Genomic DNA, 57,671 nt, shown 5'->3' with positions numbered 1-57,671 from the left:
TAATGCCTTCTTCTCGGCCAGTGAATCCCAAGTGCTCCTCGGTAGTAGCTTTAATATTTACCTGATCTACATCGATGCCCAAACATCGTGCAACGTTTTCTTCCATCTGGTCGATGAAAGGTCTCAGCTTTGGTGCCTGTGCGATTACTGTAGCATCAACGTTTCCAACCACATAGCCTTTATCCATAACAAGCTCTCTAACCTGTTCTAGAAGCTTCATGGAATCTGCCCCCTTGTACTTAGGGTCAGTATCTGGAAAATGTGCACCAATATCTTTGAGTCCAGCCGCTCCAAGGACCGCATCTGCAATAGCATGCAAAAGAACATCAGCATCAGAATGTCCCAACAATCCAAGAGTGTGATCTATTTTAACGCCACCAATAATCAAATCACGGCCTTCAACGAGCTTATGCACATCATACCCCGTGCCTATTCTCATAATGTATATCTCCTCAATAATCAATCATTTATTTAACCTACTTAGTCAACATTGAATTATAGCAAAAAATCAGCTTATTTAATAGACTTTTTCGCATTAAAGGCCCGCTGGATTTAAAATCCAGCGGGCCTTTTGGTCTGGCTTATCCCGCGTATGGCATGTTATCGAATAAATCGTATTCGCTTTCGCCATCTACGTAGCGAACTCCATCTTTGTATTTGTATGTGAAAATGCCTTGTATTGTGCCATCTTCATTTACAAACTCGATTTCTGAATCGTATTTGGTGATTGGGTAGATAACTGTGCCTTTTTCAACGGTTGCACTGTCTCCGTTATTATCTGTATATCTTAAATCTTTTTTAAGGGTGATTCCCATTGCATTTCCATTTGTTCTTGGATCATTTGACAATTTGTCAAATGTTTCTGTGGTCGAAAATCCATTTCCATCATATTGATAATCCTTTGTGGCACCCCAGGTACCAAAGGCATCTACTCTGTATTGTACAGTGATTACATTGTCCTCAATATTTTGGATAGAGCCATCTAATTCCTGAACCAATGTATAGTTTTTATCTGCATCATACAAATGGATAACATTCCAATCACTAGAACCTGAAGTGACTATCATAATATAATTTCCTGTGCTTGAGTGAACAAACATCGGCTCACAGTAAAAAACGTCAGGATCATTTAATTTGATTTCATTTTCTCCAATATGAAGGGTGAACTCTGTAGAATAGTTTTCCTCATCTTCTACGCTTTCTAAGTAAACTATCTCATTCTCACCATCTCCATTTACATCTATCAAATCAGCAAGTCCGAATGTAGAAATGTCAGATGTATAGAAATCGCCTGAAGGTATGTATTTTTCATCGAATCCTTCCAGCTGGCTATATGGTATGTTGAATGTAACAGAGCCTGCAGCATGTGGCGCTATTGTGCTTTCTGGGAATCCAATGACAATGCCTCGCTCATTAAACCAAACACCTACAGTAGATAATAGTCCTGTCTCCATACGTGCAATGTAGTCATCATAGTCATCCATAAGCATGCTCTTTGCTTCTTCGGAGCTGTTATCAATATCATTTCTAATGGCCTGTGCAATATTAGAAACGCTAGCTTCAAAGCTGGTATTCTCAAGGATTTCTCCTGTTTGAGTGTCAAAGGTCACACCATATTCATTCTGAACCCCATTGGCACCACCCTCGTAGTCATACTCGCTCAAATGAATGCTAAATAACTGGTTGTCACATCTAGTAACTTCAGCGCTGATAGTGTATGAATAATAGGCAACATAGTCGTAGACAAATTCATTTTCAGCACCTTCATTGTCAGCCTTATCCTTTTCAAGCTGAGCATTGGTATCCTTTGCCTCATTCACCATGTTCTCGCAGGTTTTATTAAAAGTCTCAACCTGCTCTGAGAAATATTCGTTAACAGCATCCGCCAGTGTGGAATGATTTGTATCTGTAATTTCCACACACTGGATAGAGCCAGTGAAATACTCATATACATCATCATAAGCCACGGCTGTGTATGTATATTCAGGCAAAGAATCGGTGTCGTTAACAGTTTCCTCAGGTTCTTCTGTCGTCTCTGTCACCTTCTGTGGTGTAGCCGCCTTCTCTGTCTCCTCAGTATCACATGCAATTAACGCAAATGTAACTAATGCTACCACAAGCATCAGTGGTATCTTTTTTTTCATACTAACCTCCATATCTCCCAACCAAACAAAATTTAACCCTATATCTAACTTTCAAAATCATTCTGCTTTCTAATGCTTAGTATACACATTCTCTGTACTATTTCAAGTGGTACAGTTATTTCCAAAAAAGGAGCCCTACTCACCTAGGGCCCCAAAGGAGGATTTATTATAATACTGATGATAAGCAATTATTTTATTACAAGTCTCTTTGCGCCTTCGGCAGCCAGTGGACTTCTCACTGTTTCACTTTCGTCAAAGGTAATTTGAGCACAAAGTTCTGAACCCTTCATTCTCTCTGCTGCAAAGGAAAGACCATTATTCTTTCTGTCTAGCTTTGGAGAATCAATTTGATCTGGATCACCAAGTAGTACAACCTTCGATCCCTTGCCTGCTCTAGTAATAATCTCAAGTATTTGACCTATGGTACAGTTCTGTGCCTCGTCTACTATGATAAATGAATTAACAAGCGAGCGACCTCTCATGTAGGCCAATGAACATATCTCGATAATACCTGTTTCAAACATATCCTCTATCTGAAGCTTAACCTGCTCCTTTTCCTCATTCTGTCCCTTTAAAAGTACCTGCAGGTTATCCATAAATGGAGCAATAAGTGGCGTCATTTTTTCTTCCAAATCTCCTGGAAGGAAGCCTAAATCATTATCAGAAAGAGTGTTGCTTCGGGTAATCATTATTCTGTCATAACCGTTGTGATAATAGCCCTGTAAACCAGCAGCCAAGGATAGGAAGGTTTTTGCTGTTCCTGCACTACCCTTTAGGATTACGAGTGGTATATCCTCCGGATGCGCCAAAAGTGCATATAAAGCAAACCTTTGGCCCACATTTCTTGGCTGACAATAAGGAGTATAATAATCTCTATCCTTTAATAGATGCCAACCATCATTTTTAAATGTATATAAAGCAGAATTGCTACCTTCTCTACATATTCCAAATTCATTTACTATAAAGCCCTTATTAAATGGACTTTCTATATCTTCTGGAGTAATATCTCGACGTCCTGAATAATTCTCGTTATCAAGAATCATCTCATTGTGATAGCCCTGCACAACGCAGCCACACATAGTAGCATTGATCCTCATTGAGATATCATTTGTAACAAGTATTGTTTCCAAATCACTAGCTTTAGCAATTGCTAAAACTCCATTTATTATTCTGTTGTCAGGTCTGTCCATGGTAAATTCAGCTGGAACCAGTTTTTCGAACTCAGACTCTTTGGCTATTTTGAAGGTGCCGCCATTTGGCATTTCCACCCCAGCAGCGTAGTCCCCTTCTATAGATTCAATATTTCTTATAGACTCCCTGGCACCATAACCAACCTCAGCATAGGCGGTTTTCTTTGAGTCAAGCTCCTGTAAAGTAGTGGTGGTGATGATAACATTATTATCATCAAAACCAAACATGGCCGAAGGACAATGAATCAAAATGTTGGTGTCTAATACGTAGTTTTTCTTCATAGGGGTCACGCTCCTTGCATATTAAATTATCAGTCAGCGCTGCGTATTGCAGATAACTTTTCTGATAATTCAATTTTACTCCAATTGCCCCTTAAGTTCCACAAGATTTTGTAGTTATTTATGTAGAATTTGTGAAAAAAGCACCGCATGTTGATTCGTAACAAAACCAACATACGATGCTTTATTTTAAATATGTCCTACCAACAGTAAGCCTGCCAGTCCATAGTAAGTTACTACCGCAACCAAATCGTTAATTGTAGTAATTAGTGGACCTGACGCTACAGCTGGGTCAACTTTAATTTTGTGGAAGAAAATAGGAATAATAGTTCCTATAAAGCTTGACACAATCATAGCAACGAAAAGTGAAAATCCAACTATTGCAGAAATTCTAAATGCATGCACCCAAAGGTAGCCTTTGAAGCCATGTAAATAGCAAGCCACAAATACAAATGCAATCACACCTAGAATCAGTCCATTTGTACCACCAACTCGCATTTCCTTAAGAATGAATTTGGCTTTTTCTACACCAGAAATTTCTTCATCCATAAGAACACGAATGGTAACAGCAAGGGATTGTGTTCCAACATTTCCTGCCATATCCAAAATCAAGGATTGGAATACAACAACTATTGCTACAGATGCTACAACCTTATCAAAAATACCTATTACCGAGCTGGTAACAAGCCCTAGCCCTAATAATAACAGCAACCAAGGCATGCGCTTTTTAATACTCTCCCCAAGTTGCTCGTTTAAATCTTCCTCTGCGGTCAAACCAGCTAACTTAGCGTAATCCTCACCCATCTCATCATCTACAGCCTCGATGATATCCTGAGATGTAATAACACCAATAATCTCATCTGCAGGATTAAGTACTGGAATTGAATCCTCAGCATAATCCTTCAAATCCTCAATTGTATCTGCAATGAGAGCATCGGCTTTTATGCTTGGGTAGCTATGGGAAATTATGTCCTCTAGAGGAGTGTAATCTCTAGCTAAAATCAAATCCCTAAGTTCAATAGCTCCGTAATATTTTTTGTTTTCGTCTTCAACATAAATAGTATTGATATTGTCATTGTCCTTTGACTGAGCAATCAAAGAACGCATTGCCTGCTTTACGGTAAAGCTCTTGCCAATAACTATGAAATTAGTAGTCATCATGCTACCAATTTCATCCTCATCGTAGGAATTAATGAGTCGAACATCTGCAGATGCGTCTTTGTCCATCAAAGAAATCAACTGCTCTCTCTGTTCTTCGTCCTCGATGTCTTCAAGAGCATCTACCGCGTCATCCGCATCCATGTTTTCAAGGACATCAGCGGCCTGTTCTGGAGTAATCTCCGCTAAAATCTCTCCTACATCTTCAATGTAAGGGAAGATTTCAGAAAGACGCTCAGCGCCCAAAATGCCATATAGTCTCTGGCGGTCTTCCTTATCAAGGGCTTCGTACGCCTCGGCGATATCATTCTCATGATAATCATCCAAAGCCTCCATTAGCTCTTCTGCACCGATATTAGAGCGTAGCAGGTCAATAATTTCTTGAGTAATATCGTTCTCTAATAATTCTTTGTTTTCCATAGTTTCACATGAACATGAAATAAATATAAAGTCACCACAAAAAATGAAGCAGATCCATCTAGATATTGTCTAAGACAATAAGGACCTGCTGGGCAACGTTTTCTGATTGTCCTTATCAGAAAACAGTTACTGTAGACGATGACAAGAACAAGCTCATTAAATGAAAACTACTCTATTTATATATCAAGAGCAGCTACCATACTAAGCTTACTATTTGCCTCGTCGCTAAATAATCGCCCGTGACTGTCCGATTTATCCATAGCTGCTCTCCTTTCATTTTTCTAAATTAAATTGTTTGAATTAACAAAAAAACTTTAACACATAAAACAACTTTTTGTAAACCCAAATTAAGAAAGTTTTTCTACCATTTTTCTATCAAAGACAACTTCCTTAACTCCATCTACCTCTATTTGATATAGAGCATTGGCAGCCAGATGCTCTGCAGCCTGCTCAACATTTCTAATTCCAGTAGATATAACAAATTTCTCCATAACCGCATCAAGGCCATCTTCTGTAACCTGACACTCTTCTGGAGTCATACCGATTCGTTTCAAAACCTTTGGCAGAGAAAAACGTCTAAATATCTCCTTTTTCTCTTCAACAGAATAATCAGGAATATCAATTACCGCAAATCGAGACATTAATGGTGCTGATATGTCAGCCTTTACATTTGCTGTAGCAATAGGATAAACACCCATTGTTGGAATCATGCACTCCATATAATTATCTGTAAAACCAAGGTTATCAAGAAGTGTCAAAAGCACGTCTGCAGGATTTCCGTTTCCTTTGCCAGAATTTGCTTTATCTAACTCATTTATTATAAATACAAGGTTGCTAGTTCCTGCATTGGAAAAAGCTTCCATTATAATTCCAGGCTTTGCATTGGAATAAATTCTAGAACTGCCTGTAAGCTGCTCTGGATCATTTATAGAGCTCATATCAAGAGTAGTCCATGGCAATTTAAGAATTCTAGCTACCGCATAGGCAATCTGAGATTTACCAACTCCCGCAGGTCCGCAGAGCAACAAACCGTAGCTTGGCAAAGTATGGGTACGGTTAACCTGAATAACTGTCTCCATAATTCTTTGCTTAACAGACTCTAGACCATAAAGCTCTTCATCAAGAATTCTTCTAGCCTCCACTGGATCAATAGCCTCAAAATAATCACTCTTCCACTGAATGTTTATCATTATTGATAAAGCTCGTTGAGCATGTCGTCGTTCTTCAATAGTAACTTCTGCAGATTTTGCCACTGCAAGATTACGACGAGCCCACAATCTTATATTATCTGGGAAGGTTCTGCCTGCACAGGTAATAAAGTCAGTAATAGACTGGATGCTGGTGAGCTTCATATCATCACCATCTTCTGCCTCTTCCTCATCTAGCTCCTCTTCTGAAGGGGCATTAGAAGCAAACAATCTATCCATCATAAACTGTAAGAATCCATCTTCTGATGAAAGCTTTCCATTACCAATACCAGTTTCTCTAATTTTATATACAGCATAGCCCTCAGAAGTACACTTTCCAGATAATCTAACTGGTATGTGATTCTCTCCCAGCCAACCTATTAAGCTTACAAATCTAAGATCTATTCTAAGAATATCTTCAGAGGTAACTCCGCCTTGAAACTCTCCTTCAAAGCTGCTTCGAACCCCTGGATTTGTAAATGCTCCATTTACATGGTGAACCATTTTCCCAGAATTATTTGACAAAACCAAAAACGGTTTATCCCCTGTAGCTTCTGGTTCTTCCGACCTAAATGTCACATATGTTTTTACTGATTCTTTCTTTTCATTTCCGCTGTTGTTAAAATCGAAAACTGGCATTTTCTTCTCCCGTACTAATCCTAATCTCTGCTTTCAATAACTATCAGGTATCCATCCTCTAGGAAAATATGTCCCTCCTGAGCCACCACCTGATTGCTAATAGTCAATGTGTCAAAACCTTTTATGTCAGCCTCTGTCAAAGGATATTTGAATCCTTCCATTGTAACCTTTCGCGCCACTCCCATATAAGGGATAACTGAAACGAAAAGTCCTTCTTCCTTATCCACAATGTAAATGTCACCTGGACGTATCATCTGAATAAAATTATGAGAATCTAAAAGAATAACATTTCTATTATTTTTTAACCCAAGACCAAGTAAGGCGATGTTCCCTAGCATGTGGTCTATTCTAGAGCCTGTACCGCCAAAAATAAAAATCGAATCTAATTCATCGGTAATATCAAATGCATACCTAAGAGCAGCCTCAGTATCTGTGTCATCCTTCACTGGATTTAGAATTTTGATTTCGATTCCCCTAGCAGTAATTCTATCCACTACCCCCTGACTAGCAGAATCAAAATCCCCAATTACTAGGTTAGGTGTTAAGTTCAAATGCTCGCATGTCTCATAGCCTTTATCACAAGCAATTATGAACTGTTTTTCTTGCTCCTGTTCCTTAAAAAAAGCCTCTAAAAAATCATCCTCAATTTTGCCGCCAGCTATTATTATGCACTTCATTCCATTTTCTCCAAAAGGGCCATTGCATTGGCCTTGATGTCGCCCTTAAATACTGCAGAGCCAGCAACTATAATATTAGCTCCTGCTTCAAGCACATCATCAATGGTGTCCATATTAACTCCGCCATCAACTTCTATATCAAGTTTTAGCTTTTTTTGTCTAGCAAGAACAGATAGCTCCCTAACCTTATCCACTGTATAAGGAATCATACTTTGACCACCAAAACCTGGATTGACAGTCATTATCAAAACCATATCAACCTTGTCTAGCACATGAATAATGTCATTGATTGGTGTTGCAGGATTTATTGCTACGCCTGCCATTACTCCACAACTTTTTATCAAATCGATTGTAGCATCTAAGTGCTTGCAGGCTTCAGCATGCACCGTAATAATATCAGCTCCTGCCTCAGCAAAATCCTTTACATATCTTTCTGGATCCATAATCATCAAATGTACATCAAAAAGTCTATCCGTGTACTGACGAATAGTTTTTAAAACAGGTAATCCGAAGCTGATGCTAGGCACAAACAAGCCATCCATAACATCAAAATGTACGTATTGTGCTCCTGCTTCATCAATTAATTGCAGCTGTTCTTTCAATATTCCAAAATCTGCTGATAGTATTGAAGGTGCTAAACATTTTTCCATATTAATTCTCCTGCTTGTATATTATTTACATTCAAATTATCGATATTTTGAATTCTGTTGGTCAACCATCTCAGAATAAATCTGTAGGTAATTTTCATATCTGCTTTTAACTATTTCTCCAGCCTCTACCGCAGCCTTAACTCCACAGTCAGGCTCCTTGTAATGAACACAGCCACCAAAACGACAATGGGTTTCCGGTTCAATAAATTCTGGAAACAGCGAATATAATTCCACCGGTTCACACTTAGGCACGAACAAAGATGAAAAACCAGGTGTATCCATAATATATGTATCATCACCAAGGTATAAAAGCTCAGAATGTCTAGTAGTATGCTTTCCTCTACCAATCTTAGTAGAAACCTCTCCAGTTTCCATTGTCTGACCTTCAGTCAATAAATTGACTATTGAGCTTTTTCCTACTCCTGAAGGGCCAGCAACAGTAGATGTTTTGCCTTTTAGGACCTGTCTAATTGCATCAATTCCATGCTCCTGTTTTGCCGAGGTAAATATCACCTGGTAGCCAGCTTTCTCATATGTATCACGCATGGTAGCTTCAAATCCCTCATCTGCTATATCCGCTTTATTAAAACATATGATAATAGGAACCTGTTGCTCCTCCATCATGCATAAAAATCTATCCAACAAATTAAGATTTGGTTCAGGATTTTTAGTTGCAAAAATGAGCAATGCTTGATCAACATTCGCAACAGCCGGTCGAATTAATTCCGACTTGCGTGGAAGAATGTTTGTAACATTGCCCGTCATTTCCTCCTGAGAGATGACGTCTATTTCAACGTCATCTCCAACTAGAGGCTTTATTTTATCTTTTCTAAAGGCACCCTTTGCCTTGCACTCGTATATACCTGAATCCTCTACTTGAACGTAGTAGAATCCAGCTATACCTTTAATTATCTTTCCTTGCATTAATTCAATGTTCCCTGTACTGTCTGAGTTGATGTCTCTGTTTGGTTATCAAGATTAATTGTTGTACCATCCTCAGTAGTAAAGGTAGGTGTGTATGTTAATGTAATTGTTAACTCAGAACGTGTAACATCAGAAATATTAATTGAGCCATTCTTAGGAATTGTACCTGACTTGTTAAGCTCAGCTATAGAATATGTACACTCACCATCATATGGATTTGCAATGCTGTAGCTATAAGTTGTTTCCTTTTTGCCCTTACTAATAACAAGGTTAATCTTTGAATTAGCTTCTACTTCTTCTCCAGCCTCAACTGACTGGCTGATAACACAACCTGACTCAACATCATCTGAGTATTCCTGTGTAACAGTACCAACAACAATAGATTTCTCATCCAAAAGCTTAGTAGCTTCAGCCTGTGTGAGACCAACTACGTTAGGAACAGTAACCGCATCCTCTTCAGTCTCTGTAGTTGTTGACTGTGAAGAGGTACTAGAGCTGTCACTGTCTGATGAATCTTCTGACTCTGAATCCTCTGAACCAGAAACTGTAAGTCTAAGAGAATCAGAAAGAGAAAACTCCTCTCCGGCCTCAACTGACTGGTAAATAACAGTACCATCTGCCTCGTCACTAGACTCATACATAACTACAATATTTTTCTCTTCGTCTAAGCCAAGCTCTGTAAGATCTTCGATAGCCTCCTCATACTGGCTACCAACTACATCTATCATTTCAACTTTCTTTGAACCGAATTTAAACAGTCCAAACATATTACCAAGAATAGCAACGAGAATGATTACAATAGCTATACCTGCTACGATGCCTGAGATTGTAAGGATTTTATCCATTTTTGAATCATCCTCTTCGTCATCATAATCATCATCGTCATATTCATCATAGTACTCGTCGTCATAGTCTTCTTCGTCGTACTCATCATCAACAAATGTAAGTGCTTCAGCAGCGCGCTTTGTAATAGTCTCCTCAGGCTCCTGTGCAACCTTTGGCATAACTCTTGTTTTGCCTAAATCCGAAGAATCTACTATTGTAACGAAATCCTCATCTGGTCTAACGAGAGCGCGCTTTAAATCCATAAGCATATCTGAGATAGTACCATAACGTCTATCTGGGCTCTTCATTGTAGCCTTGAGAATAATTTTCTCAAGAGAAATAGGAAGGTCTGGAGCATATGCTGAAGGTGCTACCATCTCCTCCTGTAAATGCTGAATGGCAATAGCAACTGTATTATCACCGTCAAAAGGAACACGGCCAGTTACCATTTCATACATTACAATACCAAGAGAATAAATATCGCTCTTGCCATCTACGAATCCATTTCTAGCCTGCTCTGGTGAAGAGTAGTGAACAGATCCCATAACATCAGCATGGATAGTATTAGAGCTAGCTGCTCTAGCAATACCAAAATCAGTAACCTTAACCTTTCCTTCTGTAGAAATAATAATATTCTGAGGCTTGATATCGCGGTGAATAATGCCCTTTTGATGAGCAGCTTCGATACCACGGCCAACCTGAATAGCTATAGAGATAGCCTCTTTGAAATTAAGCTGTCCCTTTTTCTCAATATATGTTTTAAGAGTGATGCCCTCAACGTACTCCATAACAATAAAGTACATTCCATTTTCAGAGCCTACGTCATAGATATTAACAATGTTTGGATGCTCCAAACCTGCAGCTGACTGAGCCTCTGTTCTGAATTTAGCAACAAAAGTAGCATCCTCAGAAAATTCCTGTTTTAATATTTTAATTGCAACCTCACGTCCAAGGATGTGATCCTTTGCACGATAAACGTCAGACATTCCGCCTGAACCTACTCTATCAATTACTTCATATCTATCTGCTATAAATACGCCTTGTGTAATCATATAATCTCCTGTTCTTATGTAGATTATTCAATAATAATAACTGAAATATTATCTCTGCCGCCATTTTGGTTAGCTAACTCTATTAGCTTGGAAGCGCGATTTTCAATTGTTTCTGATGATTTTAATACTTTGAAAATATCCTCATCAGACACCATATTTGTAAGACCATCTGAGCATAGTAAAATATGTTCCCTACCCTTTAGACCAACATCAAAATAGTCAGCAGTGATAGTGGCTTCTGCTCCTATTGCTCTAGTAATCATATTTTTGCGTTTATCTGTACGAGCATCATCCTCATCTAGCTCACCAGTTCTAACCAACTCTGCAACCACGGAATGGTCCTTTGTAATTTGCATAATCTTGGAAGCTGTGGCAACGTACAATCTGCTGTCTCCAACATTTGCCACAAAAAGATGGCCATCAATGACAGTAGCCAACACAAGTGTGGTACCCATTCCGGCCTTTGTTGAATCAGATGATGATTCCCCATAAATGATTTTATTTGCTTCTTGAATTGCCTTCTCTAAAATTCGAACTGTTTCTTTTTCTTTAGATGTTTTAATACTATTTACGATTGTCTCCACGCATTTGGCTGAAGCATAGTCTCCTGCTAGCTCGCCGCCCATGCCATCGGCAACCATATATAAATTGGGCAAGTTCCCAATGCTGGCATCAGAAACAAAAATAGAGTCTTGATTAACTTTTCTCTTTATTCCTACGTCAGTTTTTGCATAGCCTATCATTAATTAGTCCCCTTCGAAACGTCCATTTTTCTCTTTCTTAATTGTCCACAGGCCCCGTCAATATCGCGACCCATTTCCCTTCTAATAGTAGCATTATTCACATATTTTTCAATCTTTTTTTGGAATGCGTAAGCCCTGTCCATAGTAGGACTAACAAAGTCTCGCTCCTTAATTGGATTGACTGGAATAAGGTTAACATGACAATTTAAGTGACCTATAAGTTCACCTAATTCCTTTGCATCCTCGTCCCTATCATTTACTCCGCCAACAAGTGAATACTCAAATGTGATTCTTCTTCCTGTTTTATTGAAGTAATATTCACATGCTTCTATCAGCTCATGAATATCATATTTATTGGCTATAGGCATAAGCTCAGCTCGCTTCTGCTGGTTAGGAGCGTGGAGTGAAATTGCAAGCGTGATTGTCAAATCCTCGTCTGCCAATTGCTTAATACGTGGAACTATGCCACAGGTACTAACAGTAATATTTCGCTGAGAAATATTAAGTCCATTTTCATCTGACAACATCCTTACAAATTTAACAATATTGTCGTAGTTATCCATAGGCTCACCTGTGCCCATCACTACAAGATTAGAAACTCTCTCTCCTGTGTCCCTTTGGATAGCATAAATCTGGCCAAGCATTTCTGCCGGAGTAAGGTTTCTAACCCATCCATCCAAAGTAGATGCACAGAATCTACATCCCATTTTGCAACCAACCTGGGATGAAATACAAACCGAATTGCCATGTTTATAGCTCATCCAAACACTCTCAACCATTTGTCCATCAAACAGCTCAAATAAGTATTTGCGTGTGCCATCTATTTTGGAAATCTGCAAATCAATTTGCTTCAAAGAACGGTAATTGCAGCTAGCCTCTAGCTTTTCTTTGAGAGATTTAGGGATATTTTTCATTTCGTCATAATCCAAAGCCAAGTGCTGATGCATCCACTCATACAACTGCTTTGCTCTAAATTTTGGCTCCCCTAAATCCTTGGTTACAAAATCTGTAAGCTCTATTAAATTAAGAGATCTAATATCGATTAATTCTTTTTCATTACACATATATAAAATCCATCATGGTCAACATCAGGGAAAAGCTGCATTTGCTCTTCTATTGTAAAATCCTTATGTGACGCTAAAAAGTTTGTTACCTGATTTTCATTTTCATTTTTGTTGATGGTACATGTACTATAGCAAAGTTTTCCACCAACCTTTACATATTGACAAACATTATCAAGAATTTGCTTCTGCAAATCCACAAGCTCTGCCAATGATTCCTCTGTCTGATTATATTTTATATCTGGTTTTTTCCTGATAATTCCAAGTCCAGAGCATGGTAAATCAGCAACCACAATATCGTATTTCAAAGCTGCCGATTCGTCAAATTCTGTAGCATCCCACTGCTGAGACTGAATATTTGTGGCTCCAGTTCTCTTAATATTTTCATTGATAAGTGCAACCTTGGCAGCTGTTAAATCTCTAGCAACAACCTGCCCTTTACTTGCAAGCTCTGCAAAATGCAAAGCCTTTCCTCCAGGAGCTGCGCAAACATCTATTATTGAATCTGTATCCTTCACCTGGGCCATATGAGCCACAAGCTGTGAAGAATAATCCTGAACATAAAACAAGCCCTGACCAAACTCTGGAATTGCAGCCAATGAATCATAGCCTGACAAATACATAGCAGAAGGCAAATTATCGCATATACGAACTGTAATGCCCTGCTTCTCTAATTTAGCTTTCAATTCATCTCTAGTGATTTGAGCCAAATTAACCCTAACACATAAATCCTGATGCTCAAAAAAGCCAGCAGCAATATTTTCTGTCTGCTCCTTGCCATATTCCTCAGTCCATTTATCAACAATCCACTGTGGCAATGAATACTTTACCGAAATATCATTTATAGCAATCTCGCCCTTTGAACGAGCCACATGTCTTAAAACACCATTTACGAATCCTGACAATCCTGCAAAGCCACGTTTCTTTGCCAGCTTAACATATTCATTACAGGTAGCAGATTCTGGCACGCCATCCATGTAATATATTTCAAACACACCCATTCGCATCATTGTGCGAATGAGAGGCTTCATTTTCTTTACTTTTGTTTTTGAATAATTGTCGATAATATAATCCAATTCTAATTTGCGCTCGACAACTCCATTTACAAGACGAGTAATAAATGCACGTTCATTTTTCTCAAGATAAACATATTTATCCAACACCGCTTTTAAATAGATATGAGAAAACTGACCGTGTTCTAAAATCTCAACTAATGTATCTCCAGCAATTTCTCTGATATTAATACTTGCCATTTAATACCTCATCAATTTTAATTCTTGCTTGTGGCAAAGGCTGTGCCCTTTTTTAAGCTATAGCCTCTAAGGAAATCCCCTGTGGCCATACGCTTTTTGCCCTCGAGCTGAAGCTCATTAATTTCAAGAGCCTTATCCCCACAAGCTACCGTAAATACGTTTTTATCAACATCAATGACAGTGCCCGGCTGGCCAGCCTTATCAACTACAGTTGCCTTCCAAATTTTAAGCTGTTTTCCATCCACAAATGTAAAAGCAGATGGCCATGGATCAAGTCCACGAATGAGTCTCTCAATCTCCACCGCTGGCTTATTCCAATCGATATTTCCCATATCCTTGCTAATCATACCTACATGTGTAGCCTGAGACTCATCCTGAGGAATTGGTGTAATCTCACCTCTATCCAAAGCCTCTATTGTTCTGACAGCAAGCTGTCCGCCATCCAATGCCAACTTATCAAAAAGACTACCACCAGTCTCGTCTGCAGCTAGCTCTATCTCAGATTTAAGAAGCATATCGCCATCATCAAGTCCAGGTCCCATCAGCATTGTAGTATTGCCAGAAACCTTTTCACCATTGATAACCGCCCACTGAATAGGAGCCGCACCACGATACTTAGGAAGAAGCGAACCATGCACATTTACACATCCCAATCTTGGCATATCAAGAATAACCTTTGGCAAAATCTGTCCAAAAGCAGCCACAACAAAAACATCTGCCTCATACTGCTTTAAATATTCAACTGATTCCTCTGCCCTAATTTTTACAGGCTGATAAACTGGAAGCTCATGCTCCACTGCCCACTCCTTAACAGGAGTCATCTGTAGCTTGCCACTACGTCCCTTTGGTTTGTCAGGCTGGCTAACCACCAACACAATCTCATGTCCTGCATCATATATTGCCTTTAAAGTCTCCACCGCAAAATCCGGTGTACCCATAAAAACTACTTTCATCCATCGTTCCTTTCAAAACTGTACAAAAAATAAACGTCGCAAAACGACAAAATAAGTGTACCATTTTCACGACCTTTTGTACAATTTCCGTCCCGCCCCAGTGCTTGCACCCCTTCAATGCACCACCGGCCCCGATTAGGCACGCCTGCCCGCCCCCCCCTGGTGGAAAACTTCGCAAGAATATTCTGTTTTCCATATATGCAAAGACTCGCATCTTTTATTAGCATGTGTCTTTCTCATGTCTGGACAATTTTGAAAAAGGTATTTTATGGGTGGACACAAAATAAAAAATTAGTACAACTCAGGCTCAGGGGGAATTGGGCGATTTTTAAGTGAACCTAGAAAAATAAAAGCAGGATTATCAATATATTGGCATGCGCCGCTAGGACGGCGGCGCAAGTGCGACACGCGACACGATGTCGTATAAAGCACGGTGCCAATATATGATAATCCAGCTTTGTGATTTTTCTTGGTGAACGTAATATGAGCCCAATTTCCCCTTGAGACCTGAGTTGTACCAATTTAAACAAACTAATATGTCCGCCAAACAAAAATACATTTTTCAAAATAGTTCATCCATAGAAAGACACATGCGGGATGCTCCCTTTTGCATATTGGAAAACTAAGAATATTCGCGAAATTGTTTTTCCACCAGGGGGGCGGGCAGGTGTCCCTAGGCGGGGCCAGTGGTAAATAACCTCCCTGCAAGCACTGGGGTGGGACACTTATTTGTTTGAGTCGTGAGAAAGGCCCACTTTTGTCGTTCCACCAAGGAAGGTTGGAAGGGATTTGCCCTGACGCTTCCACTGAGAATATTCGGCAGTTGCTGCAAACATTACGTCTCCTGAGGAGTTAAGGGCTGTTTCGACAGAATCCTGAACTACTCCGATTATGAAGCCTACTGCTACGACCTGCATTGCTACATCTGCGTTAACTCCAAAGAGGGAGCATGCCATTGGTATTAAAAGGAGGGAGCCTCCGGCAACACCTGATGCACCGCATGCTGCTAATGTAGCAATAAATGCAAGAATCAGCGCTGTTGCAAAGGAAACATGGATGCCTACTGTATTGGCTGCTGCAAGTGACATAACTGCAATTGTAATGGCAGCGCCATCCATATTGATTGTAGCACCAAGAGGAATTGATACAGCATACATTTCTCTATCCATTCCAAGGTCCTCGCAAAGCTCCATGTTTACAGGAATGTTAGCAGCTGAGCTTCGTGTAAAGAACGCTGTAACGCCTGATTCCTTGAGACATCTGAATACAAGTGGGTATGGGTTTGTTCTAAGAACAATTGCTGCAAGTAATGGATCAATAATTAAAGCAACTGTCAACATGCAGCCTACAAGGAGTGCTAAAAGCTTTCCATAGTCTGTGAAAATAGCAAGTCCATTTGTAGATACGTTTTCATATACGAGTCCCATAATTCCAAATGGAGCAAGATTGATAATCCATCTAACGGCTGTAGAAACCATATTTGCAAAATCTTCCATGACCTTTTTAGTAGTATCACTGGCTACACGCTTAGCAGCAATACCTAACACAACAGCCCAGAAAAGGATACCTATATATCTGCCCTCCACAATTGCACCTACTGGATTTGCAACCATGGCAACTAAAAGATTTGAAAGCACCTCTCCAACTCCTGTAGGAACAACATCTGCTTCTGCAGCCTGGCTAAGCATGATTGTCTGTGGAAAAAGGAAGCTACCTACTACAGCTACAACTGATGCAAGAAATGTACTCACCATATAGAGGAAAATAACAGTTACAAATCTTCTATCCAGTTTGTCATTGCCCTGAGCTAATGCCGATGTTACAAGTACAAATACAAGCACTGGTGCAACAGCCTTTAGTGCTCCTACAAAAACTGTACCAAGTAATGATACAAATGATAGATTGTTAAATGCTAATCCAAGTATCGCACCAATAACTAATCCGATTAGGATTCTTACAATAAGACTTACACTATTGTACGCTTTTACAAGTTTCATATAAAAATCTCCCTAAAATATTTTTTGCTAGCTCCATATCCAAATTCATTGGATTAAGCCCTTTTATTTAATGAAGATTTTATCACTTTACACTGCTAAAGTAAAATGCTATTTAACTAATTCTTATATACTATATTTTCTAAGCATATTTATTACCTTATCCAAGGTCTGGCAAAAATAGTCTATCTCTTCCCTTGTGTTGTAAAAATTAGGTGTCACTCTAACTGTTGCTGTCACGTCAAATGTACGAAGTATAGGCTGTGCACAGTGACTACCAGAGCGAACTGCTATGCCTGCCTTGTCTAGCATGCTAGCAATATCATATGGATGAGCACCATCAACTACAAATGAAATTGCTCCTGCCCTTTTGGCAGGATGTCCCAGTATTTTTACATGCTCGATACTGCTTATTTTTTCGTATGCGTAGTTCAATAAATAATCTTCGTATTTACGAATTAGCTCTACATCATGTTCCATCAAATACTTGATTGCTTCTCCAAGACCAATTATGCCACCAATATTAGGTGTACCTGCCTCGAAGCGATATGGAAGATTGCCCCAAGTCGTGTTTTCCTCTAAAACCTCATCAACCATACCTCCTCCATATCTAACAGGCTCAAGCTTTTCCAGGCAGTCAGTTTTTCCATATAATACTCCAACACCTGTTGGACCAATCATTTTATGAGCTGAAAAGCAATAATAATCACAGCCTAGCTCCTCAACGTCAACTGGAAGATGCAGTATCCCCTGAGCCCCATCAATCAGCACCTCTGCACCATATTTATGAGCCAATTCTATTACTCGTTTAATAGGATTAACTGTGCCTGTAACATTTGATACATGGGCACATGCAACCAGTCTAATAGAATTGTTTTTTAGAATGTTTTCTAATTCATCAATATCCAACTCTCCATCCACAACAGGACTCACGAAAAACTGTCGTCCGCTGTGCTTGCATGCCTGTTGCCATGGAACAAAATTAGAATGATGCTCCATTTCTGTTGTAACTATACCACCTCCATCATTTTCTAACCCGATGGATGCAGCTACTATATTGATACTGTCTGTGGTGTTCTGAGTGAAAATAATGCTCTCAACATTTTTAGCATTAATATAATTTTTAACCAGCTCTCTAGTATCCTCCACTGCCTTTGTGGATTCCTCGCTTAAATAATGTATCCCCCTGTGTATATTTCCATGTTCCTTCTGGTAATGTTCGTAAATACGATTTATTACCTGACTAGGCATCTGAGATGTTGCCCCATTGTCTAAATATATTAAAGGCTTTCCATAAACCTTTGTCTCAAGTATCGGAAAATCCTTTCGCCAAATATTCTCCTGCAAAATAAAAACCTCACTTCTACTTTATATTAAAAATCCTGTGTTGTGTACAATTATTGCCAGTCTAAGCTTGAGAGATACCTTTGGGTCTTCAATGGAAACTCCCAGCATTTTTTCTATTTTTGAAATGTGATAAAGCACAGAATTTCTATGCATATTAAGTACTACTCCAGTATCTGTAGCCTTACATCCATTATTGAAGTAAACATCAAGTAAATTAATCAAATCAATGCCCTTGACTAAGCTTGCATTTTCCAATTGCTTCATGGATTTATACATAAAGGCATTCTTGAAAATATCTTTTCCAATGCCACCCTTGAACAAGAATATTTCTATAAAATAATCCTCAAACTTATAAACTGGTGCCTCGTCCCCAGCTGCCTTCTTTGCATCAATTTTAGTTGCACATTCTAAAACCGCTGCTGTCTGATCATAGGCTATTGGCACTTCCCAAATATATTCGAATTCATTGCTTACTCCGACGTAATATTTCAGTGGGAAGAAAACACCATTTAATCGTTTGCATATTTCGTCTGCATTATTCTTTTCAAAGTCACAAAAATAAATTATTACCACTCTATTTTTGTGAGCAAATGCTGCACAAGAATAGAAATTCTTATTAATGATATTTATAAATCGATTTATAAGTATGTTAGTCTCATCCTCAAATTTTACAGTTACACAAATAAATCCATCCTTGTTTGGATAGTTAATGAAGGCTGCTCGGGATGCAGCTTCTTCCTTTGTAATTTTGTAGCCCTCAAGCAAATCTGAAATCAAATTGTATAAATCGCCATATTCTTCCGTAGAATAAAAAGCCTTAATGCAATATCTATCAACATTGTCTAAGAATATGCTAAATAAATCTAAATAGCCCTTGGCAATTTCATGTTTGTCTAAAAGCAATACCACAAAAAGCTCTCGACATTTATTTATATGAAGAACCTTTATTACAACATTGAAATCAGTAAAAGGAGATTCATTTACAATTATTAAATCTTCAGATGTCTCAAACTCTTCTATTATTCTGTTAAAGTAGAACTTTTCAATTACTTCCTTTGAATGTGCACCTCGCTCAATTAACTCATTTGTAAGCGGATCAATCGTAGAAATATTTTTTGTGTAGGATAATAATTTAAAATTCTCATCCAAAATATCTATGTGCTCACCAATGATATCTTCAGATAAATCCACTAAATCCTGTAAGCCCTTGTTTTGAAATATTGCCATTTGCATAGCATTATTCCAATTATCCACCATTAAAATCGTATTAATAACATTATTAAATACTCCATTAAGCTCCGCTGTCTCATCTAATATGACAAGGTTAGGATAATCGATAATGTTTTCTTTTAAATCTAATCTATTAACATCATCCACGCACAAAAAACAGGCCTCAGTGCTAGTAGCATCTGATGCTAAATAACTAGATAAATTTCCTACATAAAGGATGTCTGGATTAAATGAATTGGTATCAGAAGATATCAGATTTGCAGAGTTTACCTCTTTATCAGATTCACTGATACAAGTTACATACCGCTTTTGTAACTTGTACAAAATAATACTTAATTTAACTTTCATTATTCCCCCTAAGCAAGTAAAAAATCTCCCACATAGAATTATAGTCTTTTTGTAGGATATTACAAATAAATTTTACAATCCTACATATCTTTTGTCTATTTTACTATAAGATGATTTGGCATTTGCAACGTTGAGATAACTGTTTGCACAAAATAAAATAAAGCTAATGGTTCTTGTTTTTCTAAGAAAAGCAAGGGTTCATTAGACCAATATTTTTTTACACACAGGGAGGTTTTTATTATGATTCGCAGAGGATTAGACGTTAAATTAAACGTTAAGCCAATTTTCTTAGGTCTTTCTCATCAGTATTACTATGAAGGACCTTGTCGTTTTGCAGGTGGAGATGGACTCCAGCCTGAATTTGAAAAGATTTTCACTCAGAACCTAGAGAAAGAATTTTTCGCTAATGTTGATAAAGCAATGCCTTTAGAGGCTGTAAATATGCTCGAGCCTGTTACTTTTGCATGCTATGACAATTGGGTGATTCCTGAGGAATTATTTGAGAAAATGACAACTGATCCAAATGGAGAAATTGATGTTTTCATGATTTCAGGTGGTATTGCACGTTCTAATTTAGTTATTGAGCTTGCTGAGCGCACAAAGAAGCCAATCATTCAGGATCCAACAACTTACTCTGATGTAACAGCTGTAACTGCTGCCATCAAGGCTCGTGGTATTGAGACATTCTCACCACTTACATGGAAGGAAGTTACTACAACACTTCGTGTTCTTAGAGTCCGCAAAGCATTAAAGGAGGCAAAGGTTCTTCTTGGTGTACGTTTCGATTCAAATGCTTCTAAGTCAGCAAACGATACATTTGTTTCACTTCAAACTGCTACTCAGAAATTTGGTACTCAGTTTAGATTTTTAAACCTTCATGAGCTTATTGATTACATGAAGCCAATTCCTGCAGAAGGAAATTATACAACTCCTGGTAGACTTAACACTCCAAACATTACAGAAGAAGAAATCAAGGAAGCTGAAAAATTAGCTGATGAGCTTTTAGGCGAAGCTGCTGATTCTACAATTAGCAAAGAAATGCTTGTTAAGTCGTGCATGGCTTATATCGAAGTTAAGAAGCTTCTTGATATCCACGACTGCTGTGGTTTCACTGTACCATGTCCAGATACATGCTCTACAAGAAGATTAAATGAGGAGAAATTCACATTCTGCTTAACTCATTCACTTTTAAACGAGCAGGGTATTCCATCAGCTTGTGAGTATGATGTTGACGGTGTATTAACGATGCTTATCCTTTCAACAATTTCAAATCACGCTCCATTCATGGGAAATACAAACCCAATCGTTATTGAAGATGGCAAGATTCGTCCACTTCTTATGTTCAACGAAAAGGTAATTGATTATTTGGATGACAAGTCTAACCTTTATCATTCAGAGCATTCTACTCCAAACAGAAAGTTAAAGGGTATCGATAACAACAAGGAAAGCTTTGGTCTTCGTTACTTCGCTTATGATCAGAAGTTTGGTGCATGCATGCGCTATGAGTTCGATAAGGATAAGGGCCAGAGAATTACAACATGCCGTATTTCTCCAGACTGCAAGAAGCTATTTGTAGGTAGTGGTGAAATCGTTGCTGGTGGTGATTACGATTTAAATAACTGCAACGGATATGTTGTTTACCGTGTTGCTGATCAGCGCAAATACTATGAAGCACAGTTAGAATTCGGTAATCATCTCCCACTTGTATATGGTGACTACACAGAAGAATTAAAGATGTTAGGCAAGTTCTTAGGCTTAGAAGTTGTCTGCGTATAAAATAAAAAGGATGTAATAGGGTAATGACACTAGCAGAGGTTGAAAAAACATATATTGATGATTTAAATATGTTGGAAGATTGGTTTTTACAATATGAATATTTATTAGAAATATCCTCGGATCTGCCAAAATTCTCAGACCAAGAAAAAACCGATGCTAATAAAGTCAAAGGCTGTCAGTCTGGTGTATGGTTGAATCTCAGCAATGATGATGACATCGTACACGTTCAGGCTGATAGCGATGCCCTTATTATCAGAGGCATCCTTGCAATTATCGTTGGCATTTTTGATGGCCAAAGCAAAGCAGAGATTGATTCCTTTGAGCCTTCATTTATTGAAAAAACAAATATCAAAAATCAAATCTCAACAGACAGATTTAATGGAATTAATTCTGTTATTAGTACTATAAAAAATTATGCAAAGGCTATTTAGGACATGGATTCAGAGAAGAGACGCGCAATTGTAACTAGACTTTTAAAAGCAGCTAAGGAAGGGGCTGATGAGGAAGCCCAAACAATCTTAAATGGAAACAATAGTGACTATGCCTTTGTTTATCAGCACATAAGAAATTATATTTTAAAAAAATACGTATTATCCCCAGAAGAGCCTGAGGAAAATCTAAAGGCACTTGCCGTAATTAGTTTATCTAAAATGATGAAAATCGATTCCTCTGTACTCAGAGAAATCGACCTAGCAACACCTTGTGATAAAGCCACCTCTGAATCAACAAAAACTGCACTCCTTTTGTATTCAATACAAAGAGACTTAAATCTACCTTCGAATCCAAGAGAATATGCAGCTGTTGAAACCATTCCAGAACTGGCTAGATATATAGTTAAATATATTAATCATTAAGGACTTTATTATTGGCGTCCAAATCCATTTGATAAATCCTTGATTACCTCACTGGCAAGCACAAGTCCTGCCACTGCAGGCGTAAAGGCTATTGAGCCCGGAATATCTCTTCGCTCAGTGCACTTATGCTCAGCACCTGGTGGGCATATACAATTTGTTCTACAACTGATTGCCATATCCTCAATTGGGCGTGTAGGCTTTTCGTCGGAAAAGACAACCTTAAGATTTTTTACTCCTCTTTTTTTCATTTCTCGACGCATAACCTTTGCCAAAGGGCACATTGTTGTCTTATAAATATCTGCTACTCTAAAACGACTAGGATCTAGTTTGTTTCCTGCACCCATACAACTGATTACAGGAACATCCTCAGCCTTACATCTCATGATAATCTCTATTTTAGCAGTAACTGTATCCACAGCATCCACAACATAATCATAAGACTTAAAATCAAATTGGTCCGCATTTTCAGGCAGGAAAAAGCATTTATGAACTGTAATATCAGCCTTAGGATTAATATCAAGCATACGCTCCTTCATGACCTCAACCTTGTCCTTGCCAACTGTTGAACGGGTGGCAATTATCTGTCTGTTAAGGTTAGTCAGACATACCTTGTCATCATCAATCAAATCGAAATGACCAATGCCTGTACGCACAAGGGCCTCACACACATATCCGCCGACGCCACCGATTCCGAAAATGGCAACTCTTTTATTCTCTAGCTGCTCCATGGCATCCTTACCAAGAAGCAACTCTGTTCTCGAAAACTGATTTAACATATATACCTCTATTTATTATCTATTGTTCATCATAAGTATCTAGGAAATGATGCTTAACACCATCCTGCTTATAGGCAATAACTGTTGCCAGATTAACATTTTCTACACTGCGGAAAATATTGGACTCAACATATGGATTTGTTTTCTTAAGCTCAGCAATAAGATTTCTAGTTTCCAAACGCTTAGATGCGCTAGTGCCATCTGTTGAGCAGCTGTCACAGGTCTCTGTAAAATGACATGCGCACTGTAAAAAGTGAAAACCATTGTAACGTTGCCATGCAATAATATCATCCTGACGGACCAAATAAAGTGGTCTAATCAATTCCATTCCTTCGAAATTAGTAGAATGTAGCTTTGGCATCATTGTCTGTACCTGAGCACCGTAAAGCATTCCCATAAGGATTGTTTCAATAACATCATCATAATGATGACCTAAAGCAATTTTATTACAGCCAAGTTCTTTTGCCTTTGAATAAAGATGCCCTCTACGCATTCTCGCACATAAATAGCATGGGTTCTTATCTACGGTATCAACCGCATCGAAAATATCGCTCTCATACACAACAATAGGAATGCCCATCAGCTTTGCATTACTCTCTATCAGCTGTCTATTCACAGCGCTATACCCGGGATCCATAACAAGAAATGTTAGTTCAAAATTGACCTTCTGATGACGCTTGATTTCCTGAAAAAGCTTGGCCATAAGCATAGAATCCTTGCCACCAGAAATGCACACACATATATGGTCTCCTTCTTTTATTAGCTCGTATTCCTTGCAAGCCCTAGCAAATGGGGAAAACAAAGTTTTGTGAAACTTTTTCCTAATGCTCTTTTCAATCTCAGCTGTTTGTTCCGCAAGTTCATCACGGCTCTCTGACTTTTGTTGCTCCATTAAAGCTGACAAATAGCTGTTGTAACCGCCCTTTAGACTGACTGCGTCAAATCCCTCAGAGCTCAAAAGCTCAGCATCATCAAGAGAAACCTGACCTCTAGTACAATACAAGATAATCTTTTTATTCTTATCTAATTTTTTAATAACACTCTCAATATCCTCCTCAAAATATTGATGAGTGATACTGATTGCACCTGGAATCATTCCATATTTCAAACTGCCCTCATTTCGCACATCTACTAATGTATAGCTTTCATCTGCTAATTGGGCTAATTCCTTATACTCGATTTCTCTCATTTTAATATCCTTCTATAAAACACAAGTAAAGCAGATGCCCAGCATCTGCTTTTTCCTATCTAATTACTAGGTAAATATTTTATTTTGTTTTGAGTAGTTTGTCAATTCTAGAAGGTTACCTTTATTCTTTCGGTAATCATTCCAGAAACAATACCAATTACTATACCTGAAATTGTTCCGATAACAACTAAGAATGGAAAATAATACACAAGGCTTGCTGCATCAAGTGCAATAATTGCTACGATAATCTGACCCACATTATGGAATACTCCACCCAAAACACTGACACCAGTAATAGAAAAAAGTTTTGTTTTTTTACCTATTATCATTGCTACAAATGAAAGCATTGCTCCAGCCATTGAGTAAATCATCATAGCCATATTTCCAAATGTAAAACCTACTAAAACTACCCTCACAATTGAAAGGATAAATGCATTTTTTGGACCTATGGTATATAAAGCCACCATGACCACCAAATTAGCAAGGCCGATTTTTGCTCCTGGAATGCCTATGCTGATAGGAAGTAACATTTCTACATAAGAAAGTACAAAGGCAAGAGCAACCAAAAGTCCTAAAAAAGCTATTTTATTTGTTTTCATAAAATCTCCTGTTTCTAATGTGTTGCCCCGTCAATGTCATCCTCTTCGCCACCAACTATTTCTACCACAACCTTATTTGGCAGGCAAACTATAGTTTCTCCTGAGTAATGAATGTGGAAATGATTAACACATATCTGATCTCGGCAGTCAGCCTCTATCATATCTGCATATCCATCTGAAATCTGTAGAGTATTGAATGAACCGTCTGGCAGCTCTATTTTTTCAGTGTGTTCCTGATTCAGTGGATATCTTCCATATTCTTCACCATCTATGGAAATAACTACCATAGCATTATCATCAGTATTTTTCCTTTGCTGTATACCCATAAACAAAACACCTGCAAAGGTAATAACTAATATTGTAATTATTAAAATAATGTCATTCTTTTTCATACTTTATTTAACGATACTTTCCTCAAAATGGTCTGAGTATACCTTGGTGCCATCATGATAAACCCACATAGCCTCAATATTATCATGACTATTTACAAACTCAAGCCCCTCATCAATTGTCATATTATAAAGGGCTGTTGAAAGTGCGTCTGCCATACCTGAATCATCTGCTAGTACAGAAACAGCAGCAAATGTCTCTGCCGGATACAAGGTTTCTGGATTAATAATATGGCAATAGACCTTTCCATCTACCACGTAATATCTCTGATAATCACCTGATGAAACCACACACTGGCCATCTGTTATATCCAATTTTTCGATATATTCCTGGTCACTATCCATATCTGGATTTTGGATTGCTATTCTAAATTGAGTTCCATCAATTCTTGTTCCTAACCCAGAAATATTACCGCCTAAGCTAAGGAGAATATTGTCCATTCCCTGCTGTCTGCAATAGTCCATAACCTTTTGAACTGCATATCCCTTAGCTGTACTTCCCACATCAAGTGACATTTCTGGGTCTGCTAAATAAACTGTGTTGTTTTCTTCATCAATTATCAAATCTTCAATATTAGTATGATTATTTGCTTCTTTAAGCTCCTCTATATCAGGAAGAGTTGCTCGTTCAGGATTATTACTTCCATACTCTCTATGCTCATGCCAAATAGAAAGTACTGAGCCCATAGCTACGTTGACCTTCCCATCGGTTAAGTCATACATATCCTTACTAAATTTAAGCAAATCAATTATTTCAGGATCCACTTCTACTGGTGCAATACCTGCATTATCATTGACAGTCTTAATATTGTTAATACCATCATAATCGTTGTAAATATCAAATAAATTATTATAAAAAACTAAGCGTTCTCTTATGATTTCCGCTTGGTTTGAGAATTCTTCTTCAGTAGCCCCGTATCCAACAATCTCTGTACGGGTATCAAATATGTCCAAAAATGTAGCTGTATATTTTGTTTTTTCTGCAGTATCAACGGACTTGTTATTAGAAAGTAATCCATTTTGAACTGCCAATATAAATACTATTAATAATACTATCAGCATTACAGATGCTGCTTTTATTCGATTCATAAGGAAACCCTTCTAAAAAGATTGAGGAGTGTGCAAAAGGCACACTCCCCTATTGCTATCTCATTGTAAAATAATTATTTTGCGCTTTCAACAGCCTTTGCAATTACAGAGTTAAAATCTGTAATGTGAATTGAAACTGAAGCTGCAAGATCTGCATCTGCTGCACGACCTTCTTCTACAGCAGTACCCTGAACTTCATCAAGAGTCTTACCTACTGTGTACTCAGCATAAGAAGCTGCCTGTTCATTCCATTCCTTACCAATAGCTGATGCTGCCTTCATACCGTAAGCATCACCAAGCTCGTTCTTGCTAGCTACTTCTGCGTTCTTATCAGCTGTAATAACACCTGTTGCATCAAAAGTAATCTTTGCCTGAACTGCATCAAGAATTGAGCTTGTGATTACACCATCGCCATTTACTGTAAGAACAGAAATTGTTGTGTAAGCCTCTGCTGTACCATCAGCATCTGCTGTTGCATCTACAGAATTTGAGATTTTTGTAGAAACACCAAGACCAAGCTTGTCTCCAGCTACTGCACCACCGCTTACTGCGTTATCCATAGCTTCAACAACTGCTGCCTGGAAACCTGTCACGTGGATTGAAACTGAAGCAGCAAGATCTGCATCACCTGCAAGACCATCTGTGATAGCCATACCACTGATTTCATCTCTTGTCTTACCTACAGCCCATGCTGCAAAAGCATCAGCCTGCTCATACCATTCCTTACCGATTACAGAAGCCTTCTTCATACCGTAGTCATCGCCAAGCTCTCTCTTTGAAGGATACTCAGCATTGATATCAGAAGTAATCTTTCCATCTGAGCTTACGCCAATCTTTGTCTGTGCTATATCGATAACACACTCAACAATAGCGCCATTTGAATCAACTGTTACAGCAGCGATTGTAGCATCACACTGAGCTGTACCGTCAGCATCTGCTGTAGCGTCCTGTGAATCTGCGATTGATACAGATGTACCAATACCTGTTAAAAGTTCTCCCTCTGCAGCAACATTTGCTGTTGCTCCATCAGTTGTTGCCTCTACTGAAGAATTAGTTTCAGTTGTAGCAGTTGTGTCAGCTTGCTTGGAACCACAGCCAACAAGTGCAGTTGCAGAAAGTGCTGCAACACACATAATTGCGACTAAATTCTTTTTCATTTTTTATTCCTTTCTCTCCAAATTTAGTACTATATTTCTAGTGAAAAAAACACTATAAATATCATTTTGATAGGCCTATATATGCCCTATCTAATAGTTTGCTTATAATAAGCTTCTTTGCGTTGCACATTTGCAGCTCATCAATAATTGCTTTTGCTCTTACGAAATAGCTTTCTGCAACACTGTGGGTATAAGCTACCCCCTCATGCTTTTCTACAGCATCAAACACTTCTTCTTTTGAAAGTCTTCCCTGCTCAGCCTTTTTTATAAGAGTAGGGTCATTCTCAAATGCATGTATAAGAGGTAGAGTAATAACACCATTTTCAAAATCAGATTGGACGGGCTTTAATGCACTGTCCTTTGTATTTTCATAATCAATACAGTCATCTGTTAGCTGGAAAATAATACCTATATATCTACCAAGTCTTCTATAAAGCTTTTGAGTCTTTTTATCAGCATTTAAAACCAATGCCCCAGCGTGGAAGGATGCCTCAAACAAGGCTGCCGTTTTACCGTCAATAATAGACAAATATCTAAATGTTTTAAGTCGATAATTTCTATTATTAATGTTTTGTCTAAGCTCACCTAAAGCAATATCCTGAACATATTTAGAAAAATCGAAGTCCTTGTAATTATCCTTTTGAGCCACATCAATGATTTCTCTAATTGCTGATGCAAGTAGGAAGTCGCCACAAATCACGGCATTTCTCTTGCCAGATTTTTTCTGGAGTGTCTCTTGTCCTCTTCGTGTATCAGCATCATCCATAATGTCGTCATGTACTAATGTGGCCAAATGTAGAACCTCAACTGCTGCAGCAAATTTCACTGCATCACTGTCAACAAGACCATCCTCATCCATGGCACAGGCTAAAACTGCCTTTGCACGCATCATTTTTCCAGTCACATCTGTAAGATATGAAACATATGAATTTATAAGACTTGGCCCAGATGTAATAATCTTTGAAGCTTCTTTTTGAACCTCACTAAAGGCTGTCTCAAAATCCATTTTTTGATTAATCATTATACAAATACCACTTTCTCGCCCACTTGACCTTTTGCCACTTTTTCTTTAGGAAAGGCATCAAGTAGTAATCGATTCCAAGTGTATATCCGCCACCAAAAACTAAAGCTAATCCGGCAAAAATCATCCAGAACGTATTCAAATATAAACCTGTAGTTGTTACAAACATTACCTGAAGTACTAATGAAACAAGTGCTGAAAGGAATGTAAAGCATCCTCCCATAAGTCCAAGACCGATGAGAATCTGGAGTACTACTATTAAAATCTGCATGAACATTGTCATACCATCTGAAGCGAGTACTACGTTTTCTACAAACCAATCTACAAATGGAACTTGAATCTTAAATGCAATATCAGAAATTGTTGAATGAACAAGATCTGTGCCTGAAACAAGAATTGTCTCAAAAAGTTTGAAGTTCCAATCAAAAATAACTGTACCTGCAGAAGCTACTGCGTCAGCCGCTGCACCTGCTGCTGAAGAAACTGCTGTAGATGCTGAAGCTACTGCATCTGCCGCACCTGCCGCTGCAGCTGTTGAGGCTGATGCTGTCGCATCAACTGTAGCTACAACTTCTGTAGAAGCCGAAGCTACTGCATCTGCTGTCTCTGTCATTCTACCAAGGAGTGAATCAAACCAAGCATTAGCACCACCAAAGAATCCTGAAAGCATTGGCTTAGTAAGCCAACCTTCTAAGATTTTCATTACACCCTCATATACCCAAACGGCACCTAACCAAAGACGTAATGGAACTAGCATAAAGCTAGGAGTTTTATTAGAAAAATGTCCGCCTAAGAAGCTTCGATTATTTCTGATAGTAAAGAACTCATGCTTAAGGTATGAAATGATTTTTGTCCATCCCATTACCTGAATGAAATAGATAATATTAATAAAGTGTTTTGCAAACATAGCGAAGAATGAAGCAAAATTAATCTGATGCTTTGCCATTCCACCTCTAGCTACACCGTATCTACCACCAACGCAAACCATAACGCCATGGAATTTTGGGTTGTAAGCTTCTAGCTTGCCTGACTTTGTAATTTCACTAACAATATTTTTTGCTACTGTAGCCGCTGAATGCTCTGCATTTTCAACCATCTGAGGGACTGGTCTTTCCTCACCTGGTGCAGTGTAAAGCATGTTGTCACCAATAACATAAACATTCTTGTAATCAACCGAACGAAGATTTTCATCAACCTGAATTCGACCTCTACCACCGCTAGTAACTTCCTTTGCAATTTCAGAAGTAATCTCTGAGCTTTCGATACCGGCTGTCCAGATTACTGTTCCAGCAACATGCTCTGTTATCTCATCATTCTTCTTAAGCTTGATGAAGTTTTTACCAACACCTACTACACTGGCGTTCATCACTACATCAACACCCATTTTTCTAAGACGTCTATCTACTTTGTTTGAAAGCTTTTCTGGCAAGATTGGCACTGGACGAGAAAGTCCATCAACATCAACGATAGTTACATCTTCTCTATTGATATTGAATCTCTTGCAAAGAATTGGAGTGTACTCAGCCAACTCTCCAACCATCTCAACACCTGTAAAGCCTGCACCTACAACGTAGAAGCTAAGAAGTTCCTTTTTCTTTGCTGGGTCAGTCTCATCAGCTGCCATTCTGAAACAGTCGTGAATTCTATCTCTAAGCTTTACAGCATCATCATATGACCAAAGGGAATAGCTGTTTTCCTCAGCTCCCTCTACACCAAAGTAGGTTGGCTTTGAACCTGCTGCAACAACAAGGTAGTCATAGTCATATTGATTATTCTTTCCCTGAACTTTATTATTCTCGAAATCAACTTTTGTGACTGTATCAAGAACTACATCTACTTTGCGGCCAGCAAAAATCTGGTCCAAATTCATCTTTACGCTTTCCTCGCCTACACGGCAAGCTGCAACCTCATGTAACTCAGTTAGCATTGTATGATAAGGATGCTTATCAATAAGTGTTATCTGAGTAGAATCTGCCATTTTTTTCTTACGAAGCTTTTTTTCAAGTTTCTTTGTAGCAAGTACACCTGCGTAACCTGCTCCAATTACGACAATCTTTGTCATGGTTAATTCCTTTCTTCCTTTTTTATACATTATGCAAATCGTGCGCAATATTATTGTGCGTCATCGTTTTTAGGAATGCATTATAACATGAATAGTTGCACTTAACAATATTTTATGTTATTAATTTAACAACAATTTAATTAGATGCAACTATTTTAATTATTTGTTGCCTAACCATGAGACATATATATTGATTTGTGGTCAAAATTATCTATTTGGAAGGAATTTAGTTATATGATAAAGAGATTTTTAAAATTCGTAGAAATTCAAACAAAGATTACTAGTTTATTTGCTTTTATAAACACACTTGCATTCATTTTATACACCAAACAACCTATTAATGCTCCATTGATGGTAGTGTTCTTTTTTTCTATGTTTATATTTGATCTTACTACTACAGGTATAAACAACTACATTGATAGCAAGGACTATCCAGAGATGCTGCCTATAAAAAGAAAAAATGCATTTATTGCAATAATCACTATGCTTTCTATCAGCACAATCTTAGGTTTATATTTAGCATACAAAACAGGTATAGTTGTTCTGTTACTTGGTGCATTCTGCTTTATGCTTGGAATTTTTTACACCTTTGGACCTATTCCTATCTCTAGAATTCCACTAGGTGAAGTCTTTTCAGGAATCGCATATGGTATGTTTATTCCATTTTTAATGCTTTACATTAATAATCCAACCTACTATCTTTCACTTGATTTATCACTAAAGACAATCAGCTTATCTTTAGAAGTAATGCCACTTATTAGCTTTTTCCTATTTTCACTTGTTATGACCTTTACTACATCAAATATTATGCTTGCAAACAATACCTGTGATGTAAAAAAAGATGAGGCTGTAAATAGATTAACTATAGTTCATTACATAGGTCAAAAAACAGCCACTGGCTTCTTTGGAATTTTATATTATTGCTGCTACGCTTCTGTAATACTAATGGTGGTGTTTAAAATACTTAGCCCTATCAGCCTAGTGTTCTTGCTTTCTATTATTCCAGTAGAAAAAAATATTCGCGCATTCAAAAAAGAGCAGATAAAAGAAAAAACCTTCATCTGCTCAATTAAAAACTATGTAATTATTAATTCTGCTTATTTTGTATCAATATTGCTAGGGATTTGGTGCTAGGCAATATACGTTTCGAAGGAGAACGAAATCCTCTCCAATTACTCGTGGTACAATTTGTTACCTTCGTAGCGTGGCTCACATGTCAAGTGAGTGCCAAGCTGCTTGAATACTCCAACGTCTACTGAAGCAAGGATTACTGAGGAGTGAACCTCTGCACCTACTAATTCAGGAAGACAATCGTATGCTTTCTTAGCATCTTCACTGCTGATAGCTTCCATTGAAAGAGCAATTAAAAGCTCGTTCAAATGAAGATGTGGGTTGTTATCTCCCAAGTAATTTGTCTTTAGGGTCATGATAGGTGTAAGAACCTCTGGTGAAATCAATTTAACCTCATCAGGAATCTTAGCAAGATACTTCAATGCGTTGAGAATCATTGCTGAAGAAGCACCAAGCATCTCTGAAGTCTTTCCTGTGATGATTTTGCCATCAGGTAGCTCCATTGCTGCACATGGAACACCAATCTGATCCGCCTTAATATTAGCTGCTGCAACAACAGGTCTATCAGATACCGAAATACCAGCCTTTTCCATGAGAAGCTCAAGCTTCTGGATTGCAGAATCAGCTCCGTCACCCTTACGCTTTGCAACTGTAGCCTCATAGTATCTTCTAATGATTTCCTGATTAGAAGCACTTCTACATGCATCATCATCGATGATTGCATTTCCTGCCATATTAACACCCATGTCAGTAGGTGACTTGTATGGAGACTCCCCTGAAATCTTCTCAAACATAGCCTTGAGAACTGGGAATACCTCAACGTCACGGTTATAGTTAACCACTGTCTTTCCATAAGCCTCTAAATGGAATGGGTCAATCATATTAACATCATTTAAGTCAGCTGTAGCTGCCTCATATGCAAGGTTTACTGGATGATTAAGTGGCAAATTCCAAATTGGGAATGTCTCGAACTTAGCATATCCAGCCTTTACACCACGCTTTGACTCATGGTAAAGCTGTGAAAGGCATGTAGCCATCTTTCCTGAACCTGGCCCTGGAGCGGTAACAACTACAAGTGGACGTGTTGTCTCAATGTAATCATTCTTTCCAAATCCTTCATCTGAAACGATGAAAGGAATATTTGATGGATAACCTGGAATAATATAGTGTCTATAAACCTTTAATCCAAGAGCTTTAAGCTTTTTCTCGTATGCAACTGCAGATGGCTGCTCAGCAAACTGTGTAAGAACAACTGAGCCTACATATAATCCGTAGCTAGTAAATGCATCAATAAGTCTAAGAAGGTCCATATCATAAGTGATACCAATATCTCCACGAACCTTATTTTTCTCAATGTCCCCAGCCTTGATAGCAATAACAATTTCTGTTTTGTCAGCTAACTCCTTGAGCATTGTTATTTTTGCATCAGGCTTAAATCCTGGTAAAACTCTAGAAGCATGATAATCATCAAAAAGCTTTCCGCCGAACTCAAGGTAAAGCTTTCCACCAAATTGATCGATGCGGTCTCTAATGTTTTTTGACTGCATTTCTGTGTATTTTTCGTTACTAAATCCTATTTTTCCCATATGCTCTTCTTCCTATTGTAAATACTCTATTTCAATGGATATTAGTTTATGATATTGTGTTTAACATTTCAAGCATGATATCCGCAAACTTTGGATCAAATTGACTTCCTTTTCCCTTTTCAATTTCACCTCGAACTACCTCAAGTGGAAGCGCCCCTCTGTAGCTTCTAGTACTGGTCATGGCATCGTATGCATCTGCCACTGCAATGATTCTTGCCTCTTCAGGAATGTCTTCACCGGATAGTCCTTCTGGATATCCCTTGCCATCATATCTTTCGTGATGCCATTTGGCTCCTGCTGCAAGCTCAGGCATTTCCTTTATGTTACCAAGAATCTTTCCACCAATTCCTGGGTGCTTCTTTATTTTTGCAAACTCCTCATCTGTAAGGCGACCAGGCTTATTAATCACTTCATCGGGAACTCCAATTTTCCCTACGTCGTGAAGTAGCCCCATCATAAAAATCTGTTCCTGACGTTTCTCGTCATATCCATATCTTTTTGCTATTTCCTTAGAATAAGTAGCTACTCGTCCTGAATGACCTTTTGTGTAATTATCTTTAGCATCAATGGCATCTGCCAGACTTTCCACGACATGTAGAAAAAGATTCTCATTCTCCCGTGTTTTCTCCTCTACCATGTCCTCAAGATTTCTCTGGAGTCTTACTAGCTCAACAGCATGTTTAACACGAAGCACAAGTACACTGGCAACAAATGGCTTTCTAATAAAATCCATTGCCCCAAGGGAAAGTCCCTTTGTTTCAGTGTCTTCATCTTCATTTCCAGTTAAGAAAATCACAGGAGTGTCTCTCCAGCTGCCCTCACACTTTTTTAATTCCTTAAGTGTCTCAAAACCGTCCATCTCAGGCATACTAATATCCATCAAAATAAGGTCTGGTGCCTGATTATCTTTTATATACTCTAGGAGCGCTTTTCCGGATTTCAAAACCACCGCTTTAAGTCCCGCACTTGTAAGAGTATTCCAAGCTCTTTTTAAAATTATAGGATCGTCGTCTATAACTACAATCTGTGGAATCATTTTAACCTCCCCGATGACAATTCCTTCTATGCAATGATATTTTACACCTGTTTATACCTCATTTTAATAGTGGTATACTCAAAACATGGAGGGCCATCTATGAACATTAACATTCCTGGTATTGATATTGAAAAAGCTATCAAAAACTCTGGTTCTAAAGAACTCTTTATTGAACTTCTTGGTGATGTGTACAAACTTATGGATGACAAAATTAACCTTGTAGAGACTTACCTTTCACAGGAAAACATCCAAAACTACACTATAGAGGTACATTCTCTCAAAACAACCTGTCGTATGATTGGTGCCATAAGCCTTGGTGAAGAATTCTTTAATCTAGAAAAATTAGGCAAGGACAATAATATTGAGCAAATTAAAGCTCTTACTCCAGGTGTCTTAAATACCTTCAAAGCATTAAAGCCTTATCTTGCACCATTTGCTATAAAGGGCCCTAATATTAATATCAGTTTTGACAGGGCTGAAATAACAGCCACATTAAATAAGCTCATCAAGGCTGTAGATGATTTTGACCTAGGTACCGCTGAGGATGCAGCCAAGCAGCTTCTTTCTTACAATTGCACCAAAGAGCTTTATGCACAAATAACAGCCTTAGACAAGCTTGTTTCCAATCTTGACTATGACGAAGCAAAGGAGCTTGCCCTAGAAATACAAAAACAGCTCTAAACTACTCCGTTGGTATTGTGCCATAATTAGCCACTGCTTCATCCACAGTCATTTCGCCATTTACAACTGCGTAGGCTGCAGCTCGATACTGTTTTACAGTAGTATCAAGAAGCTCTATGTCTCTAAAATTAATGGTTCTATCCTCTGGAAATTCCGCTAATGAAGCATAGACTTCATCCACTGAATAGTCCTTGGTAGGGGGTATAAGTCTTTTTTCTTGTGCCATAAGTCCGAGCTCATCTTCACTTGTTAGGAACCTAATAAACTCATTGGTCATATCAAGATTTGAGCTGTTTTTATTTACACAGAATAATATGGAAACTGAATCCATATAATAACCCCCATCATCTCCTGAAGGTGCAATATAAAAACTATACTTGAAAGGATTTGCAGCAAAGGCTTCCGACTGACCTTCACGTTTTTTTGTTCCAGAAACAACATCTCCAGAACATAACATCATTGGAACATCCCCTTCAAAAAATCTCATAACAACCGCATTGTAATCATCCTCGATTTCCTCAGTACATTTTTCTATATCTATACATCCAGAATCCACAAGTTCTTTTAAACGTTCAAGAGATACTCGCATAGCTTCACCAGCTGAAGGAACAAGATTATTTAAATCGTCCTCGACACTTTTGTCTTCCTTCACTGTTTTTGCAAACATAGGATAGCCAAAGCTATAGGCAATACCCGGTGTTGTGGTTGTATTTGCTCCCATTAATGGAGATTCATAGCCTGCTTCCTTTAGCTTTTCACATACAGCCTTTAATTCTTCAAAAGTTGTAGGAACCTCAAGTCCTTCTTTTTCAAAAATGTCCATGTTAACAAGCATTCCACAGGATGTGGCAAATACTGGAAGTGTCAGTATTTCTCCGTTATCCATTTCCCATTTTAAGCCTGAACGGATGCAATCTAAATTGATATCTAGTTTAGGATCTGAGAGCACCTCTGCTCCATCAAATAAAGGAGTAAATTGTTCATCACCATACATCCATGGCTGAACAACATAAATATCAGGTGGCTCCTGCCCTGCTAGTGCCGGTCCTATTGTATTTCTGTAATCATCAAGGTATGTATACTCAATCTCTCCATTTGGATACACTTCATAGAATTTCTCGATAGTGATTTCCAGGGATTCAAAATTGGAGTAGCTTCCAACCACAGATACCTTATATTCAGTATCAGATGAAAATTTAGGAGAAAAAACAGTTGTTGTCTCCGCTTCCTTTACACCGTCACATATGTTCTCCATTTGGTTCTGATTTTCATTCTGACCACAGCCGACTGCACTAAATATCAACATTGCTACAAGAGCTTTCGAAAAAAATGTCTTAATGTTTTTTTCCATGCTCGCTCCTTTCAAATGTGACCAAAACGTTCATTAACCAGTGCATAAACGTCCTCTAGGCTCATCTCCTTAAAATGCCCTGTTAGGACTTTTTCTTTATCCATATTAGCAAGCTCCGGCAGTTGAGAATCCATTAGTATTAAATCAGCTTCATGATTCTTGAAATATGCCAAGGCCTGTTCTGTAGATTTAACTACCACCACTTCATACAGCTCTGACAGCTTTTCTTTTATCCTTCGCAAATAATCAATATCCTCGTCAATTACAAGAACGCTGTATTTCCTTGCCGGTTCATTCTCTGGCGTCTTTACTAGGTCTGTGGATAAATAGTTTAAAAGCATACTCTCTAGCCTGCCGGTATCAATAGGCTTTGTAAGATAGTCATCAAAGCCTGCTTTTATATACATTTCCCGCATTCCAGATACCGCATTTGCGGTAAGGCAAATAATTGGGGTGCTTTGGTTTGGAGTATCTTCACACTCCTTCATTTCCTTTATGGTTTCGATGCCATCTTTATTTGGCATCATATGATCCAAAAAGATTACATCATAAAAATTGCGCTTATAAAGAACAATTGCTGAGTCTCCACTATCGGCTGTATCTATTTGCATCCTTGTTTCCCTAAGCAGATTTACAAAAACCTTTAGATTGATTTCATTATCATCAACCACCAGGATTTTCGCTTCTGGAGCAACAAAGGATACCTGATATTGTTCTCTCTCCATGAGATAACGTTTAAAAGCAGCTTCAAATTCACCAAGTGGTTCCCATTTCACAACCTTTTGCTTTAAGTCAAAGGAAAATGTAGAGCCTTTGCCATACTCACTTTCCACCTGAATTTTACTATCCATCATGTTAAGAAAGCTTTGGGCAATAGCCATTCCAAGGCCTGTACCTTCAATATTTCTATTTTTCTTTTCCTCAATTCTTTCGAAGGCAACGAATAGCCTATCAAGATCTTCTTTTTTGATTCCTACACCAGTGTCTTTTACATTGACATGTAGCATTACGTAATCATCATCACATTTAGTGCTATTGATGGAGAAAACAACGCTACCTTCCTTGGTGTATTTAACAGCATTGGAAAGAATATTAATAATAATCTGTTTAATTCGTATTTCATCACCGTGCAAACATATTGGAATATTGTTATCCACATCAAGCTGGAAGTTTAGTCCTTTCTCATCCGCCTTTCGCTGAACCATGTTTACTATATCGTTTAGTAAGGAAACAAAATTGTAGTCCACATTAATGACTTCCATCTTTCCTGCTTCAATCTTTGAAAAGTCGAGAATATCATTAATAATTCCAAGAAGTGTATTCCCCGCAGCCCTAATGTTTTCTGCATACATGAGAATACTATTATCCCTACTATCCCTTAGAATCATTTCATTCATGCCAATTATGGCATTCATTGGAGTCCTAATATCATGAGACATAGTTGATAGGAAATATGATTTAGCTTCATTTGCCTGATTTGCAGCCTTAGCAGCAATTGTCAGCTTGCGATTAAAATTACGGAGAATGATTAGATTGAAACTAAGTAAAATCACAAGTCCCAGTGTTACAATTCCCAATATTGTCCAATCAATTGATCTGCTCACAGTTAATTCAGCTGCAGGAATATAAGCCACAAGAAACCATGAATCTAAATTACTTAAAGGAGTGTAAGAAATAACACAATCCTCATTCTTAGAATTTCGAATATGCATGGTACCTATATCTGTACGAATGGTATCAACAGCCTTGTTATATTCCTGAGGCGACATAGGATTATATGATTTGAAATATTCAAAGAAATTACTGTTTTTCAAGGATTTGCCATGAATCATATAGTCCCCATCCCAGTCAATCAAAGATATTTCCACATTCTCATACTCACCCTTCAAAAAAACAAGCTTCTGCTCAAGTAGGCTTACTGGTACCACGCGAATGATAAGGCCTTCTCTCAGCGCTCCTGTTTCAGCATCTATCACCTTTACATTATTCAAAAATGCAATAGATTGCACGCCGTTTAAAGGATTAGTATACGCCCTTGTTAAATTTACCTTACCATTTACATTACTAATCTCAAGGTTGTCAAAAATAGCAATATTGGAATAATTCACATTAAAATCCGACGGATTTGTTGATCTGGCGGTGGTAGACAGTCCCGCCATAGAACCGTCATCTATATAAATTAGATGACCTGATATTTCAGGAGAAATTTTTGCTTTTCGAATATAAGAAATGGCCTCATCTACAGTCATTGGAGTGCCGTCATCAGCAGACCCATTAATGTAATTAGCCCAAATGTCGCACAAATGCTGCTCGTCCTCTAAATAATTGGCAACTATTTGCTCTGTTGTTGTTGTCATTTTCTCAAAAGACGCAATTGAAGCAAGGTTTGATTCTGATGCCCTATCATTTGCATATTCAGCGATAATGAAAAGAATCAACCCTACTATCAGAATATTGATGATAACAATATATCTTTTCTTCAATTCCCGCCCTCTGTAAAATGCTCAACAATTTACACATAATGTACAGATTAATTATAGCATTTAACGTATATCAAATTTGTTAAAAAACTTTTAAAATACCTGGATATCAAAGCTTACCTGGAATATATCTGTAATTCCTAACATATTTCCATATTCACGTTCCTCTAATTTTTGATTAAAACCTACTCTATCACATCGTCCATACCATGGCTCAATACAAACAAATGGTGCATGCTTTCCTACTGGAGACCATACTCCAAAGAGTGGTGCATCAAACTTTACAGCAAGCACATCATTGCCATTGTCATCAACAAGTGTTACTTTGTCTGATTGTCTATCCTCGATAATCAGAGCATCACGGCTGAAAAGCTCATCTGACATGCCAAGTACTCCGTTATCAAGATCGAATGTTTCCTGTTCATTGCTAAGACAGCCGCTGCCATCACCTGCGATGATATTTGCTGTAACCTTAGAATTAGGCTGGTCATCTTTTTCAAATCTGAGTGTATAAGTATCTAAATCACAGTTGAATGCTGGATGACCACCAATTGAGAAATACATAGTTTCTTCGTTTGGATTTTCGACCTTCCATTCAACATTTACAGTATCGTTTTCCAATCTGTAAGTAATTATAAGAAGAAATGAAAATGGATATTTCTTTCTTGATTCTTCGTTATCTTTAAGTAAGAAAACAAGCTCGTTTTCAGTCTGTCTGCCCAGCATAAAATCCATATCTCTGGCAAATCCATGCTGTCCCATCTCATATGTCTGTCCCTTGAATACGGACTTTTTCTGATAATAGTTTCCTACAAGTGGGAAAAGCACTGGCGCTGTACGTCCCCAGTATGAAGCATCTGCCTGCCACATAAGCTCCTTGCCATCAGCTTTTCTAATAAGTGATTTAATCTCAGCTCCATGTTCTGAGGCTGTAAGCTTTAATTTGTCATTTTCTATTGTGTAATTCATCGTTATCTGTCCTTTCAATTTATAGTTCCATCTCATAGCAAAGCATTGGTTGCTCGTACAACTCACATTCCCCAACCTTGTTAAACTTAAATGCTGAATAGCATTTAAGCGCTTTAAGATTATGCCTATTTACTAGGAAATGAAGGCTCTTATAGCTTCTATTTTTTAGCTCTTCCAGGCCCTTTTCAATCATCTCTTTAGCCAAGCCTTTGCCTTGGCAATCCGGGCTAACCGCAAGCCTTGAAAGCTCTCCGCCTGGCTGTAACTCGGATGTCCAACACTCTAAATTATTAACAGAATCATCGTCATCTATTGAAATAGCAGCAATTATCTTGCCATCTTCTCTCATTACAAACAAAGCATCCCTAGATAAATCAAAATCTATCTCTTCCATTGTAGGATAGTATTCATTCCAAGGGCAATACTGCCTACCAAGCTGTGATTTATAAAGTTTAAGAATTTCGTCTTTATCTTTTTCTGTCGCTTTTTCTATTATTCTCATGTTAGTCTCCATTCTTTATAGACACATTATGTCATCTTGCATCAGTTCAATCAGTAATTACTTTTTCAATATACGCTCTGCATCCTGGGTAGATACACAGTCGGCAAACCTCTTTGGCCACATCATCTCATTATAATATCTATATGTAGTTTCAGCATTCATGTAATCATTGTCAAATGTTGAATTGCATCCAGTTGGTACTATAACCTTATAGCCTCTATCAAAAGCAGACTTTACTGTTGCATCTATGCAAAAGTTGGTCTGAAGCCCCACTATCATAAGTTCTCTTGTGCCAGTCTGCTGTAAATACGATACAAAATCTGGATTTCCAAAGCAACTATTTACAGTCTTTGTAAAAATCCTCTCATTACCTAGTGGTGCAACCTGATCTGCTATTTCATAGTCCTCATCACCTACAGAAAATCCTGTACCTGGACCGTCGTCATGCTGTACATAAATAACCTCTACATTATTATCACGAGCTGTCTGTATCAGCCTTGATGTGTTTTCTATAAACTCTTTATAATTGTATAATCTCTCGTCTGTAATTCCTTTTTGTACATCAATAACTAATAGAACCATTATTAAATCATCCCCTTTACATTCATACATCCAGTAAGCATTTTATCTAACAGTCGTCTTATATACAACACAATAAAGAAAAGTGTCGTTTTTTACGAAACAACACTTAGTACTTCTATATGTTTTACTTTTTTACAAAACTTTCTATGGCTCTTAGTGCATTAAATCAATTTATAAATAAAACTCATCATCTGCTATCTCAAGACATCCAACTATTTACAATCGCTATTTCTTCTATATATCCTGCATCATCGTTTGGTGTTTCCAAAATAAATGGAAGATTTTGAAGAACAGGATGTGTTGCAACTCGTTTCATTGCTTCCATTCCAATACATCCCTGCACAAGCTTCTCGTGACGATCCTTTGCCGCACCACATTCGTTTTTACTATCGTTGAAATGTATTGCCTTCAATCTATCCAAACCGACAATTTTATCAAACTGAGTAAGAACACCATCAAGGTTATTTACGATATCATATCCACCATCCCATACATGGCAGGTGTCAAGGCAAACACCTAACTTATCGCTAAGCGTTATGCGGTCTATAATCTCTCTTAATTCCTCGAAAGTTTTACCTACCTCTGAGCCTTTACCAGCCATAGTCTCTAATAACACTGTAGTGTGCATGTCTTCAAATAAAGCTGCATTAAGTCCATCAGCAATCTGCTGAATACCAGTTTCTACTCCTTGCCCTGTGTGGGAACCAGGATGGAAATTGTAGTATTGATTTGGAACCTGTTCCATTCTCTGTAAATCCTGCTTAAGCATATCAAGAGCGTTTGCTCTGGTCTCTAGTTTTGCTGAACAAAGATTCATTGTGTAACTAGCATGTGCTACAAGGGTCCCGAACTTTTCTTTTTCAAGAATCTCCTGAAGCTTTTCAACATCTTCTGGCTCTATATCCTTTGCTTTTCCACCACGTGGATTTCTTGTAAACCAAGCAAATGTGTTTCCACCAAAATCCACCATCTGGCGTCCCATTGCTTCATATCCATTTGTCACTGACAAGTGACAGCCTATGTATATCATTTATTACCTCACTATATCGTTTGATTTTCTATTTGAGAGTCTGAGTCCACTCTGCTTCCTTGAAGCCTAATAAAACAAAGTCTTCCCCTATTACAAGAGGACGCTTTACAAGCATTCCATCCGTTGCCAATAGATTAAGCTGCTCATCCTCACTCATATCTGGAAGCTTCTTTGATAATTCCATTCCCCTATAGAGTTGTCCACTTGTATTGAAAAATTTCTTAAGTGGCTGACCACTTTTTTCATAAGCAACTTTTAATGTCGTCTTGTCCGGATTGCTCCCTTTAATATCTATGAGCTCATATTTGATTTTATTATCATCAAGCCACTTCAATGCTTTTTTGCAAGTAGTGCATCTTTCATAACAATAAACTTTAATCATTGTCTTAGCCCTCCACATTTTTTTAGTATAATAAACCTCATAATTGTTACATAGCAAAGCCATACGCCAGCAATTCCAAAATTCTTCCCTGCATAAGATTATAGCAAATCTAGAGTTAGCTGTTCATATTTCTCCGGCAAGTCATTCAAGTAATTAAAGCAGTCATTAGGTTTATAAAGAATATTATGAGCTTCACATGTGTCCTCAAATATGCTCATTAATTTTTTGCTGTTAGGGCTTGGTACATTATAGGAATTGCCATAAGTTTTAATGTATTTTTCTTTCAGTCCAGGGAAATTTCTATCCAAAGCTTCATAAAAATATTCCCTGTCGCCTTCCCTCAAAGTCACTCCCATATCAAAGCAAATAATCCCCTTCACCCCCACACGAATACATTCCTTAAGTATCGCATTTACGTTTTCTTCATTATCATTTATAAAAGGAAGAATTGGAGTCAGCCAAACCACTGTTGGAATGCCGCGCTTTTGCATCTCCTCTAGCACCTGTATTCTACGTTTTGTATTGCAAACATTTGGCTCTATGATTGCGCACAAGCCATCGTCAAAAGTGGTCAACGTCATCTGTACTACCGCCTTTGCCTTCTGGTTGATTTCATCCAAAAGTTCAATGTCTCTAAGAATTCTGTCTGACTTTGTCTGAATAGCTATGCCAAATTCATATTTTGAAATGATTTCTAGGCACTGTCTTGTGAGCTTTAGTTGCTTTTCACAATGCATATATGGATCTGACATGGCACCTGTGCCAATCATACATTTCTTTCTTTTAGATTTGAGAGCAGCCCCCAAAAGCTCTGGGGCATTCTGCTTCACCTCAATATCCTCAAAGGCATGGGTGAACTGATAGCATTTGCTTCTGCTATCGCAATATATACAGCCATGTGTGCACCCACGGTATATATTCATACCGCAACAACCATTATTTGCAGTTAGTATCCCCTTCGCATTTACGAAATGCATTCAACCCCTCCAATGTCATTGATTCATATATTACTATCACATATCCAACTATTTTTATACTAACACATATTTTAACAATTTAACGGATATGATCTAATTTATCCAATTTTATTGTCACTAGATAATAAAAAAGACCTGAGGACATTGAATTTTCAATGTTCTCAGGTCGATTAAGTTTTATTCCATCTCTACAGTTCCAGGTGGCTTAGATGTAAGGTCGTACATTACGCGGTTAACACCCTTAACCTCGTTGATGATACGGCTCATTACACGCTGAAGTACCTCAAATGGAATCTCTGAAGCTTCTGCTGTCATGAAGTCGATAGTCTCAACTGCTCTAAGGACTACTGCGTAGTCATATGTACGCTCGTCACCCATAACGCCTACGGAACGCATATTTGAAAGTGCTGCAAAATACTGATCTGGCAATTTCTCAAGACCTGCTTCTGCAAGCTCTGTACGATAGATATAGTCAGCATCCTGAACGATACGTACCTTTTCTGCTGTTACCTCACCAATGATACGGATTCCAAGACCTGGGCCTGGGAATGGCTGGCGGAATACAAGGTATTCTGGAAGACCGAGCTCAAGACCAACCTTACGAACCTCATCCTTGAAAAGATTGCGAAGTGGCTCAATGATTTCTTTGAAATCAACATAATCAGGAAGACCACCTACGTTGTGATGTGACTTGATAACAACTGACTCACCACCAAGTCCAGACTCAACAACGTCAGGATAAATAGTACCCTGAGCAAGGAAGTCTACTGTACCAATCTTCTTGGCTTCTTCTTCGAATACACGAATAAATTCTTCGCCGATGATTTTACGCTTTTGCTCTGGCTCTGTAACTCCAGCAAGCTTTGCATAATATCTCTCAGCTGCATTAACACGTACAAAATTAATATCAAATGAACCATTTGGACCGAATACGCCTTCTACTTCGTCACCTTCGTTTTTACGAAGAAGACCATGGTCTACAAATACACAAGTAAGCTGCTTTCCAATTGCCTTTGCAAGAAGTGCCGCAAGGACAGATGAATCAACACCACCTGAAAGGGCAAGAAGTACTTTGCCATTGCCAACACGCTCACGAATCTCACCGATTGTGTGCTCAACAAAAGAATCCATTCTCCACTCACCTGATGTGCCACAAATGTTGCGAACAAAATTAAATAAAATGTCCTTACCCTTAACTGTGTGAAGAACCTCTGGGTGAAACTGAATGGCATAAAGCTTTTTGTCCTCGCATGCAGCTGCTGCAACTGGACAATCTGCTGTGTGTGCTATGATTTCAAAATCAGGAGCGACTTTGCTTATGTAGTCAAAATGACTCATCCAAACAATAGTAGACTTTTCAACACCTGCAAATATAGAATTTGTAGCACCATCAATAAATGTTTCAGTCTTTCCGTACTCACGAACTGGAGCTTTTTCTACTTTGCCTCCAAGAAGATGCATCATAAGCTGTGCACCATAGCAAAGACCAAGAACTGGTATTCCTAACTCAAAAAGTTCCTTTGTGTAAGTAGGTGCTCCATCCTCATAACAAGAATTAGGTCCACCTGTAAGGATAATACCCTTAGGATTCATTTCTTTGATTTGATCAATAGGGGTGCGATAAGAATAAATCTCGCAATAGACGTTACACTCTCTGACGCGACGAGCAACCAGCTGGTTATACTGTCCGCCAAAGTCAATAACAATGACTTTTTCCTGGTTCATTAGACACTCCTTCTAATAAATGACTATTAAAATTTTCTCTAATATAGTATAAATTTAGCTTTTCTTCAACTGAAAATATTAACAATTTAACATTTTCTTACGATAAATTATAAAGATAAGTGAAACTTTTTATAAGGAGTTTTATATGAGTTTAAGTATTACAAATTCACTGACATTACGTGTTTATTATAATAACTACAATTCACTGGTGAAGACTTCTAATCGTAAAGACGCTACCACAGGCACTCTGTCAATGGCAGATGCCAGTGCACTTCGCAATGCTGTAAGAAAACTTCAAGATTTTGATTTTGAAGAGGCGTCTGAAAGCCAAGTACAAGAAAAACTAAAGGCTTTTGCAGATACTATTAACTATACTATATCGTCTGCGCAAAAATATGGTTCAAACAATACCGCAGTCAAAAATGCCGCCAATAATATAAAAAATCTCAACGCACAATACGAAAGTGAGTTAAAGAAAATAGGTATAAGTATTGATAGCGATGGCACGCTTTCTGTATATGATTCTGCAGCCAAAAACTTCAAACGAGAGAGGTTTACAAAGTTCTTTGATAAAGAGAATCAGTACCTAAATGATTTATATACAAATGCTAGGAAAATAACAAGAAAAGTGGATGTTAGAATATAACTTGCACTTTTGCCTCTTTTAGACTAAATTATGATATGGATGATTTTGTGCTAAAGCAATTTCTTCCCAATAGTATAAATAATTGGAGGCAATAAAATGGCTTTTGGTAAATCCTCAAAAAAAAGAGGACTTAAAATAATTATCGTAGGTTGCGGAAAAGTTGGACGCACCCTTGTTGATAGACTCTCCAAAGAAGGACACAATATTGTTGTCATCGATGAAAATCAGGATCGTATTGACAATCTTACAAATCTCTACGACATAATGGGCATTCAGGGAAATGGTGCCAGCTACAGCACTCAGGTTGAGGCTGGTATTAATGAGGCCGATCTCATTATTGCCGTTACTAACTCTGATGAGCTTAATCTTCTCTGCTGTACTATTGCGAAGCAGGTAGGTGATTGCGCATCTATCGCTCGAGTTAGAAATCCAGACTATTCAAAAGAAATTTCATACCTTCAGGAAAAGCTTGGTCTTGTAATGATTATTAATCCAGAGTTAGAAGCTGCAAGGGAAATATCATCTATTCTCTCACTTCCTTCTACTCTTGAGGTTTCTTCATTCGCCCATGGGCAGGCTGAAATGGTTGAATTTAAAATAGAGGAAGGAAACATTTTGTCTGGTCTTGCCATAAAGGATTTATCACAGGCTATTTCCAGCAAAGTGCTTATTACTGCAGTTAAGCGTGGCTCTGATGTAATTATTCCTACTGGTGAATATGTTTTACAGGCAAATGATATCGTATGTGCTGTAGGTGCTAGACGTTTTGCCCGTACATTCCTTAATGAAATTGGTTTCAAGACTCGTCAGGTAAAGAACTGCCTTATCGTAGGTGGTGGCAAGGCTTCGTATTATCTTGCAAAGCTACTGCTTCAGGCAAAAATTGACGTTAGTATTATTGAACGCAGTAAAGAGCGCTGCGAAGAGCTTTCTACTGTTCTTCCAAAGGCAACTATTATAAACGGTGACGGCGGCGATGAATCACTTCTTAGAGAAGAAGGCATCGAGTACGCAGAAGCCTTTGTTCCACTTACTGGAATTGACGAAGAAAACATTATCTTGACCTTATATGCTAACCAGGTCAGCAATGCAAAGGTTGTTACCAAGGTTAACCGTATCAACTTCGATAATGTTTTATCACAATTAAACCTTGGTTCTGTTGTTTACCCAAGACACATTACTGCAGAATCAATTATTGCATATGTTCGTGCCAAGAGTGCGTCAGGAGACGGTGATGATATTCTTACCCTCTACCACCTTTTCGATCAAAAGGTAGAAGCTATTGAGTTTAATATTAGCGAAAAGTCACGAGCAGTTGGTGTACCATTTTCTGTTCTTCAGTTTAAAGATAACGTACTTATTGCATTTATCAACCGTAACGGAACTATCATTATTCCTAGCGGTTCAGATACAATTGAAGTTGGCGATACTGTAATGGTTGTAACAACTCACACTGGCTTCGGCACAATATTAGATACATTGAGGTAATCGGACATGAATAATTCCGTAATTCGATTTATTTTAGGATATGTTGTAGGCTTCATGGGCCTGTTTTTGACATTACCTATAATAGTCGCATTTATTTATCATGAAAATGTTTGGTTTGACTATGCTCTTGTTGCTTTTCCATGCTTAGTTCTTGGAATACTTAACAGCTACTTCAAGCCTAAAAAGTTTTCTTTCTACTTAAAAGAAGGTTTCTTCTGCACTGGTGCTTCTTGGGTAGTATTATCTGTAATCGGCGCTATTCCACTTTGGCTTACTGGTGAGATTCCTAACTACATAGATGCTTTATTTGAATCAGTTTCCGGATTTACTACTACTGGTGCTTCTATTTTACATAACGTAGAGGCTCTCAGCCATGCATCATTGTTTTGGCGAAGCTTTACACACCTTGTTGGTGGTATGGGTGTATTAGTATTCTTGCTTACTGTTATACCTTTGGCCGGAGGCGACGGTTCTCAGTTCAATCTTATGAAAGCTGAATCGCCTGGTCCTTCTGTTGGCAAGCTTGTTCCAAAGCTAAAAAACACAGCACAAATGCTCTACTTAATATATCTTGGACTTTGTGCTGCTGAAATAATACTTCTACTTATAGCAGGAATGACTCCATTCGAAGCGATAAATACTGGTATTGCTACTGCAGGTACAGGAGGATTTGGTATTTATTCTAGCAGTATCGGTGGCTTCAATGTTGCCTGCCAATGGATTGTAGCAGTCTTCATGTTTATATTTGGTGTCAACTTTAACTTTTACTACTACATTCTTTTCCATCATGCCCGCACAGCCTTTCGTATGGAAGAGGTTAAAATGTATTCCTTCTTAACTGCACTTTCCATCGGTATCATTACCGTAAATACGTTAAGCTGTAGCGCTGGATTATTTGATGCACTTACAAAAGCTGCATTCCAGGTTACTTCAATCCAGTCATCAACTGGTTTCTCTACTGCAGACTTCGCTCAGTGGCCTCAAACCAGCCGATGCGTTTTAGTTTTACTTATGTTTATTGGTGCCTGCGCTGGTTCAACAGGTGGTGGTATCAAGGTTTCTCGTTTTGTTTTAATGGGAAAGGCTGTGCACAAAGAACTTATTGGTTACATTCATCCACGTAGCGTTCGTAAAACAATCATGGATGGCAAGCCAGTTAACCATGAGACAATTCGTTCAAACAACGTATTTTTTGGTACATTTATGCTTATATTCTTCGTAAGTGTATTTATACTTTCCTTTGAAAACCTTGATTTTTCTACAATATTTACAGCGGTTATTGCCACAATGAGTAATATCGGTCCAGGACTTAGCCTAGTTGGTCCAGCTGAGAATTTTGCATTTTTCTCATGCCCTTCAAAGCTTGTTCTAATTTTTGATATGCTAGCTGGTAGATTAGAGTTATTCCCTATTTTGATGCTCTTCCATCCTACTATCTGGAGAGACTTATTCACTACTTATCACTATAAGACACCTAAAAATGCTGGAAAGATAATGAAAAACTAATGAATACTACTATTATTAAAATGACTGATGCTTACGAGTATCAGTCATTCTTTAAAGAAATAAATAATTGCTCTATAGTTGATTGCAGAGACCTTGAAGGCACTCGTTGTTATTTGGATGACTCTGCAAAAGAAACTATTATAGAACGCATAAAGGAATTCCCATCTGAAGGAATTCACTTCATCGATTCTGGAAACTACCACTATCTGAGCCTTCTATGGCTTAACAAAATCACTACCCCATTTAGCTTAGTTTTATTTGATCATCATCCTGATAATCAGCCTCCTAGTTTTGGCGATATTACCTCCTGTGGTGGATGGGTATTAGAAGCTACGGAAACCCTTGAAAATCTTAAAAATGTATTTACATTTGGTGTAGGTAATGAGATTCCTGCAAAAGATATTCCAACAGATTTACCTATTTATATTTCAATCGATAAAGACGTACTTTCTGAGAAATTCGCAATTACGGATTGGGACCAGGGCACTATGTCCTTGGATGAAATGATTTCTATACTAAAAGAATTATTTTCTGCAAGGAAAATTATTGGTGTGGATATATGCGGCGATTCAGGAGAAAATGCCCATTTTGCCTATGATATCAATAATCAGACAAATAGAACTCTTTTTGACTTTTTATCGGAAAAATTTTAAACTATAGGTAAGAAAAAAGATTGGAGGGAATCACTATGTATCCAGTAATTACAATTAGTAGAGAATTCGGCAGCGGCGGACATAGCATAGGCGAGGCTGTAGCAAAACAGCTAAACATTCCATTCTATGACGGGGAAATAGTTAATAGGGTCGCTATCGAAAGCGGATATGCAAAAGAGCTTATAGAAACCCAAGGTGAATACACATCTTCTACAGCAATGTGGTTTGATATTTCAGCAGCTGGCACAATGTACTTCCAAAGCCCACAGGATGAGATTTTTATCGCACAGAAAAAAGTCATTCTTGATTGTGCTAGTAAGGGGCCTTGCGTAATTGTTGGTCGTTGCGCAGACTACATCCTCAGAAAAGAAGGTGTTCGCTGTATGAATGTAATGATTCATGCCGACATGGAGCACCGTAAAAAACGTGTCTTAGAAAGATATGAAAACATCGAGAATGTTAGTATCGAAAAGCGACTTGCCAAGAAGGACAAACAAAGAAAAACATATTACAAATATTACACAGACAAAACATGGGGTGATTTTAGAGAGTATGACGTTATCTTAGATAGCGGATTACTTGGAGAAGAAATGTGTGTAAAAACCATTTGTGATTTGGCTACAAATTACCCAGAGTAACAAAATTTTAGGCTTAATATAAGGACATAATAATGAAAAAAGGACTAGTTATGGAAGGTGGCGCAATGCGTGGAATGTTCACCTGCGGTGTCATTGATGTATTAATGGACGCAGGGATAGCATTTGATAGTGCTATTGGAGTTTCCGCAGGCGCCACTTTTGGTTTAAATTACAAATCAAAGCAGGTGGGACGCCCACTTAGATACAACAAAAAATATTGCAATGATAAGCGTTATGCAAGTCTTCATTCACTTTTTACCACTGGCGATGTATATAATGTAGATTTTTGCTACAATACGCTTCCATACGAGCTTGATATTTGGGATACTGAGACCTTCTACAATAATCCAATGGATTTTTATTGTGTTGTCACTGATCTAAATACCGGCGAGGCTGTATATCATAAATGCGATAATGTGGATTACACTCCAGAAGGGGCTGATATTCAGTGGATAAGAGCCTCAGCATCTATGCCTGTAGTCTCTCGCCCTGTAGAAATAGATGGCGGCATATACTTAGATGGTGGAATGGCAGATTCTATCCCTCTGAAATTTATGGAAAAACAAGGTTGCGACAAAATATTAGTCATTGAAACACAGCCAGCTGATTATATTAAGAAGCCACAAAAACACATGTGGCTCATTAAATTAAAGCTTGGCAAATTCAAAAACATGATTAAAACAATGACTAATCGCTATAAAGTATATAACGAGCAAAAAGCCTATGTTAAATCCAGAGAGGAATCTGGAAATGTTTTTGTTATCAGACCTGAAGCACCTCTTAATATTGGTGCCACAGAAAATAACCCAGATGAACTTCAACGTGTATACGATATTGGAAGAAGGACTGCACTAGATTGCCTGGATAAACTCAAGTCTTATTTGGGATATGCTGTTGAATAGATATGTAGGATTATTGAAAAAATGATTTTTTTCAATAATCTATGCTATACTGTAAATATAATATTGGTTAGGAAACACTTTTTAATATTAGCATTGGGGGGCTTATTATGTTAAAAGAGTACACTAAGATTCCGGCACCATTAAATTCTGAAGTAGCACTTAAAATTATTCCAGGACACTTCGCTACAAATCACTCACATATCACCAACTACATGGAAATTGGTACAATGAAAACTCGTTGTAACGAAGCCCAAGGAGTTGCTCAGCTTTTAGCTATGCACTATTCAGTATCTACACCTGTAGATACAATCGTTTGTGCCGACGATATGGAAGTTATCGGTACATTTCTAGCACAGGAGCTTACAAAAGCTGGCGTTGCTAATTACAATCAGCACAAAACAATTTATGTAACCTCTCCTGAGCTTACATCCACAGGCCAAAGCATTTTCCGCGATAATATGCAAATGGCTGTCCGTGATAAAAATGTATTGCTACTATTCGGTTCACTTAGCACCGGTCGTACGGTAGAAAGCTTAGCAGAATGTGTAAAGTATTACGGAGCTAAAATCAGTGGTGCATGTGCAATTTTCTCAGCAGTTGATACAGTTCAGGATATTCCTATCACTGCAGTATTCCACGATCAGGATATTCCAAACTATCAGTCATATCCTCTTCATGATTGCCCACTTTGCAAGCAGGGTGTTCCAATTGATGCAATCGTTAACTCATTTGGATATTCGGAATTACGATAAATAAAAAGCCAACTGTTACGGCAACAAGCCTGAGTGTTTCTCAGCTCAACAAAATGTTTTGCTTGAGAAACCCCAGAGCTTGTTACCTACAGTTGGCTCTTATTATATTTTTCGTTAAGCCTGTACAAAAGCTGGTGTATCAGCAGGTGCATCAAGCAATTTCTTAAGTTCATCATCAACCTTAAGAAGGGTAATTGAAAATCCTTCCATATCAAGAGATGTCATATAGTTTCCTACTAAAGTCTTAGCCACTTTGATTCCCTTTGAATCTAACACATCCTTAATATGTTTATTTGCAACAAACAGCTCCATAAGAGGAGTGCCACCCATGCCATTAACCATAACAGCTACTTCATCTCCAGAATTATAAATGCCTTCCGCAAAAATCTTGTCCAAAAGTTTATCAGAGATATCATTAACTGTGCTGATTTTCTCACGGTTAACACCAGGCTCACCATGGATACCAATTCCGATTTCAATTTCATCTTCTGCTAAATCAAAGCTAGGCTTTCCAGCAGCAGGAACTGTACATGCGTCAATAGCCATACCCATTGAACGAACATTCTCAATTACTTTTTCTGCTACTCTCTTAACATCTGCAAGAGAACCGCCTGCCTCTGCACATGCACCAGCAATTTTATGAACAAGAATAGTACCAGCAATTCCACGACGTCCTGTTGTCCATGTACTATTTTCTACTGCAACATCATCTGCTGTAATTACCTGCTCAACTTCAATCCCTTCATCTCTAGCCATGTCAGCTGCCATTTCAAAGTTCATGACATCACCAGTATAGTTTTTAATTACAAGAAGAACTCCTTTGCCGCCATCTGCAGCCTTAATAGCCTCATATACCTGATCAGGTGTTGGAGAAGTAAATACAGCTCCTGCAACGGCACCATCAAGCATACCCTTACCAACATAGCCACCGTGAGCTGGTTCATGACCACTACCACCACCAGAAACTAAAGCAACCTTGCCCTCAGAGCCACCAGCTCTAACAACAACATCAAAGCCATCTAATCTACGTATATACTGTGGATAAGCTGCCACCATTCCCTCAAGCATTTCATCAACAATGTTGTCTACACCATTAATTAATTTCTTCATAATTTAACCTCCTCCTAGTGATTAAATACTCTCTGTTACGCTATCAAACCTAGTGTCATCTACAGTCACTGCAGGTTCCTTCCTGTAAAACTAGAGTTTGACAGCTACAGAAATTTTTACTCATTATTAATTAATTTTATTTACGCCACGAGTGTCTTCAGCTGCTTTTAAAACAGCATCAAAATCGCTTCCAACCATAGCAGTTACTGCTGCTGCGATTGTCCCCTCAACAAATGGAGCATCTGCCAATTGAACTCTTATTCCCTCATCCTCAAGCAACTCAATGGCTGTCTCGGAACTCATTACCCCACTTCCAAGATCTGCCAAAACAACTACTCCATCCCCATCATTAGCCTGCTTGATTGCTTCGGAAATACGAATTGCATCTGTGCCTATGGACTTATCTTCCAAACCACCTGCCGCAATGATTCCATTATGTGTAGGTGCAATTTCTGTAGTCAAATCCTTCAGACCTTCTGCTATTTTCCAGCTGTGTGAAACAATAACTAATCCTACCATGACTTTCCCCCTTTACATACTAACCCTTTACAAAATCACGAATGGTCTCTAGTGTCATAGTAAGTGATGTTGCTCCTGGATCCTGATGACCAATACTCCTCTCACCTAGATAGCTTGCACGTCCCTTTGTTGCTGCAATTGTTTTAGTGTATTCTACACCCTCATTTGCTGCTGTACATGCTGCATCTAAAGCATCAGCAAAACTTGCTCCCCCAGCAAGCTTTTCTGAAAATGCATCTGTAGCTGGCATCAAGGCATCAAGCATAGTCTTTTCCCCTTTGACTGCTTTACCTCTCTTTTGAATGCCTGCAATTGCCGCTTCTAATCCTGATTTAAAATCCTCACCAGTTACTTCTGATTTGCCCGCAAAAACTTTGGCTGCTTCCATATACGCAGTACCATAAAGTGGACCTGAAGCTCCACCAACTGTAGATAAGAGAGTCATGCCTGTTGTCTTTAGGACTGCTCCTATATCTGTCTGGTCAGATGGAACTTTTTCGATAACTGCCTGAAAGCCACGCGCCATATTAACGCCATGATCTGCATCACCGATTTCTCGGTCTAAATCAGTAAGAAAATCTTTGTTGTCGATTATTTTCTCACTTATAGCCTTCAAGCAATCGTAGATTCTTGTAGACATAAAAAATTCCCCCTCCTTCTATAAATGAATGTTAACCTCATTATAACACTCATTTCATAAAAGAGAGAGAGAATTTTCAACATATAATATTAATCTGGGGTTAATTTCCTAACTTGGCAAAATCGCATTAGTTATACCTGTTTTAGACACATATGATAGAAAAACGGTGGCGCTGCCCAGGATTAACCTAAGTAATGCCACCGTTCTATATTACGCAATTGCGTACTTCTTAAATTCGCTCTCAACTCTTCTTATATCGTCTTTTGTAGCTTCTCCATGATAGAGTCTCAACCACCATTCGCAGGTTTCTGCATTTTGATTGGTGGGCTTTAAAAATAGCTCAGTTTTTAATTGGAATATCTTGTACAACGGGAACGCGGTATTTAATGATATCTGCCTTGAATCTGATACCATATGCCTTATTGCGATGAACTTCTCCATTTTTTCTCCTTATGCTTTAATAAGCTTACCGTTCTTTAGTAAGTTCAAAAGAGTGGTATTTTGTGAAGCTTTGCCACTATAGTTTGATATGCCATTTGCTACGGCTATCTTCTTTCTATGTGTGTATGATGTATCTTTCTCTCCAACGGCTGCCAAAGCAGTAACTAGCGACGAACTTGTGCCAGTGTATTTAGCATAATAGCTTGTGGACGATGTCGCTGTTGTTGTCGTAGTTGTTGTCGTAGTTGAACTAGCAAGTGCAGAACCTTTTACGACTAGAAGGTATGTAAATGCGCTAGCTCTACTAGCCCATGTTGACACAGTCAAATCACTAGCTGTTGACTTTGCCTCGTAGATTTTAAGGTCTGCACCAACATAAGCGACATGGCTAGACTTCCAAAGAATCATACCCTCTTGAGCATTTGCTTTTGACACACTCAATACTTTAACTGCTGTAGATTTAAGTTGAGCAGAGCCCATATCAGATATGCCTAAGACATCACAGATAAATCCACTACAGTCAATTGCGTAATATCCCTTATCTGCATCTTTTAAAGCTTCTGCTTTAAGGCTGGCTGTAAATACACTAGGGTATTTAGCAGCAAGCTTATTGACTAGGGCTGTGGTGTACAATTCTCCCTTAGCTCCATACAGATACCTATACTTCCCGCTAACCATTGATTTGGCAAGTGCTGTTGCCTGTGCTACTGTATTCATTTTTTGTCCTCTCTTTCTAAAACTAAAAACGGTTGCAGACACACCAATTGTGCTCTGCAACCGTCAACGTTATATAAATTATAAAAATAATTGTTCGATGGTCTCTTTGACTTTATCGTATCCAACCATCGCCGATAGCCACGTGGCCAATCCCATCAGGAATGCGTATATAATATAATCAATCACAAACGACATGTGGTTTAGCATGAAGTAAATCAACATTCCTACGAATCCCACTACAAAAGCCACAATCATTACCACAAGATTGTAACCTTTAAACGAATCTGGGATCACCTTCTTTAATGCTTCTGTTACCAGCGATGTTACTGTTGCAAAGAACAATAGCAGCGCTAAAAAAATAATTACTGACATTCTTCGTCTCCTCCTTCTGGATCATCTTCTCTTCTGTTCTTTTCTTTGGTGGTCTTTATCCACCCCAAAACACTAAACTCACCCGTACATGCTGCGAATACACATGTTATGAGTGTATCTGGTACTGAGTCTTTATATAAAAAGATCACAATCATTAAGATTGTGAACAGAACCAGCCCTAATCCTAAGGCTATCAATATCTTATTGCTAGTCTTCATACTCTCACCTACTTTGTTGGTAATTTCATGACCTCATTGATAATCTTTTCTGCAGTACCGTTGCCACCTAATTCTTTATAGGGGATATATAAGTAGTCGTAGAGGTTTTCATACTCATCTTTCGTGATATAACCCCGTTCAATGTAATGCTCCCCTAGGTAGCATATTCTGTCATGCCCTAAGCCTTTTAACATCTTACTTTCCGCGCTGTCCTTATTCCCTTTATTTTGGAGCGTATTCTGCAAAAAGCTCCAAAATCCTGTTGATGCAAATATTGCCACTATTATTGTCGTAACTATTGTTGTCATTTCATTCATCATCCTCCATTTTTTATTATAGTTGCAATTCGTTAATTTCATGTAGTCGTTGTTCTTCGGCTTCGATGCATTTGTACTGAGCAAGCTCATCAATTAGCTCACTACATAATTTCGACAGTCTCTCAACGATGTCACATAATTCTAGTAATCTCTCTGCCATTATTAATCCCCGCTATAAAAAATCTATTAAGACTCCGTCTTAACCAATTCATCAACCTGATTGCCTTCAAGCTCATTGATTTGGTCTCTTACTTTTTGTCTTTCCGCCGCCAGCTCATCTAAATCGTATGGATCATCGTAACCGAGTGCTCTATACTCCATTATTTTAGCCAGCTTCCAATCTCCTATTGGGGAATGGGGTGATGATAGCTGTAGCTTAAGCTCTGCTATCTGGTTACTTGTTGAGTCAATTTCTGTACTCAACTCTGTGGTTTCTTCATTTGCCATTTTGATTCCTCCTTTGTTTATGGTAAATAACCAAAAAGTTCTTTAAAAAGCTTGTCAGTTGTCTGAACTGCTTTCCAGTTACTATACATAGGCTTGGCATTCTTGCTCTGCTTGTTACGGCATCTCATAACATGACCTCTCCAGGAACGATATTGAGCCTCAATTGTTTCCATCGTCAGCTCTTGAGCATCGAGTTTCTTTTTGAATTTCTTGAGCTTTTTTCGTTCTCTGATGAACGTCTTTGCCGTATACGAGCGAGGAACCTTGCCTGTTTCTGTTAGGTGATACCTAACTTTTAGAAATACAAAAGGCTGGTTCAGTTTGACCAGCCTTGTCTTTCTCTCGTTTATATGCAACTTCAATTCTTTTGCTATTGCCTTTATGCCTTCAAATACATCAAGTAAGAATTCTTTATCGGGGTGAAAGATGTAAAAATCATCATTGTATCGGCCATACTCAGTACAGCCTCGGACTATCTTTACATAATTATCGATTCTAGTCGGGTAATATACTCCTGCTATCTGCGACAGCTCCGAGCCAATACCTACTGACTTATTGATATAACGTTCAGGTCCTTGTTTTGGATTTCGATAATATTTATTCGAGTCATAGACTCCATTCTTGCAAAGCTCAAACTCTTCGTCTGACAGTTTACTTCCATCTATCTTATATGCATCAAGAATGAGCTGCACTTCTTTCAGTACCTCTTCGTCTTTGATTACTCTTCCCATCTCTTTGATGAGCAACTCGTGATCTATATTATCAAAGTACTTCGAGAAGTCACTGAACAATGCATATCCTTCGTTGGTTCCATACCTGGCATAATATCTTTTCAGGTGTACCACTACTCTGTCTCTCTGCATATCAATCCCTCTACCTTTGAGGCTTGCGCAATTGTCATAGATGAGCTTCTTGCGTAGCTCTGGTATTAATATTTCTTTACAAAG

At 38.2% G+C, this 57,671-nt stretch carries 58 protein-coding genes (1 of these 58 running past the window's edge); 12 read left to right on the top strand and 46 right to left on the bottom strand.

Annotated features, from left to right (window positions below):
• From ispF to E7276_RS08015, 16 genes are all read right to left on the bottom strand, one after another.
• Positions 1–439 carry the 5' portion of a 2-C-methyl-D-erythritol 2,4-cyclodiphosphate synthase gene (ispF, locus tag E7276_RS08090; protein WP_294216077.1) on the bottom strand. 107 nt of this gene lie to the left of the window's left edge, so the window shows 439 of its 546 coding nt (coding positions 1–439); it begins with the start codon at positions 437–439; its stop codon lies off the left edge, out of view.
• 142 nt (positions 440–581) lie between these two features.
• A complete protein-coding gene (locus E7276_RS08085; RefSeq protein ID WP_294216074.1) occupies positions 582–2,144 on the bottom strand; it encodes a DUF3298 and DUF4163 domain-containing protein in 1,563 nt (520 codons plus the stop codon).
• Between the two features lie 188 nt (positions 2,145–2,332).
• Entirely contained in the window at positions 2,333–3,616 is a 1,284-nt protein-coding gene (locus tag E7276_RS08080; protein WP_294216071.1) for a PhoH family protein, read from the bottom strand.
• A 186-nt stretch (positions 3,617–3,802) separates the two neighbouring features.
• Positions 3,803–5,191 (bottom strand): magnesium transporter, encoded by a 1,389-nt coding sequence (mgtE, locus tag E7276_RS08075; RefSeq protein WP_294216068.1) that lies wholly within the window; start codon positions 5,189–5,191, stop codon positions 3,803–3,805.
• Between the two features lie 347 nt (positions 5,192–5,538).
• Positions 5,539–7,017 (bottom strand): AAA family ATPase, encoded by a 1,479-nt coding sequence (locus E7276_RS08070; protein ID WP_294216066.1) that lies wholly within the window; start codon positions 7,015–7,017, stop codon positions 5,539–5,541.
• A 20-nt stretch (positions 7,018–7,037) separates the two neighbouring features.
• Entirely contained in the window at positions 7,038–7,694 is a 657-nt protein-coding gene (locus tag E7276_RS08065) for a thiamine diphosphokinase (protein ID WP_294216063.1), read from the bottom strand.
• Complete coding sequence (gene rpe / locus E7276_RS08060) at positions 7,691–8,344, bottom strand: ribulose-phosphate 3-epimerase (protein WP_294216061.1); 654 nt, start codon at positions 8,342–8,344, stop codon at positions 7,691–7,693. The genes E7276_RS08065 and rpe overlap by 4 nt, the downstream gene beginning before the upstream one ends.
• Positions 8,345–8,380: 36 nt before the next feature.
• Entirely contained in the window at positions 8,381–9,268 is an 888-nt protein-coding gene (gene rsgA, locus E7276_RS08055) for a ribosome small subunit-dependent GTPase A (protein ID WP_294216059.1), read from the bottom strand.
• Positions 9,268–11,145 carry a Stk1 family PASTA domain-containing Ser/Thr kinase gene (pknB, locus tag E7276_RS08050; RefSeq protein WP_294216057.1) on the bottom strand — a complete coding sequence of 626 codons (1,878 nt, stop codon included), beginning with the start codon at positions 11,143–11,145 and terminating at the stop codon, positions 9,268–9,270. Before pknB ends, rsgA begins: the two co-directional genes overlap by 1 nt.
• Positions 11,146–11,168: 23 nt before the next feature.
• Positions 11,169–11,888, bottom strand: coding sequence for a Stp1/IreP family PP2C-type Ser/Thr phosphatase (locus tag E7276_RS08045; protein ID WP_294216055.1), 720 nt, complete (start codon positions 11,886–11,888; stop codon positions 11,169–11,171).
• Complete coding sequence (gene rlmN / locus E7276_RS08040) at positions 11,888–12,952, bottom strand: 23S rRNA (adenine(2503)-C(2))-methyltransferase RlmN (protein WP_294216052.1); 1,065 nt, start codon at positions 12,950–12,952, stop codon at positions 11,888–11,890. Before rlmN ends, E7276_RS08045 begins: the two co-directional genes overlap by 1 nt.
• Positions 12,931–14,202 (bottom strand): 16S rRNA (cytosine(967)-C(5))-methyltransferase RsmB, encoded by a 1,272-nt coding sequence (rsmB, locus tag E7276_RS08035; RefSeq protein WP_294216050.1) that lies wholly within the window; start codon positions 14,200–14,202, stop codon positions 12,931–12,933. Before rsmB ends, rlmN begins: the two co-directional genes overlap by 22 nt.
• 17 nt (positions 14,203–14,219) lie before the next feature.
• Positions 14,220–15,155, bottom strand: a complete 936-nt coding sequence (fmt, locus tag E7276_RS08030; protein ID WP_294216047.1) for a methionyl-tRNA formyltransferase — start codon at positions 15,153–15,155, stop codon at positions 14,220–14,222.
• A 725-nt stretch (positions 15,156–15,880) separates the two neighbouring features.
• Positions 15,881–17,152 carry a serine/threonine transporter SstT gene (sstT, locus tag E7276_RS08025; RefSeq protein ID WP_294216044.1) on the bottom strand — a complete coding sequence of 424 codons (1,272 nt, stop codon included), beginning with the start codon at positions 17,150–17,152 and terminating at the stop codon, positions 15,881–15,883.
• Positions 17,153–17,275: 123 nt separating this feature from the next.
• Positions 17,276–18,496, bottom strand: coding sequence for an aminotransferase class V-fold PLP-dependent enzyme (locus tag E7276_RS08020; protein WP_294216041.1), 1,221 nt, complete (start codon positions 18,494–18,496; stop codon positions 17,276–17,278).
• A gap of 21 nt (positions 18,497–18,517) precedes the next feature.
• Positions 18,518–20,074 (bottom strand): PucR family transcriptional regulator, encoded by a 1,557-nt coding sequence (locus E7276_RS08015; protein WP_294216039.1) that lies wholly within the window; start codon positions 20,072–20,074, stop codon positions 18,518–18,520.
• A gap of 240 nt (positions 20,075–20,314) precedes the next feature.
• Here E7276_RS08015 and E7276_RS08010 point away from each other — a divergent pair, with 240 nt between their 5' ends.
• Genes E7276_RS08010 through E7276_RS08000 form a run of 3 tightly spaced genes read left to right on the top strand, consistent with a single transcriptional unit; the run spans position 20,315 to position 22,704 of the window.
• Positions 20,315–21,850 (top strand): fucose isomerase, encoded by a 1,536-nt coding sequence (locus E7276_RS08010; protein WP_294216037.1) that lies wholly within the window; start codon positions 20,315–20,317, stop codon positions 21,848–21,850.
• Positions 21,851–21,873: 23 nt separating this feature from the next.
• Positions 21,874–22,281, top strand: coding sequence for a SufE family protein (locus E7276_RS08005; protein WP_294216036.1), 408 nt, complete (start codon positions 21,874–21,876; stop codon positions 22,279–22,281).
• 3 nt (positions 22,282–22,284) lie between these two features.
• Entirely contained in the window at positions 22,285–22,704 is a 420-nt protein-coding gene (locus tag E7276_RS08000; RefSeq protein ID WP_294216033.1) for a hypothetical protein, read from the top strand.
• Positions 22,705–22,712: 8 nt separating this feature from the next.
• Here the strand turns inward: E7276_RS08000 and E7276_RS07995 are convergent, their stop codons facing one another.
• From E7276_RS07995 to E7276_RS07960, 8 genes are all read right to left on the bottom strand, one after another.
• A complete protein-coding gene (locus E7276_RS07995; protein ID WP_294216030.1) occupies positions 22,713–23,480 on the bottom strand; it encodes a tRNA threonylcarbamoyladenosine dehydratase in 768 nt (255 codons plus the stop codon).
• 19 nt (positions 23,481–23,499) lie between these two features.
• Entirely contained in the window at positions 23,500–24,669 is a 1,170-nt protein-coding gene (locus E7276_RS07990; RefSeq protein ID WP_294216028.1) for an ATP-binding protein, read from the bottom strand.
• Positions 24,670–24,776: 107 nt separating this feature from the next.
• Complete coding sequence (locus tag E7276_RS07985; RefSeq protein WP_294216026.1) at positions 24,777–25,268, bottom strand: Gx transporter family protein; 492 nt, start codon at positions 25,266–25,268, stop codon at positions 24,777–24,779.
• Positions 25,269–25,282: 14 nt separating this feature from the next.
• Positions 25,283–25,660: a NusG domain II-containing protein gene (locus E7276_RS07980; protein WP_294216024.1), complete on the bottom strand. Its 378-nt coding sequence runs from the start codon at positions 25,658–25,660 to the stop codon at positions 25,283–25,285.
• A 3-nt stretch (positions 25,661–25,663) separates the two neighbouring features.
• Entirely contained in the window at positions 25,664–26,746 is a 1,083-nt protein-coding gene (locus E7276_RS07975; RefSeq protein WP_294216022.1) for an FAD:protein FMN transferase, read from the bottom strand.
• Positions 26,747–26,820: 74 nt separating this feature from the next.
• Complete coding sequence (locus E7276_RS07970; protein ID WP_294216019.1) at positions 26,821–27,903, bottom strand: hypothetical protein; 1,083 nt, start codon at positions 27,901–27,903, stop codon at positions 26,821–26,823.
• 61 nt (positions 27,904–27,964) lie between these two features.
• Complete coding sequence (locus E7276_RS07965) at positions 27,965–28,924, bottom strand: polyprenyl synthetase family protein (protein WP_294216016.1); 960 nt, start codon at positions 28,922–28,924, stop codon at positions 27,965–27,967.
• The gene (locus tag E7276_RS07960; RefSeq protein WP_294216013.1) at positions 28,917–30,986 is read right to left on the bottom strand and encodes an FAD-dependent oxidoreductase; all 2,070 of its coding nucleotides are present in this window, start codon (positions 30,984–30,986) and stop codon (positions 28,917–28,919) included. The genes E7276_RS07965 and E7276_RS07960 overlap by 8 nt, the downstream gene beginning before the upstream one ends.
• Positions 30,987–31,220: 234 nt before the next feature.
• Between E7276_RS07960 and E7276_RS07955 the strand changes: the two genes are divergently transcribed.
• Positions 31,221–32,120: a UbiA family prenyltransferase gene (locus E7276_RS07955; RefSeq protein ID WP_294216011.1), complete on the top strand. Its 900-nt coding sequence runs from the start codon at positions 31,221–31,223 to the stop codon at positions 32,118–32,120.
• Positions 32,121–32,158: 38 nt separating this feature from the next.
• Here the strand turns inward: E7276_RS07955 and E7276_RS07950 are convergent, their stop codons facing one another.
• Complete coding sequence (locus tag E7276_RS07950) at positions 32,159–33,643, bottom strand: DUF1846 domain-containing protein (RefSeq protein WP_294216008.1); 1,485 nt, start codon at positions 33,641–33,643, stop codon at positions 32,159–32,161.
• A gap of 46 nt (positions 33,644–33,689) precedes the next feature.
• Positions 33,690–34,679, bottom strand: coding sequence for an HD domain-containing phosphohydrolase (locus E7276_RS07945; RefSeq protein WP_294216005.1), 990 nt, complete (start codon positions 34,677–34,679; stop codon positions 33,690–33,692).
• 99 nt (positions 34,680–34,778) lie between these two features.
• Here E7276_RS07945 and E7276_RS07940 point away from each other — a divergent pair, with 99 nt between their 5' ends.
• Positions 34,779–35,360, top strand: a complete 582-nt coding sequence (locus tag E7276_RS07940; RefSeq protein WP_294216002.1) for an Hpt domain-containing protein — start codon at positions 34,779–34,781, stop codon at positions 35,358–35,360.
• Position 35,361: 1 nt separating this feature from the next.
• Here the strand turns inward: E7276_RS07940 and E7276_RS07935 are convergent, their stop codons facing one another.
• From E7276_RS07935 to guaA, 9 genes are all read right to left on the bottom strand, one after another.
• A complete protein-coding gene (locus E7276_RS07935) occupies positions 35,362–36,711 on the bottom strand; it encodes an ABC transporter substrate-binding protein (RefSeq protein WP_294215999.1) in 1,350 nt (449 codons plus the stop codon).
• An 11-nt stretch (positions 36,712–36,722) separates the two neighbouring features.
• Complete coding sequence (locus tag E7276_RS07930; RefSeq protein WP_294215997.1) at positions 36,723–39,194, bottom strand: response regulator; 2,472 nt, start codon at positions 39,192–39,194, stop codon at positions 36,723–36,725.
• Between the two features lie 90 nt (positions 39,195–39,284).
• On the bottom strand, positions 39,285–40,160 hold the full coding sequence (locus E7276_RS07925; RefSeq protein WP_294215996.1) for an aldose 1-epimerase family protein: 876 nt from the start codon (positions 40,158–40,160) through the stop codon (positions 39,285–39,287).
• A gap of 19 nt (positions 40,161–40,179) precedes the next feature.
• Positions 40,180–40,662, bottom strand: coding sequence for a GNAT family N-acetyltransferase (locus tag E7276_RS07920; RefSeq protein WP_294215993.1), 483 nt, complete (start codon positions 40,660–40,662; stop codon positions 40,180–40,182).
• Positions 40,663–40,719: 57 nt separating this feature from the next.
• Positions 40,720–41,244, bottom strand: a complete 525-nt coding sequence (locus E7276_RS07915) for a cysteine hydrolase family protein (protein WP_294215991.1) — start codon at positions 41,242–41,244, stop codon at positions 40,720–40,722.
• Between the two features lie 199 nt (positions 41,245–41,443).
• Positions 41,444–42,274, bottom strand: coding sequence for a deoxyribonuclease IV (locus E7276_RS07910; RefSeq protein ID WP_294215988.1), 831 nt, complete (start codon positions 42,272–42,274; stop codon positions 41,444–41,446).
• A 28-nt stretch (positions 42,275–42,302) separates the two neighbouring features.
• Positions 42,303–42,656 (bottom strand): arsenate reductase family protein, encoded by a 354-nt coding sequence (locus E7276_RS07905; protein WP_294215985.1) that lies wholly within the window; start codon positions 42,654–42,656, stop codon positions 42,303–42,305.
• 98 nt (positions 42,657–42,754) lie between these two features.
• Positions 42,755–43,633: an SPL family radical SAM protein gene (locus E7276_RS07900; RefSeq protein WP_294215983.1), complete on the bottom strand. Its 879-nt coding sequence runs from the start codon at positions 43,631–43,633 to the stop codon at positions 42,755–42,757.
• Between the two features lie 177 nt (positions 43,634–43,810).
• Positions 43,811–45,358 (bottom strand): glutamine-hydrolyzing GMP synthase, encoded by a 1,548-nt coding sequence (guaA, locus tag E7276_RS07895; protein WP_294215980.1) that lies wholly within the window; start codon positions 45,356–45,358, stop codon positions 43,811–43,813.
• A 145-nt stretch (positions 45,359–45,503) separates the two neighbouring features.
• Between guaA and E7276_RS07890 the strand changes: the two genes are divergently transcribed.
• The 7 genes from E7276_RS07890 (at position 45,504) to E7276_RS07860 (ending at position 51,943) form a co-directional block, all read left to right on the top strand.
• The gene (locus tag E7276_RS07890; protein ID WP_294215978.1) at positions 45,504–46,004 is read left to right on the top strand and encodes a hypothetical protein; all 501 of its coding nucleotides are present in this window, start codon (positions 45,504–45,506) and stop codon (positions 46,002–46,004) included.
• A 96-nt stretch (positions 46,005–46,100) separates the two neighbouring features.
• A complete protein-coding gene (gene trkA, locus E7276_RS07885) occupies positions 46,101–47,492 on the top strand; it encodes a Trk system potassium transporter TrkA (protein ID WP_294215975.1) in 1,392 nt (463 codons plus the stop codon).
• 6 nt (positions 47,493–47,498) lie between these two features.
• Positions 47,499–48,998, top strand: a complete 1,500-nt coding sequence (locus E7276_RS07880) for a TrkH family potassium uptake protein (protein ID WP_294215967.1) — start codon at positions 47,499–47,501, stop codon at positions 48,996–48,998.
• The gene (locus E7276_RS07875) at positions 48,998–49,651 is read left to right on the top strand and encodes a hypothetical protein (RefSeq protein ID WP_294215964.1); all 654 of its coding nucleotides are present in this window, start codon (positions 48,998–49,000) and stop codon (positions 49,649–49,651) included. The genes E7276_RS07880 and E7276_RS07875 overlap by 1 nt, the downstream gene beginning before the upstream one ends.
• Before the next feature lie 35 nt (positions 49,652–49,686).
• Positions 49,687–50,289, top strand: a complete 603-nt coding sequence (locus E7276_RS07870; protein ID WP_294215961.1) for a cytidylate kinase-like family protein — start codon at positions 49,687–49,689, stop codon at positions 50,287–50,289.
• 32 nt (positions 50,290–50,321) lie between these two features.
• Positions 50,322–51,191, top strand: coding sequence for a patatin-like phospholipase family protein (locus E7276_RS07865; protein ID WP_294215959.1), 870 nt, complete (start codon positions 50,322–50,324; stop codon positions 51,189–51,191).
• 107 nt (positions 51,192–51,298) lie between these two features.
• A complete protein-coding gene (locus E7276_RS07860; protein ID WP_294215957.1) occupies positions 51,299–51,943 on the top strand; it encodes an orotate phosphoribosyltransferase in 645 nt (214 codons plus the stop codon).
• A gap of 114 nt (positions 51,944–52,057) precedes the next feature.
• Here the strand turns inward: E7276_RS07860 and dhaK are convergent, their stop codons facing one another.
• The 11 genes from dhaK to E7276_RS07805 all read right to left on the bottom strand — a co-directional run.
• Positions 52,058–53,053 carry a dihydroxyacetone kinase subunit DhaK gene (gene dhaK, locus E7276_RS07855; protein ID WP_294215956.1) on the bottom strand — a complete coding sequence of 332 codons (996 nt, stop codon included), beginning with the start codon at positions 53,051–53,053 and terminating at the stop codon, positions 52,058–52,060.
• Between the two features lie 126 nt (positions 53,054–53,179).
• A complete protein-coding gene (gene dhaM / locus E7276_RS07850) occupies positions 53,180–53,572 on the bottom strand; it encodes a dihydroxyacetone kinase phosphoryl donor subunit DhaM (protein WP_294215953.1) in 393 nt (130 codons plus the stop codon).
• Positions 53,573–53,591: 19 nt separating this feature from the next.
• The gene (gene dhaL, locus E7276_RS07845) at positions 53,592–54,212 is read right to left on the bottom strand and encodes a dihydroxyacetone kinase subunit DhaL (protein ID WP_294215951.1); all 621 of its coding nucleotides are present in this window, start codon (positions 54,210–54,212) and stop codon (positions 53,592–53,594) included.
• A gap of 210 nt (positions 54,213–54,422) precedes the next feature.
• A complete protein-coding gene (locus E7276_RS07840) occupies positions 54,423–54,653 on the bottom strand; it encodes a hypothetical protein (RefSeq protein WP_294215947.1) in 231 nt (76 codons plus the stop codon).
• Between the two features lie 9 nt (positions 54,654–54,662).
• Complete coding sequence (locus tag E7276_RS07835) at positions 54,663–55,370, bottom strand: hypothetical protein (protein WP_294215943.1); 708 nt, start codon at positions 55,368–55,370, stop codon at positions 54,663–54,665.
• Between the two features lie 78 nt (positions 55,371–55,448).
• On the bottom strand, positions 55,449–55,742 hold the full coding sequence (locus E7276_RS07830) for a hypothetical protein (protein ID WP_294215938.1): 294 nt from the start codon (positions 55,740–55,742) through the stop codon (positions 55,449–55,451).
• On the bottom strand, positions 55,733–55,960 hold the full coding sequence (locus E7276_RS07825; RefSeq protein ID WP_294215933.1) for a hypothetical protein: 228 nt from the start codon (positions 55,958–55,960) through the stop codon (positions 55,733–55,735). The genes E7276_RS07830 and E7276_RS07825 overlap by 10 nt, the downstream gene beginning before the upstream one ends.
• An 8-nt stretch (positions 55,961–55,968) precedes the next feature.
• Positions 55,969–56,268 (bottom strand): hypothetical protein, encoded by a 300-nt coding sequence (locus E7276_RS07820; protein ID WP_294215929.1) that lies wholly within the window; start codon positions 56,266–56,268, stop codon positions 55,969–55,971.
• A gap of 25 nt (positions 56,269–56,293) precedes the next feature.
• Positions 56,294–56,437, bottom strand: coding sequence for a hypothetical protein (locus E7276_RS07815; RefSeq protein WP_294215925.1), 144 nt, complete (start codon positions 56,435–56,437; stop codon positions 56,294–56,296).
• A 26-nt stretch (positions 56,438–56,463) separates the two neighbouring features.
• A complete protein-coding gene (locus E7276_RS07810) occupies positions 56,464–56,724 on the bottom strand; it encodes a hypothetical protein (protein WP_294215922.1) in 261 nt (86 codons plus the stop codon).
• A gap of 17 nt (positions 56,725–56,741) precedes the next feature.
• Positions 56,742–57,671 (bottom strand): reverse transcriptase domain-containing protein (locus E7276_RS07805; protein ID WP_294215918.1); only part of this gene is annotated, 930 nt, incomplete at its 5' end.

The sequence above is a fragment of the Pseudobutyrivibrio sp. genome (genome assembly GCF_015057185.1).
GTDB lineage: Bacteria > Bacillota > Clostridia > Lachnospirales > Lachnospiraceae > Pseudobutyrivibrio.
Note: the sequence above shows the minus strand (reverse complement) of the source record. Positions and strands in the feature narration are given on the sequence as shown.

What these genes read in the sequence shown, in the direction of transcription:
- sstT (WP_294216044.1), bottom strand. Translation starts at nt 17,152, where the DNA reads ATGAAACTTGTAAAAGCGTACAATAGTGTAAGTCTTATTGTAAGAATC.
- E7276_RS08010 (WP_294216037.1), top strand. Translation starts at nt 20,315, where the DNA reads ATGATTCGCAGAGGATTAGACGTTAAATTAAACGTTAAGCCAATTTTC.
- E7276_RS08070 (WP_294216066.1), bottom strand. Translation starts at nt 7,017, where the DNA reads ATGCCAGTTTTCGATTTTAACAACAGCGGAAATGAAAAGAAAGAATCA.
- E7276_RS07925 (WP_294215996.1), bottom strand. Translation starts at nt 40,160, where the DNA reads ATGAATTACACAATAGAAAATGACAAATTAAAGCTTACAGCCTCAGAA.
- E7276_RS07955 (WP_294216011.1), top strand. Translation starts at nt 31,221, where the DNA reads ATGATAAAGAGATTTTTAAAATTCGTAGAAATTCAAACAAAGATTACT.
- E7276_RS07910 (WP_294215988.1), bottom strand. Translation starts at nt 42,274, where the DNA reads ATGATATACATAGGCTGTCACTTGTCAGTGACAAATGGATATGAAGCA.
- rpe (WP_294216061.1), bottom strand. Translation starts at nt 8,344, where the DNA reads ATGGAAAAATGTTTAGCACCTTCAATACTATCAGCAGATTTTGGAATA.
- E7276_RS07825 (WP_294215933.1), bottom strand. Translation starts at nt 55,960, where the DNA reads ATGAAGACTAGCAATAAGATATTGATAGCCTTAGGATTAGGGCTGGTT.
- E7276_RS07915 (WP_294215991.1), bottom strand. Translation starts at nt 41,244, where the DNA reads ATGGTTCTATTAGTTATTGATGTACAAAAAGGAATTACAGACGAGAGA.
- pknB (WP_294216057.1), bottom strand. Translation starts at nt 11,145, where the DNA reads ATGATTACACAAGGCGTATTTATAGCAGATAGATATGAAGTAATTGAT.
- E7276_RS07890 (WP_294215978.1), top strand. Translation starts at nt 45,504, where the DNA reads ATGAGTTTAAGTATTACAAATTCACTGACATTACGTGTTTATTATAAT.
- E7276_RS07960 (WP_294216013.1), bottom strand. Translation starts at nt 30,986, where the DNA reads ATGACAAAGATTGTCGTAATTGGAGCAGGTTACGCAGGTGTACTTGCT.
- dhaK (WP_294215956.1), bottom strand. Translation starts at nt 53,053, where the DNA reads ATGAAGAAATTAATTAATGGTGTAGACAACATTGTTGATGAAATGCTT.
- E7276_RS07990 (WP_294216028.1), bottom strand. Translation starts at nt 24,669, where the DNA reads ATGAGAGAAATCGAGTATAAGGAATTAGCCCAATTAGCAGATGAAAGC.
- E7276_RS08065 (WP_294216063.1), bottom strand. Translation starts at nt 7,694, where the DNA reads ATGAAGTGCATAATAATAGCTGGCGGCAAAATTGAGGATGATTTTTTA.
- dhaL (WP_294215951.1), bottom strand. Translation starts at nt 54,212, where the DNA reads ATGTCTACAAGAATCTACGATTGCTTGAAGGCTATAAGTGAGAAAATA.
- E7276_RS07905 (WP_294215985.1), bottom strand. Translation starts at nt 42,656, where the DNA reads ATGATTAAAGTTTATTGTTATGAAAGATGCACTACTTGCAAAAAAGCA.
- E7276_RS08045 (WP_294216055.1), bottom strand. Translation starts at nt 11,888, where the DNA reads ATGATAGGCTATGCAAAAACTGACGTAGGAATAAAGAGAAAAGTTAAT.
- E7276_RS07870 (WP_294215961.1), top strand. Translation starts at nt 49,687, where the DNA reads ATGTATCCAGTAATTACAATTAGTAGAGAATTCGGCAGCGGCGGACAT.
- E7276_RS07965 (WP_294216016.1), bottom strand. Translation starts at nt 28,924, where the DNA reads ATGATTAATCAAAAAATGGATTTTGAGACAGCCTTTAGTGAGGTTCAA.
- E7276_RS07835 (WP_294215943.1), bottom strand. Translation starts at nt 55,370, where the DNA reads ATGAATACAGTAGCACAGGCAACAGCACTTGCCAAATCAATGGTTAGC.
- E7276_RS07840 (WP_294215947.1), bottom strand. Translation starts at nt 54,653, where the DNA reads ATGGAGAAGTTCATCGCAATAAGGCATATGGTATCAGATTCAAGGCAG.
- E7276_RS07945 (WP_294216005.1), bottom strand. Translation starts at nt 34,679, where the DNA reads ATGATTCCACAGATTGTAGTTATAGACGACGATCCTATAATTTTAAAA.
- E7276_RS07830 (WP_294215938.1), bottom strand. Translation starts at nt 55,742, where the DNA reads ATGTCAGTAATTATTTTTTTAGCGCTGCTATTGTTCTTTGCAACAGTA.
- fmt (WP_294216047.1), bottom strand. Translation starts at nt 15,155, where the DNA reads ATGAAAGTAGTTTTTATGGGTACACCGGATTTTGCGGTGGAGACTTTA.
- E7276_RS07880 (WP_294215967.1), top strand. Translation starts at nt 47,499, where the DNA reads ATGAATAATTCCGTAATTCGATTTATTTTAGGATATGTTGTAGGCTTC.
- E7276_RS07810 (WP_294215922.1), bottom strand. Translation starts at nt 56,724, where the DNA reads ATGGCAAATGAAGAAACCACAGAGTTGAGTACAGAAATTGACTCAACA.
- E7276_RS08080 (WP_294216071.1), bottom strand. Translation starts at nt 3,616, where the DNA reads ATGAAGAAAAACTACGTATTAGACACCAACATTTTGATTCATTGTCCT.
- E7276_RS07985 (WP_294216026.1), bottom strand. Translation starts at nt 25,268, where the DNA reads ATGAAAACAAATAAAATAGCTTTTTTAGGACTTTTGGTTGCTCTTGCC.
- E7276_RS07860 (WP_294215957.1), top strand. Translation starts at nt 51,299, where the DNA reads ATGTTAAAAGAGTACACTAAGATTCCGGCACCATTAAATTCTGAAGTA.
- E7276_RS07820 (WP_294215929.1), bottom strand. Translation starts at nt 56,268, where the DNA reads ATGACAACAATAGTTACGACAATAATAGTGGCAATATTTGCATCAACA.
- E7276_RS07970 (WP_294216019.1), bottom strand. Translation starts at nt 27,903, where the DNA reads ATGAAAAAGAATTTAGTCGCAATTATGTGTGTTGCAGCACTTTCTGCA.
- trkA (WP_294215975.1), top strand. Translation starts at nt 46,101, where the DNA reads ATGGCTTTTGGTAAATCCTCAAAAAAAAGAGGACTTAAAATAATTATC.
- rsgA (WP_294216059.1), bottom strand. Translation starts at nt 9,268, where the DNA reads ATGCAAGGAAAGATAATTAAAGGTATAGCTGGATTCTACTACGTTCAA.
- E7276_RS07950 (WP_294216008.1), bottom strand. Translation starts at nt 33,643, where the DNA reads ATGGGAAAAATAGGATTTAGTAACGAAAAATACACAGAAATGCAGTCA.
- E7276_RS08015 (WP_294216039.1), bottom strand. Translation starts at nt 20,074, where the DNA reads ATGAAAGTTAAATTAAGTATTATTTTGTACAAGTTACAAAAGCGGTAT.
- rlmN (WP_294216052.1), bottom strand. Translation starts at nt 12,952, where the DNA reads ATGTGTAATGAAAAAGAATTAATCGATATTAGATCTCTTAATTTAATA.
- E7276_RS07865 (WP_294215959.1), top strand. Translation starts at nt 50,322, where the DNA reads ATGAAAAAAGGACTAGTTATGGAAGGTGGCGCAATGCGTGGAATGTTC.
- guaA (WP_294215980.1), bottom strand. Translation starts at nt 45,358, where the DNA reads ATGAACCAGGAAAAAGTCATTGTTATTGACTTTGGCGGACAGTATAAC.
- dhaM (WP_294215953.1), bottom strand. Translation starts at nt 53,572, where the DNA reads ATGGTAGGATTAGTTATTGTTTCACACAGCTGGAAAATAGCAGAAGGT.
- E7276_RS07815 (WP_294215925.1), bottom strand. Translation starts at nt 56,437, where the DNA reads ATGGCAGAGAGATTACTAGAATTATGTGACATCGTTGAGAGACTGTCG.
- E7276_RS07980 (WP_294216024.1), bottom strand. Translation starts at nt 25,660, where the DNA reads ATGAAAAAGAATGACATTATTTTAATAATTACAATATTAGTTATTACC.
- E7276_RS07875 (WP_294215964.1), top strand. Translation starts at nt 48,998, where the DNA reads ATGAATACTACTATTATTAAAATGACTGATGCTTACGAGTATCAGTCA.
- mgtE (WP_294216068.1), bottom strand. Translation starts at nt 5,191, where the DNA reads ATGGAAAACAAAGAATTATTAGAGAACGATATTACTCAAGAAATTATT.
- E7276_RS07935 (WP_294215999.1), bottom strand. Translation starts at nt 36,711, where the DNA reads ATGGAAAAAAACATTAAGACATTTTTTTCGAAAGCTCTTGTAGCAATG.
- rsmB (WP_294216050.1), bottom strand. Translation starts at nt 14,202, where the DNA reads ATGGCAAGTATTAATATCAGAGAAATTGCTGGAGATACATTAGTTGAG.
- E7276_RS07940 (WP_294216002.1), top strand. Translation starts at nt 34,779, where the DNA reads ATGAACATTAACATTCCTGGTATTGATATTGAAAAAGCTATCAAAAAC.
- E7276_RS08005 (WP_294216036.1), top strand. Translation starts at nt 21,874, where the DNA reads ATGACACTAGCAGAGGTTGAAAAAACATATATTGATGATTTAAATATG.
- E7276_RS08000 (WP_294216033.1), top strand. Translation starts at nt 22,285, where the DNA reads ATGGATTCAGAGAAGAGACGCGCAATTGTAACTAGACTTTTAAAAGCA.
- E7276_RS07975 (WP_294216022.1), bottom strand. Translation starts at nt 26,746, where the DNA reads ATGAATCGAATAAAAGCAGCATCTGTAATGCTGATAGTATTATTAATA.
- E7276_RS07920 (WP_294215993.1), bottom strand. Translation starts at nt 40,662, where the DNA reads ATGAGAATAATAGAAAAAGCGACAGAAAAAGATAAAGACGAAATTCTT.
- E7276_RS08085 (WP_294216074.1), bottom strand. Translation starts at nt 2,144, where the DNA reads ATGAAAAAAAAGATACCACTGATGCTTGTGGTAGCATTAGTTACATTT.
- E7276_RS07900 (WP_294215983.1), bottom strand. Translation starts at nt 43,633, where the DNA reads ATGCATTTCGTAAATGCGAAGGGGATACTAACTGCAAATAATGGTTGT.
- E7276_RS07995 (WP_294216030.1), bottom strand. Translation starts at nt 23,480, where the DNA reads ATGTTAAATCAGTTTTCGAGAACAGAGTTGCTTCTTGGTAAGGATGCC.